Source organism: Herbaspirillum sp. C7C2 (assembly GCF_022627865.1).
GTDB lineage: Bacteria > Pseudomonadota > Gammaproteobacteria > Burkholderiales > Burkholderiaceae_D > Herbaspirillum > Herbaspirillum frisingense.
In genome coordinates, this window is the sequence record NZ_JABXGI010000023.1 from 1 (window position 1) to 56,727 (window position 56,727).

Annotated in this window: 51 protein-coding genes and 1 pseudogene (1 of these 52 only partly in view); 25 read left to right on the forward strand and 27 right to left on the reverse strand. The window is 63.7% G+C overall.

Going from position 1 to position 56,727, the window contains the following annotated elements:
* From HWE04_RS20930 to HWE04_RS20940, 3 genes are all read right to left on the reverse strand, one after another.
* Positions 1–710, reverse strand: a 710-nt coding sequence (locus tag HWE04_RS20930; RefSeq protein WP_241813600.1) for a MurR/RpiR family transcriptional regulator, incomplete at its 3' end; no start/stop codon positions are given.
* 81 nt (positions 711–791) lie between these two features.
* Positions 792–2,048, reverse strand: a complete 1,257-nt coding sequence (locus tag HWE04_RS20935; RefSeq protein WP_039875855.1) for an Hsp70 family protein — start codon at positions 2,046–2,048, stop codon at positions 792–794.
* Positions 2,049–2,262: 214 nt separating this feature from the next.
* Positions 2,263–3,009, reverse strand: coding sequence for an SDR family oxidoreductase (locus tag HWE04_RS20940; protein WP_241813601.1), 747 nt, complete (start codon positions 3,007–3,009; stop codon positions 2,263–2,265).
* A gap of 161 nt (positions 3,010–3,170) precedes the next feature.
* Here HWE04_RS20940 and HWE04_RS20945 point away from each other — a divergent pair, with 161 nt between their 5' ends.
* On the forward strand, positions 3,171–4,061 hold the full coding sequence (locus HWE04_RS20945; RefSeq protein WP_077235832.1) for a LysR family transcriptional regulator: 891 nt from the start codon (positions 3,171–3,173) through the stop codon (positions 4,059–4,061).
* A 32-nt stretch (positions 4,062–4,093) separates the two neighbouring features.
* On the opposite strand, the gene HWE04_RS20950 is transcribed toward HWE04_RS20945, so the two are convergent.
* Positions 4,094–4,837: a CDP-diacylglycerol diphosphatase gene (locus HWE04_RS20950; RefSeq protein WP_241813602.1), complete on the reverse strand. Its 744-nt coding sequence runs from the start codon at positions 4,835–4,837 to the stop codon at positions 4,094–4,096.
* A gap of 211 nt (positions 4,838–5,048) precedes the next feature.
* Between HWE04_RS20950 and HWE04_RS20955 the strand changes: the two genes are divergently transcribed.
* The gene (locus tag HWE04_RS20955; protein ID WP_241813603.1) at positions 5,049–5,513 is read left to right on the forward strand and encodes an Lrp/AsnC family transcriptional regulator; all 465 of its coding nucleotides are present in this window, start codon (positions 5,049–5,051) and stop codon (positions 5,511–5,513) included.
* Between the two features lie 131 nt (positions 5,514–5,644).
* Entirely contained in the window at positions 5,645–6,739 is a 1,095-nt protein-coding gene (locus tag HWE04_RS20960; RefSeq protein ID WP_241813604.1) for a saccharopine dehydrogenase family protein, read from the forward strand.
* Positions 6,740–6,755: 16 nt separating this feature from the next.
* Here the strand turns inward: HWE04_RS20960 and HWE04_RS20965 are convergent, their stop codons facing one another.
* From HWE04_RS20965 to gcvA, 3 genes are all read right to left on the reverse strand, one after another.
* Complete coding sequence (locus tag HWE04_RS20965; RefSeq protein ID WP_182993534.1) at positions 6,756–7,517, reverse strand: glucose 1-dehydrogenase; 762 nt, start codon at positions 7,515–7,517, stop codon at positions 6,756–6,758.
* 63 nt (positions 7,518–7,580) lie between these two features.
* On the reverse strand, positions 7,581–8,417 hold the full coding sequence (locus tag HWE04_RS20970; protein WP_241813605.1) for a DMT family transporter: 837 nt from the start codon (positions 8,415–8,417) through the stop codon (positions 7,581–7,583).
* A gap of 89 nt (positions 8,418–8,506) precedes the next feature.
* Entirely contained in the window at positions 8,507–9,409 is a 903-nt protein-coding gene (gcvA, locus tag HWE04_RS20975) for a transcriptional regulator GcvA (protein WP_241813606.1), read from the reverse strand.
* A 135-nt stretch (positions 9,410–9,544) separates the two neighbouring features.
* Between gcvA and HWE04_RS20980 the strand changes: the two genes are divergently transcribed.
* The 3 genes from HWE04_RS20980 to HWE04_RS20990 all read left to right on the forward strand — a co-directional run bounded on the left by HWE04_RS20980 (position 9,545) and on the right by HWE04_RS20990 (position 11,728).
* Complete coding sequence (locus tag HWE04_RS20980) at positions 9,545–10,207, forward strand: helix-turn-helix transcriptional regulator (protein ID WP_241813607.1); 663 nt, start codon at positions 9,545–9,547, stop codon at positions 10,205–10,207.
* An 82-nt stretch (positions 10,208–10,289) separates the two neighbouring features.
* The gene (locus HWE04_RS20985) at positions 10,290–11,270 is read left to right on the forward strand and encodes a threo-3-hydroxy-L-aspartate ammonia-lyase (RefSeq protein WP_077235839.1); all 981 of its coding nucleotides are present in this window, start codon (positions 10,290–10,292) and stop codon (positions 11,268–11,270) included.
* 98 nt (positions 11,271–11,368) lie between these two features.
* Positions 11,369–11,728, forward strand: a complete 360-nt coding sequence (locus tag HWE04_RS20990) for a 5-carboxymethyl-2-hydroxymuconate Delta-isomerase (RefSeq protein WP_077235840.1) — start codon at positions 11,369–11,371, stop codon at positions 11,726–11,728.
* 171 nt (positions 11,729–11,899) lie between these two features.
* On the opposite strand, the gene HWE04_RS20995 is transcribed toward HWE04_RS20990, so the two are convergent.
* A complete protein-coding gene (locus HWE04_RS20995; RefSeq protein ID WP_006464087.1) occupies positions 11,900–12,310 on the reverse strand; it encodes a hypothetical protein in 411 nt (136 codons plus the stop codon).
* A 64-nt stretch (positions 12,311–12,374) separates the two neighbouring features.
* Here HWE04_RS20995 and HWE04_RS21000 point away from each other — a divergent pair, with 64 nt between their 5' ends.
* Positions 12,375–12,605 (forward strand): hypothetical protein, encoded by a 231-nt coding sequence (locus tag HWE04_RS21000; RefSeq protein WP_139347098.1) that lies wholly within the window; start codon positions 12,375–12,377, stop codon positions 12,603–12,605.
* 261 nt (positions 12,606–12,866) lie between these two features.
* Positions 12,867–13,961, forward strand: coding sequence for a GGDEF domain-containing protein (locus tag HWE04_RS21005; protein ID WP_241813608.1), 1,095 nt, complete (start codon positions 12,867–12,869; stop codon positions 13,959–13,961).
* A 96-nt stretch (positions 13,962–14,057) separates the two neighbouring features.
* On the opposite strand, the gene HWE04_RS21010 is transcribed toward HWE04_RS21005, so the two are convergent.
* Positions 14,058–15,284 carry an arabinose transporter gene (locus tag HWE04_RS21010; protein WP_241813609.1) on the reverse strand — a complete coding sequence of 409 codons (1,227 nt, stop codon included), beginning with the start codon at positions 15,282–15,284 and terminating at the stop codon, positions 14,058–14,060.
* A 176-nt stretch (positions 15,285–15,460) separates the two neighbouring features.
* On the opposite strand from HWE04_RS21010, the gene HWE04_RS21015 reads away from it, so the two are divergent.
* Positions 15,461–16,093: a TetR family transcriptional regulator gene (locus HWE04_RS21015; RefSeq protein ID WP_241813610.1), complete on the forward strand. Its 633-nt coding sequence runs from the start codon at positions 15,461–15,463 to the stop codon at positions 16,091–16,093.
* On the opposite strand, the gene HWE04_RS21020 is transcribed toward HWE04_RS21015, so the two are convergent.
* Positions 16,094–17,116, reverse strand: coding sequence for a LacI family DNA-binding transcriptional regulator (locus HWE04_RS21020; protein ID WP_241813611.1), 1,023 nt, complete (start codon positions 17,114–17,116; stop codon positions 16,094–16,096). It abuts the gene before it with no gap.
* A gap of 6 nt (positions 17,117–17,122) precedes the next feature.
* Between HWE04_RS21020 and HWE04_RS21025 the strand changes: the two genes are divergently transcribed.
* The 6 genes from HWE04_RS21025 to HWE04_RS21050 all read left to right on the forward strand — a co-directional run bounded on the left by HWE04_RS21025 (position 17,123) and on the right by HWE04_RS21050 (position 24,023).
* Complete coding sequence (locus tag HWE04_RS21025; protein ID WP_241813612.1) at positions 17,123–17,419, forward strand: hypothetical protein; 297 nt, start codon at positions 17,123–17,125, stop codon at positions 17,417–17,419.
* 58 nt (positions 17,420–17,477) lie between these two features.
* Entirely contained in the window at positions 17,478–18,641 is a 1,164-nt protein-coding gene (locus HWE04_RS21030) for an ABC transporter ATP-binding protein (protein WP_241813613.1), read from the forward strand.
* 72 nt (positions 18,642–18,713) lie between these two features.
* Positions 18,714–20,690: a beta-galactosidase gene (locus tag HWE04_RS21035; protein WP_241813614.1), complete on the forward strand. Its 1,977-nt coding sequence runs from the start codon at positions 18,714–18,716 to the stop codon at positions 20,688–20,690.
* A gap of 175 nt (positions 20,691–20,865) precedes the next feature.
* Positions 20,866–22,110, forward strand: coding sequence for an ABC transporter substrate-binding protein (locus HWE04_RS21040; RefSeq protein WP_006464094.1), 1,245 nt, complete (start codon positions 20,866–20,868; stop codon positions 22,108–22,110).
* Positions 22,111–22,200: 90 nt separating this feature from the next.
* On the forward strand, positions 22,201–23,151 hold the full coding sequence (locus tag HWE04_RS21045; protein ID WP_241813615.1) for a carbohydrate ABC transporter permease: 951 nt from the start codon (positions 22,201–22,203) through the stop codon (positions 23,149–23,151).
* A 20-nt stretch (positions 23,152–23,171) separates the two neighbouring features.
* Entirely contained in the window at positions 23,172–24,023 is an 852-nt protein-coding gene (locus HWE04_RS21050) for a carbohydrate ABC transporter permease (protein ID WP_006464096.1), read from the forward strand.
* A gap of 11 nt (positions 24,024–24,034) precedes the next feature.
* On the opposite strand, the gene HWE04_RS21055 is transcribed toward HWE04_RS21050, so the two are convergent.
* A complete protein-coding gene (locus tag HWE04_RS21055; RefSeq protein WP_241813616.1) occupies positions 24,035–24,883 on the reverse strand; it encodes a hypothetical protein in 849 nt (282 codons plus the stop codon).
* A 260-nt stretch (positions 24,884–25,143) separates the two neighbouring features.
* On the opposite strand from HWE04_RS21055, the gene HWE04_RS21060 reads away from it, so the two are divergent.
* On the forward strand, positions 25,144–25,290 hold the full coding sequence (locus tag HWE04_RS21060; RefSeq protein WP_158243296.1) for a hypothetical protein: 147 nt from the start codon (positions 25,144–25,146) through the stop codon (positions 25,288–25,290).
* Between the two features lie 59 nt (positions 25,291–25,349).
* On the opposite strand, the gene HWE04_RS21065 is transcribed toward HWE04_RS21060, so the two are convergent.
* From HWE04_RS21065 to HWE04_RS21075, 3 genes are read right to left on the reverse strand one after another with little or no spacing between them, the layout of a single operon-like run.
* Positions 25,350–26,822, reverse strand: coding sequence for an efflux transporter outer membrane subunit (locus tag HWE04_RS21065; RefSeq protein ID WP_241813617.1), 1,473 nt, complete (start codon positions 26,820–26,822; stop codon positions 25,350–25,352).
* Positions 26,822–29,965, reverse strand: coding sequence for an efflux RND transporter permease subunit (locus HWE04_RS21070; protein WP_241813618.1), 3,144 nt, complete (start codon positions 29,963–29,965; stop codon positions 26,822–26,824). Before HWE04_RS21070 ends, HWE04_RS21065 begins: the two co-directional genes overlap by 1 nt.
* Positions 29,962–31,074 carry an efflux RND transporter periplasmic adaptor subunit gene (locus HWE04_RS21075; protein WP_446719245.1) on the reverse strand — a complete coding sequence of 371 codons (1,113 nt, stop codon included), beginning with the start codon at positions 31,072–31,074 and terminating at the stop codon, positions 29,962–29,964. Before HWE04_RS21075 ends, HWE04_RS21070 begins: the two co-directional genes overlap by 4 nt.
* Positions 31,075–31,259: 185 nt before the next feature.
* Here HWE04_RS21075 and HWE04_RS21080 point away from each other — a divergent pair, with 185 nt between their 5' ends.
* Entirely contained in the window at positions 31,260–31,970 is a 711-nt protein-coding gene (locus HWE04_RS21080; RefSeq protein ID WP_241813619.1) for a TetR/AcrR family transcriptional regulator, read from the forward strand.
* Between the two features lie 49 nt (positions 31,971–32,019).
* On the opposite strand, the gene HWE04_RS21085 is transcribed toward HWE04_RS21080, so the two are convergent.
* The 3 genes and pseudogenes from HWE04_RS21085 to HWE04_RS21095 all read right to left on the reverse strand — a co-directional run bounded on the left by HWE04_RS21085 (position 32,020) and on the right by HWE04_RS21095 (position 36,349).
* A complete protein-coding gene (locus HWE04_RS21085) occupies positions 32,020–33,201 on the reverse strand; it encodes an acetate/propionate family kinase (protein ID WP_241813620.1) in 1,182 nt (393 codons plus the stop codon).
* Positions 33,198–34,115 (reverse strand): annotated as a pseudogene (locus HWE04_RS21090) (bifunctional enoyl-CoA hydratase/phosphate acetyltransferase); the annotation flags it as partial. The gene HWE04_RS21085 and the pseudogene HWE04_RS21090, both read right to left, overlap by 4 nt.
* Positions 34,116–34,336: 221 nt before the next feature.
* Positions 34,337–36,349, reverse strand: a complete 2,013-nt coding sequence (locus HWE04_RS21095) for a putative bifunctional diguanylate cyclase/phosphodiesterase (protein ID WP_241813622.1) — start codon at positions 36,347–36,349, stop codon at positions 34,337–34,339.
* A gap of 205 nt (positions 36,350–36,554) precedes the next feature.
* Here HWE04_RS21095 and HWE04_RS21100 point away from each other — a divergent pair, with 205 nt between their 5' ends.
* Both HWE04_RS21100 and HWE04_RS21105 read left to right on the forward strand, forming a co-directional pair.
* Entirely contained in the window at positions 36,555–36,749 is a 195-nt protein-coding gene (locus HWE04_RS21100; RefSeq protein ID WP_006464110.1) for a hypothetical protein, read from the forward strand.
* A gap of 147 nt (positions 36,750–36,896) precedes the next feature.
* Entirely contained in the window at positions 36,897–38,057 is a 1,161-nt protein-coding gene (locus HWE04_RS21105; protein ID WP_241813623.1) for a GGDEF domain-containing protein, read from the forward strand.
* Positions 38,058–38,141: 84 nt separating this feature from the next.
* Here HWE04_RS21105 and HWE04_RS21110 read toward each other — a convergent pair whose 3' ends face one another.
* Entirely contained in the window at positions 38,142–39,416 is a 1,275-nt protein-coding gene (locus HWE04_RS21110) for an NAD(P)/FAD-dependent oxidoreductase (RefSeq protein WP_006464112.1), read from the reverse strand.
* A gap of 102 nt (positions 39,417–39,518) precedes the next feature.
* On the reverse strand, positions 39,519–39,773 hold the full coding sequence (locus HWE04_RS21115; protein ID WP_139347101.1) for a hypothetical protein: 255 nt from the start codon (positions 39,771–39,773) through the stop codon (positions 39,519–39,521).
* Here HWE04_RS21115 and HWE04_RS21120 point away from each other — a divergent pair.
* Genes HWE04_RS21120 through HWE04_RS21135 form a run of 4 tightly spaced genes read left to right on the forward strand, consistent with a single transcriptional unit; the run spans position 39,751 to position 43,411 of the window.
* Positions 39,751–40,416, forward strand: coding sequence for a haloacid dehalogenase type II (locus HWE04_RS21120; protein WP_077235860.1), 666 nt, complete (start codon positions 39,751–39,753; stop codon positions 40,414–40,416). The two genes, HWE04_RS21115 and HWE04_RS21120, sit on opposite strands and share 23 nt — an antisense overlap.
* Before the next feature lie 42 nt (positions 40,417–40,458).
* A complete protein-coding gene (locus HWE04_RS21125; RefSeq protein ID WP_241813624.1) occupies positions 40,459–41,526 on the forward strand; it encodes a phosphotransferase in 1,068 nt (355 codons plus the stop codon).
* Entirely contained in the window at positions 41,523–42,878 is a 1,356-nt protein-coding gene (locus HWE04_RS21130) for an aspartate aminotransferase family protein (protein ID WP_241813625.1), read from the forward strand. The genes HWE04_RS21125 and HWE04_RS21130 overlap by 4 nt, the downstream gene beginning before the upstream one ends.
* 29 nt (positions 42,879–42,907) lie before the next feature.
* On the forward strand, positions 42,908–43,411 hold the full coding sequence (locus HWE04_RS21135; RefSeq protein ID WP_241813626.1) for an Lrp/AsnC family transcriptional regulator: 504 nt from the start codon (positions 42,908–42,910) through the stop codon (positions 43,409–43,411).
* Positions 43,412–43,448: 37 nt separating this feature from the next.
* Here the strand turns inward: HWE04_RS21135 and HWE04_RS21140 are convergent, their stop codons facing one another.
* The 8 genes from HWE04_RS21140 to HWE04_RS21175 form a co-directional block, all read right to left on the reverse strand.
* Entirely contained in the window at positions 43,449–44,213 is a 765-nt protein-coding gene (locus tag HWE04_RS21140; RefSeq protein WP_006464117.1) for an enoyl-CoA hydratase, read from the reverse strand.
* Between the two features lie 119 nt (positions 44,214–44,332).
* Positions 44,333–45,529, reverse strand: coding sequence for an acetyl-CoA C-acyltransferase (locus tag HWE04_RS21145; RefSeq protein ID WP_006464118.1), 1,197 nt, complete (start codon positions 45,527–45,529; stop codon positions 44,333–44,335).
* Positions 45,530–45,559: 30 nt separating this feature from the next.
* Positions 45,560–45,925, reverse strand: a complete 366-nt coding sequence (locus HWE04_RS21150; RefSeq protein WP_241813627.1) for an endonuclease domain-containing protein — start codon at positions 45,923–45,925, stop codon at positions 45,560–45,562.
* Between the two features lie 52 nt (positions 45,926–45,977).
* Positions 45,978–48,365 (reverse strand): 3-hydroxyacyl-CoA dehydrogenase/enoyl-CoA hydratase family protein, encoded by a 2,388-nt coding sequence (locus tag HWE04_RS21155; protein ID WP_241813628.1) that lies wholly within the window; start codon positions 48,363–48,365, stop codon positions 45,978–45,980.
* Positions 48,366–48,580: 215 nt separating this feature from the next.
* Positions 48,581–50,371: an acyl-CoA dehydrogenase C-terminal domain-containing protein gene (locus tag HWE04_RS21160; protein ID WP_241813629.1), complete on the reverse strand. Its 1,791-nt coding sequence runs from the start codon at positions 50,369–50,371 to the stop codon at positions 48,581–48,583.
* Positions 50,372–50,389: 18 nt separating this feature from the next.
* On the reverse strand, positions 50,390–51,109 hold the full coding sequence (locus tag HWE04_RS21165; protein ID WP_241813630.1) for a TetR/AcrR family transcriptional regulator: 720 nt from the start codon (positions 51,107–51,109) through the stop codon (positions 50,390–50,392).
* A 216-nt stretch (positions 51,110–51,325) separates the two neighbouring features.
* Entirely contained in the window at positions 51,326–51,787 is a 462-nt protein-coding gene (locus tag HWE04_RS21170; protein ID WP_077235906.1) for a hypothetical protein, read from the reverse strand.
* A 97-nt stretch (positions 51,788–51,884) separates the two neighbouring features.
* Positions 51,885–52,259, reverse strand: coding sequence for an RNA-binding S4 domain-containing protein (locus HWE04_RS21175; protein WP_006464123.1), 375 nt, complete (start codon positions 52,257–52,259; stop codon positions 51,885–51,887).
* 168 nt (positions 52,260–52,427) lie between these two features.
* Here HWE04_RS21175 and tssI point away from each other — a divergent pair, with 168 nt between their 5' ends.
* Positions 52,428–56,009 carry a type VI secretion system tip protein TssI/VgrG gene (gene tssI / locus HWE04_RS21180; RefSeq protein ID WP_241813631.1) on the forward strand — a complete coding sequence of 1,194 codons (3,582 nt, stop codon included), beginning with the start codon at positions 52,428–52,430 and terminating at the stop codon, positions 56,007–56,009.
* 14 nt (positions 56,010–56,023) lie between these two features.
* Positions 56,024–56,727: the 5' portion of an SEL1-like repeat protein gene (locus HWE04_RS21185; protein WP_342222444.1), read on the forward strand. The gene runs 934 nt beyond the window's last position; 704 of the gene's 1,638 nt are visible here — the first part of the coding sequence; it begins with the start codon at positions 56,024–56,026; the stop codon falls past the right edge of the window.

Here is a 56,727-nt window from a genome sequence, read left to right on the forward strand (position 1 = left end):
CCGGGACCGCGACACTGGGCCTGCAGCGACCAGCGGGCCTGGGTGCAATCCGGCGAGGCATGGTCGCTGATGTAGAGGATAGGGGCAGCGGCGCGCACGGCCGCCTGCAGCAGGCGGTCCATCTGGCTGGTCTGGCGACGGGTACCGAAGACGATGACGCAATCGCGCTCGGACAGGCCGGCGGTGTATTCGGCCAGGGTCTCGCCGGGACCGGGGATGACCATCACCCGCGGCAGCACCTGGATGATCTGCCAGCGCAGGTACAGCGCAAAGGCCTGGCTGCTGCGGCTGCCGAAGATCAGCACCTGCGGGGCGCCGACGATGGCGCGGGCGATCTCGGCCATGGTGGCATCGGACAGGCGCTCGAAGGTGGCTGCCAGATTGGCCTGCGACTGCTGGAAGTGCGCCGTCACCGAGCGCACCTGGCGTGCCGCACCGGCACTGCTGCCGTGGAACAGGGGCGAGCCGACTTCCTGCTCCTCGCGCACGTGACGGCGGGCCTCTTCGTAGCTGTCATAGCCGATACGGCGGATGAACCGGCTCACCGTGGAGGGCGACACGCCGGCCAGCTGCGCCAGCTCGTTGCCGGCGTAGCTGGCCAGTTCACCCGGGAATTCCAGCAGGAAGCCCGCCAGCAGGCGCTCGGTGCTCGACAACTCGTCCAGTTTGCTGCGCACCCGGCGCACGAAGGATTCGGAAGAAGGTCTCATGGTGGCGCGGGCCGGGCCCGCTGCGGTGCTATCAGGATCGCCGCATTGTATAGCAGCTATCGCGACACGAAAGGCCGCAGTTCAACCAAACTTGCGCGCCGCGTCGATGGCCAGGCCACTGCCGATGCTGCCGAACAGGTCACCTTCCACATGGCGTGCCTTGGGCGCCAGGGCCGCGATGCGTTCGCGCAGCAGGCGCACGCCGCTGGAGCCACCGGTGAAGAACACGCTGTCGATATCGTCGGCGCGCAGGCCGGCCTGCTTCAAGAGCGCCAGCACGGTCTGCTCCACCGTCTGCACCAGGTGGTCGACGGCGGCATCGAAGTCGCTGCGCTGCAATTGCAGCTGCTCTGGATTGCGCAGGCGCTCCAGGTCCAGCACGGTCTGCTCAGCCGAGGACAGCGCGATCTTGCCGGCTTCCACCTGCAGGGCCAGCCAGTGGCCGCAGCGCTGCTCCACCACATCGAGCAGGCGGGAGAAGCGCTCGCGGTCGGCCACCTCGCGCCCCACGTCCTGCAATTGCTGCCAGGCCTTGCGGGTGTAGAGCTGGTTGATGGTGTGCCAGGTGGCCAGGTTAAAGTAATAGCTGGAGGGGATCTCGGCATTGCCCTGCAGGCGGCCGCCCAGGCCGAGCAGCGGCATGACGCAGGCCAGGCTGAAATACTTGTCGAAGTCGGTGCCGCCGATGTGCACGCCGCCATTGGCCAGGATGTCGTCACGGCGCTCGCTGCGCTGCGCCCGCTGCGGCGACAGGCGCACCAGCGAAAAGTCGGAGGTACCCCCGCCGATGTCGACGATCAGGACCAGCTCTTCCCGGTCGATGCGCGACTCGTAGTCGAAGGCGGCGGCGATCGGTTCGAACTGGAAGGCGATGTCCTTGAAACCGACGTCACGCGCGATCTCTTCCAGCGTATCCTGCGCCAGCTGGTCGGCAGCCGCATCGTCGTCCACGAAATGCACCGGACGCCCCAGCACCACGCTGGAGAACGAGGTGCCGGCGGCACGCTGGGCGCGCTGCTTCAATTCACCGATGAACTGCGACAGCAGGCCGCGATACGGCAGCGCCCGACCGCCGACCTCGGTCTGGCCATCGATGGCACCGGAGCCCAGCAGGCTCTTGAGCGAGCGCATCAGGCGGCCTTCATAGCCGGCCAGGTATTCACCCAGTCCGGCGCGACCATAGCTGAAGCTGTTCTCGTCGGCGTTGAAGAACACGACCGATGGCAGCGTCGCACGGCCTTCTTCCAGCGGCAGCAGCAGGGAATCCCCGGCATCCGGGCGCAGCCAGCCGACGGTGGAATTGGAGGTGCCGAAATCCACACCGCACGCGTTCGCCATCGCCATCGATCACTCCTTGTTTTTTCGGCCGGCAATCATATAGAAAAGCACCGTGCTTGTCTGCACGGATGTCCGGCAGCGTTTGAAGCAAGCAACATGCCGTGCGCATTTCCTTGCCGTGGCGACAATGTCAGGACGACAAAAGGCGCCGGGCGGCATGTCTGCCGTCCCGACGCCTTCTATGGCAGCGGATCGCCTGAGGCCTGTGGAAAACTTAGAATTCCTGGGCCACCGGACGCAGCACCACTTCACTGATGTCCACATTCTCCGGCTGCTCGATGGCATAGGCGATGGCACGGGCCACCGAATCGGCGGGAATCTGGTTGGCTTCGTACCAGGCCTGCACGGCGGCCGAGGTTTCCTGGTCGCTGCTATGCGTCTTCAGTTCGGAATCCACCGCCCCCGGGGAAATGATGGTGGTGCGCACGCCCTCCGGTGCTTCGGTACGCAGGCCCTCGGAAAGTGCACGCACGGCAAATTTGGTGGCGCTATACACGGTTCCCATACCGGCGAAGACCTTGATCCCGGCCACCGAGGCCACATTGATGATGTGACCCGAGCCCTGGGCGGAGAAACGCGGCAGTGCAGCGGCCACGCCGTAGAGCACACCCTTGATGTTGACGTCGATCATGCGGTCCCATTCCTCGACCTTGAGCTTGGCCATCGGTGCCAGCGGCATGATGCCGGCATTGTTGACCAGCACATCGATGCGGCCGAAGTGCTGCACGCCCTGCGCCACCACCGCTTCCACATCGGCGCGGCGGGAGACGTCGGTGGTCACCGCAATGGCCTCGCCACCGGCGGCGGTGATGTCGGCCACCAATTTCTGCAGGCGCTCGGTGCGACGCGCACCCAGTACCAGCCGTGCGCCCAGGGAGGCCAGATGGCGCGCCGTGGTTTCGCCCAATCCACTGCTGGCGCCGGTGATGACGATGACCTTGTTCTTGATGTTGTTGCTCATGATGAATCCCTTTCCATGGATAGTGTGAATGCCTGCCTATGTGTGTTGCTGATGCTGTCGGTGCTGCGGATGCTGCATATCGATGGAAGGATTATGGTCACGGCGACTATGCCAAACAATGGAAATGATAAGATTACAGAATTCCAATTCAAGGAATCATCATGCTCAACCGACTGGAGATGCTGCGTATCTTCTGTGCAGCCGCCGACGCCGGCAGCTTCAAGGATGCCGCCATCCATCTCGGCATTTCGCCGCAGGCGGTCACCCGCGCGATCCAGGAGCTTGAACGGCTGCAGGGCGAGATGCTGTTCCACCGCAACACCCGCCAGGTGCGCATCACCAGCTTCGGCGAACAACTGGCCGAACGCGCCCGCAGCAGCCTGCAGCAGCTTGATGGCCTGTTCGCCCCGGATCCGGCCAGCCCGCCGGACGACATGAGCGGCGTGGTGCGACTGGCCGCGCCCTCGGCACTGGGGCGCAGTCGCCTGTTGCCCATCGTGGAAAGGCTGGCCAACGCCCATCCCGGCCTGCGCTTCGACCTGCGCCTGACCGACCAGCGTGCCGACGTGGTCGGCGAAAAGATCGACATCGGCATACGCGTGGGGGCGTTGCGCGACAACCGCTTCGTGGTGCGCCGGCTGGGCAAGACCCGCTTTCATGTCGTAGCCACCCCGCGCTTCCTGCGCCGCCACGGTACCCCCGCCAGGCTGGAAGACCTGCCCGCCCTGCCCTGTACCGGCATTCTCGACCGCGACACCGGCCGGCTGTGGCCATGGATGTTTGCCGGGGATCGCCAGATGAATGCCGACCATGCGCGCTTCGTTTGCGATGACTCGGAAGCGGAATACCTGCTGGTCAGGGATGGCATGGCCATCGGGCAGATTGCCGGCTTCCTGTGCGATGACGACATCGCCGCCGGACGCCTGGTGCCGGTGCTGGGGGAACATGAACCGGAACCCTGGGATACCTATCTGTACCGCCCACAGCGCGGCCCGGTGCCGCCACGGCTGCGCCTGGTGTTCGATACGCTGGTACAGGAGCTGTCCGACTGAGGAACTGAGGGCTGAGGGAGTGATCTGCTCCGCTACCAGCGGCAGTCGTGGTCCATCAGGACTTCGGCGCTGCCCGATTCCTGCAGGTCGAAGTTGGCCGGCATGTTGATCAGGAAGAAGCCGACACTGCCGTCGGCCAGGCGCGCGCCGGTCAGCAACAAGGACAGCGAGGCCATGTTGGCGGCTGCATAGGTGCTGCGGGCGGCGGCCAGCCTGAAGGGATCATCCTGCTGCAGGGCATCGGCTGGCAGGCGCATGACCCAATAACGATGGCCCTCGAAATGCCAGGGTAGCCACTGCTTCACCGGATCGTCGCGATGCCTGGCCAGGCTGGCGGCAACGTCGCGCCGCATGCAGTCCATGTGCAGATGCAGGTGCAATTGCGAACGCGCGGCGGCGGAGTTGATTTCCACACCCAACTGCTCATCTTCCAGCGGGCGCCCCAGCGTCTGCGCCACGCGCCAGCGCTGTTCCCAGGCGTAGGCCCAGTAGCGGGGCGCATCCTCCCTGAGCAGTTCCGGACTTTCAATGCCGGTCAGGCGCCGGGTCGGCATCAGCAGGTACTGGGCCGGACCCACCAGATCCTTCAGGATCACGAAGCCGCGTTGCAGGTCCACCATGGCGCAGGGCTGCGGCTGCCCCCGCTCCTGCATGGATGGCACACATTGCTGGCTGGTGATTTCCCACAGCTTGTGGGGATCGGCGGCTGCGGTGGCGGACTGGCTGCACAGCAGCAAGAGAGGGCAGATCAGGAGCAGGCAAGAGAATGGTCGCATCGATGTCATTCCCGGCAGTAGGGCCACGGCGGCCCGGTTGCAGTGGGTGGCAGGCTGCGTAGATTACCACCTGGGCATGTCGGCTCCATGACAGCGACCATGGCAGGTATGTGGGCCGGCTCCTCACCCATCTCATCCTGGACTACACTGACGCTCTGTAGCGCCATTTCGTCATTGTGTCGTATCCATCAACAGGACAGGAGAACCGGAAATGATCAGGCTGGACCACCTCGACGACATCGACCGGCAACTGCTCTCCATCCTGCAACTGAATGCCCGGGAACCGGTGGCCGAGATTGCCCGCCGTCTGGGCGTGGCGCGCACCACCGTGATTGCACGCATTGCCCGGCTGGAGCAGGCCGGCGTGATCGGCGGCTATACCCTCAAGCTCGGGAACGACGTGGTCGATCCCAGTCTGCAGGCCTATGTGGGCGTCACGGTGCAGCCGCGCGCCGGGCGCGATGTGGTCCGCCGCTTCGGGCGCATCGCCGAGGTCCAGCAATTGTGTGCCGTCAGCGGCGAGTTCGATTACGTCGCCTGGCTGCGCGTGGGCACTCCCGAACAACTGGACAAGATCCTTGACCAGATCGGCGAGATGGAAGGCGTCATCAAGACCACGACCTCGGTGGTGCTGGCGCGCAAGATCGACCGGGGCGATGTGGCCAAGACCCGCTGACGCTACGAAGTGACGAATCAACGCTACATATCGTCTGGAATCTTGCTGCTTTCTGACGATCTGCCAATGTATTCTGTCGTGACGGCTACCTAGAATGAATCATCCGTTCACCTTCATTCTGGAGAGTCATCATGCGTACCGTCCTCCTCGGCTCCGGCCACATCGGCCAGACCATCGCCCGCCTGCTGGCCACTGCCGGTGATGGCCGCACTGGTCACCACACCCACGACTACAGCGTCACCATCGCCGACCGCGACGCCCACGCCTTGCAGGCAGTCTCAGGCCTGAATATCGAAAAGACGGTGGTCGATTCCACCGACCCACAGGCACTGGCGGCACTGCTGCGTCAGGCCGATGTGGTCATCAATGCCCTGCCCTATCACATGGCGGTGCCGGTGGCGACGGTGGCGCGCCAGACCGGCACCCACTATTTCGACCTGACCGAAGATGTGCAGGCGACCGCAGCGATTGCAGCGCTGGCGACGGATGCCCCCACCGTCTTCATGCCGCAATGCGGACTGGCGCCGGGCTTCATCGGCATCGCCGCGCATCACCTGGCGGCCGGTTTCGACGAGGTACACGACATCAAGATGCGGGTGGGCGCCCTGCCGCAGTTCCCCACCAATGAATTGAAGTACAACCTGACCTGGAGCGTGGACGGTCTCATCAACGAATACTGCCATCCTTGCGCGGCGCTGCGCGATGGCGAGCGGGTCAGCGTCGACGCCCTGGCCGACCTCGAACATTTTTCACTGGACGGTGTGGAGTACGAAGCCTTCAATACTTCCGGCGGCCTGGGCAGCCTGTGCGAGACGCTGGCCGGCAAGGTGCGCAATCTGGACTACAAGTCGGTACGCTATCCCGGTCACCAGCAGCGCATGAAATTCCTGCTGGGCGATCTTGGCCTGCGCCATGACCAGGCCCTGCTCAAGGACATCCTGCGCAAGAGCGTGCCGGCCACCATGCAGGACGTGGTACTGGTGTTCGTCACCGTGAGCGGGCTGCGCGATGGCAAGCTGATGCAAGAGGTCTTCACCCGCAAGATCTTTGCGCGGCAGTCCGATGGCCGCTGGCAGAGCGCCATCCAGGCCAGCACCGCAGCCGGTGTCTGTGCGGCGCTGGACCTGTTCCGCGAAGGCAGGCTGCCGGCCCGGGGCTTCATCCGGCAGGAGCAGATCGCCCTGCCGGATCTACTGGCCAACCGGTTCGGCGCGGTCTATGCCTGAGGCAGTGGCCGGCGGCTCACTTGCCGCCGGTGACATCAAGAAAGGTGCCGGTGATGAACGATGCTTCTTCGCTGGCCAGCCACAGCACGGCGCGCGCCACCTCTTCGGGCTGGCCGCCCCGGCCCATCGGGATACTTTCCCTGACCCGGTTGACCCGATCCGGCTCGCCGCCACTGGCATGCATCTCGGTATAGATGTGTCCCGGCCGGACACAGTTCACGCGGATGCCTTCGCGAGCCACTTCCTTGGCGAAGCCGGTGGTGAAGGTCTCCAGCGCGCCCTTGGAGGCAGCGTAGTCGACATATTCATTGGGGCTGCCGAGCCGGGCCGAGGCCGAGGAAATATTGACCACCGCGCCGCCGCGTCCCTGGTAGCGATAGGCCATGCGCCGCAGCGCCTGCTGGGCGCACAGCATGGGACCGATGGCGTTGACCGCGAAGACACGCTGCATGCGCGCGTAGCCCAGGTCTTCCAGCCGTGACTGGCGCTCCAGCATCGCGGCATTGTTGACCAGCACGTCGATGCGTCCGAAGCTGTCATCGATGGCGGCGAAGAGCCTGGCCACCTGCTCCGGATCGGCGCTGTCGGCCTGCACCGCCAGGGCGCGCTGGCCCAGCCTGCGCACGTCGTCTGCGACGGATTGCGCCGCCTGCTCGTTGGCGAGGTAGCTCAGCGCGACATCGTAGCCGCGTGCAGCCGCCAGCCGGGCCGTGGCGGCGCCCATGCCACGGCTGCCGCCGGTGATGAGGATCAGAGGGGATGAGGAAGGGACGGACATGGTCGTTCTCCGAAAGGGTAAAACGGGAAACCTGTCTGGCAGTGCCAGGAGCCCCTGTCCGCTTCAGCCGATCAGGACCGTGCCGGCAGCGATGGCGGCGCACGCCAGCAGGCGCGCCAGGCCCAGGGATTCGCCCAGGAACAGGTAGCCGATCAGCGCCGCGAACAGCACGCTGGTCTCGCGCAGTGCCGAGACCGCGCCCATCGGTGCCAGGTCCATGGCGTAGATGACGATGCCATAGGCCAGCAGCGAGACCAGTCCACCGGCAAAGGCGCGAGCGAATCCCGGCTGCAACATGAAGAGCAAGCGCGGGCCACGTGGACGGCGCAGCGCGAGGTAGACCAGCGGCATGAGCAGCCCCCAGCCCGCTGACATCCATGCGGTATAGGCCAGCGGCGCCCCCGAAAGACGCACGCCGATGCCATCGACCACGCTGTAGGCCGCAATGAAACAACCGGTCGCCAGCGCATAAGGCAGGCCCGGCAGCGCCAGCCCGCCCTGGCGAAACGCCAGGGCTACGATGCCACCCGACACCAGTACGATACCCAGCAGAACCACCGCGCTCATCTGTTCGCCTGCGAAGACGGCGGCGCCCAGGGTCACCAGCACCGGCGAACATCCGCGTGCGATCGGATAGGTCTGGCCCAGCTCACCGGCGCGATAGCTGCGCACCAGGAACAGGTTGTAGCCCACATGCAGCAGCGCCGAGCCGGCTGCATAGGGCCAACTGGCCGGTGACGGCGAAGCCAGGAAGGGCATGGCAGCGAGGCTGGCCAGCGCCACTGCCATGCACATCACGGTCATTGACCAGAGGCGGTCGCCGCCGGCACGCAGCAAGGCGTTCCAGGCGGCATGCAGGAAGGCGGCGAAGAGAATGAGCAACACGATGGGCAAGGACATGCGCCATGGTAAGCACGACCGGGCGCGGACCCAAGCGAAGTCTCCTCATCCCGGCATGAGCAATTTCTCATGCTACGCGGCCATCAAGGTCAATAGCCTTGTGCAGCCTGCCGGGATTGCGCCATCATCCACGCGCGGAAGCTGGCCACATGCGGCTGCGCCTCCACGCCCTGGGGACAGACGAAGTAGTAGGCCAGGGGCGAAGGCAGGGCCAGCGTGAACAGCCTGACCAGGCTACCGCTGGCCAGCTCCTGCTCCACATGGCCGCTGCGGGCCAGGGCCACGCCCTGGCCCAGCAGGGCTGCTTCGATGGTCATGTTGGTATCGGCCAGCCGTACGTTCTCGCGCAAGGCCGGTGCCGTCACGCCGGCTTGCTGGAACCACAGGTCCCACTTGGGCACCATGTCGGCGCCGGCACGGGTGAGCAGGGGATAGCGCAGCAGGTCGGCCGGCTTGTGCGGCTTGCCCAGGCGCTGCAGCAAGCCCGGGCTGACCACCGGGAAGATCTGTTCGCGGAACAGGAACTCCGAGAACAGGCCCGGGTAGGGTCCGGTACCAAAGCGGATGGCCACGTCCGGCTCGCCGGGCATGAAGCGGATGGCGGCGTCGGTGGTCTCCAGCGTGACCAGGATGTCGGGATGGGCCTGCGCCAGATCGGGAAGGCGCGGCAGCAGCCACTTGAGCGCGAAGGAATAGGTGGTGCTGACCTTGAGCCTGACGCGTCCTTTCTGCTCGCGCAACTCACCCAGGGTGGTTTCCAGCTTCATGAAGAATTCCCGCACCACCGGTGCCAGCGCGGCGCCGGCCGGGGTCAGCGTGAGCGACTTGCCGCGCTGGAACAACTGCACACCCCAGAGTTCTTCCAGATGCCGCAACTGGTGGCTGACCGCGCTCTGGGTGACGTGCAATTCCTCGGAGGCGGCGGTGAAAGTGGCGTGCCGGGTCGCTACTTCGAAGGCGCGCAAGGTGGCGGTGGGGGGCAGGTCTCGCATGGGCCGGACTCTCGGAACGGGAGGTCGTCAGCATCGCCAACCTCGTATGAACGGATGCTCATGATAGCAAGCGCCTGCCCGGGCTGCGCAAGGCAAGCTGCGGCGGAGTATACGTAAAGTCTAATTTTAGATAATATGTATTGCATGACTTCACGCTCCCGCAAACAGAAACCCGACCGTCCCGACCATGCCCTGCTGCTGTCGCAATTGCAGCAGGTTGCCCTTGGGCTGGGCGAGACCTTCGCGCCCTTCTGCGAAGTGGTGCTGCACGACCTGCGCGACGCGGACCATTCCATCGTGGCCTTGCACAACAACCTGTCCGGACGCGAAGTGGGCGACGCCACCACCGAACTGGGCCTGGCACGCATCGCCGACGAAAGCTATCCGCAAGTGCTGACCAACTACGCCAACACCCTGCCCGACGGGCGCCAGGCCAAGAGCACGTCGATCGGCATCAAGGACGCCGATGGCAAGTACGTGGCGGCGCTGTGCATGAACATCGACCTGACGCTGTTCGGCGCCTTGCAGGGCATGCTGCGCCAGTTCGGCGGCATCGATGGCGCGGTGCGCGTGGCCGAGACGCTGGAGCCGGCCGGCGCGGACGCCCTGCGCAGTCGTATCGACGATTTTGCGACGCGCCTGTCGACCACGCCGCGCAGCCTCAAGGCCGAGGACCGCCGCCAGTTGATGCGCGAGCTGCGCCAGAGCGGCTGCATGGATGTGCGCCGGGCGGCCGAGATCGTGGCAGCGCACCTGGGCGTCTCACGTGCGACGGTCTACAACGACGAGAAGGACTGACCCGCCCCACACCGACGCCGGCTCCTCCTTCTGATTGCGCTATCGAATCCCTCCGACTCCACCCTGCCTCCAAAGGAAAATCATGATCCCCGTTTCCAGCGCCACCGAATTGCCCAGCTTCGCCGATGTCCTGCTGGCCGCCGAACGCATCAAGCCCTGGGCGCACAGGACGCCGGTGTTGCGTTCGCGCACTGCGGACGCCGAGCTTGGCGCGCAACTGTTCTTCAAGTGCGAAAACTTCCAGCGCATGGGCGCCTTCAAGTTCCGTGGGGCGATGAATGCGCTGTCGCAATTCGATGCAGACCAGCGCCGCCACGGGGTGATCACCTTCTCTTCCGGCAATCACGCGCAGGGGACGGCGCTGGCCGCGCAGTTGCTGGGCATCCCCGCAGTGATCGTGATGCCGCAGGACGCGCCGGCGGCCAAGGTCGCCGCCACCCGTGGCTATGGCGCCGAAGTGGTCACCTATGACCGCTACACCGAAGACCGCGAAGCCATCGGTGCGCGCCTGGCGGCCGAGCGCAAGATGACGCTGATCCCGCCCTACGATCATCCGCACGTGATGGCCGGCCAGGGCACGGCCACGCTGGAATTGCTGCAGGAGACCGGACCGCTTGATGCGCTGTTCGTCTGTGTCGGTGGCGGCGGCCTGCTGTCGGGTGCGGCACTGGCGGCCCGCGCGCTGGCGCCGGACTGCAAGATCTACGGCGTGGAACCGGAGGCCGGCAATGATGGCCAGCAATCGCTGCGCGCCGGTCATGTGGTCCACATCGATACCCCGAAGACCATCGCCGATGGTGCGCAGACCCAGCACCTGGGCAAGTACACCTTCGAGGTGATCCGCCAGCTGGTGGACGACATCCACACCGTCAGCGACGCAGAACTGATCGCCGGCCTGCGCTTCTTCGCCGAACGCATGAAGATGGTAGTGGAGCCGACCGGCTGCCTGGGCTTTGCTGCCGCCCGCAAGTTAAAGGACCAGTTGCAGGGCAAGCGGGTGGGCGTGATCATCAGCGGCGGCAATGTGGACCTGGGCAAGCTTTCGGCTTACCTGGCCGGCTAATCGTTTACACCAATATCATCGTCGGCGGTTTTGGCTTACAGTCGCAGGCAGCCTTAGCCCGCACCCCCCTCATCTACCTAACAAGGATTGGAACCACCATGCCCCATCTCGTTGTGGAATACACCGGCAATCTCACCCTCGACGTACAGCCCACCCTGCTCAAGCTCAACCAGGCACTGGTGGCCAGCGGACACTTTGATGAAAACGCCATCAAGGCGCGCGCCGTGCGTCTGGATGACTACCTTGTCGGCACCGCCGCCGATGCCAAGCGCGCCTTCGTGGCACTGCGCCTGTCCATCCTGACCGGCCGCACGCTGGAAGAAAAGAAGCAGGTCGCCGACCTGCTGGGCGCGGCCATCCAGAAGGACCAGAGCTGGCCGGCACAGACCCAGGTGCAGATCACGGTGGACGTGGTGGACATGCAGCGCGAGACCTACTTCAAGCTTGCCGTGCAGTAAGCGCGGCAGCGCCCACAGCACGCGAGGGGAAGCGTTCCCTTGATCTGCGTGGGTGCTGGAACGCAGGAACGAAAAAGCCGTCCGGTATTTGCCGGACGGCTTCTTTTTTGGTGCTGTCGATGGGGGTGCGCTGACCGGTATTGTTCTTCTGCAAGGTCAGCAGCAATGTCCTCAGGAGGCCAGCGCCGGCTCGCGTGCGACTTCGCGGAACTGCACCACATTGCCTTCCGGATCGAAGCCATCGCAGGCACGGAAGTCCGGCCCGCTCCATTCGGCGTCGGCGGGCTTCATGCCACCGCCGAGCTGTTGCGTGCTCAACCTGGCCTGGGCCAGCGAGCGCACCGGCAGGAACAGCTTGACCGGCACGTTCTCACGCAACACCGGTGGCGCGCTGATTTCCAACGTGGCTGCTGCGGCGGGCGGAATGGCATGGATCACCAACAGGAAATCCTCGGCCTCGATCACTACCTTTTCTGCATGGGCATGCTTGGGAACCACCGCCAGCACCTGCGCATAGAACGCGGCGAGGCGGGCTACATCTTTGGCGAACAGGACTGCGCCTGCTTTGGGCTGGGTCGACATCTCTGCTTTCAAAAACGTTGATCGGATCTACGGAACGGCAGAGTTTATTTAGGACCAAGCAGCTTTGCAAGCATTAATCGTCACCTTGTGGCGACATGATTTTGTCGCCTCATGGCGACGCCTGAATGTCGCCTTTTTTCGCTCTATTGCAGAGCAATATAAGAATCCGCTGACACGCGAAAGTGGCGCTGTCCGATGGGCATTTCCGAGAGCGCAATTTATTGTTACGCATCGCCGTGAAGACACTGGCAAAACGTCAATTGTCGGCATGATCAGCGAAGCTGTTCTTATGTGATCGGAATGGCATCGTTTCCGCTACAACGAGGTATAAATTGTAAGCGGATGTTCCAAAGCGGTTTACTTCGGGACGTGATCTGCTACCTTGATGTCGCAGGGCAACATGATGTGCGGTGATGTACGGTTGATGAAGAAGAAAAATATTTCCGTCCGCGCACCAGACCACCAGAACATCCTGCACCGTCCTCCCCACTGCCTCACACGAAGCACCGACGGTGAATCAAATAAAACGAAACCCAACCCTCACGAGCAACGCGCCATGAACATTCGAGATTTGCACGCCCAGTACACTCCCGAACGCTCCCTCTTCCAGCGTACCCAAGGCCGCCAGCGCGGACTGACCGACACCCGCGTCGAACTGGCGCACACCGACAGCGACGCCGACGCCTGGCTGGAACCGGCACTCTCCGACTTCATCTCGCTGGCCTCCAGCGTGTGCGGTACTCCCATGGGCATGTTCAGCCAGCTGCACCCCGACATCGGCCTGCAACAACCCTATCTGTCGGTGATCAACGGCCGTGGCGACAGCCGCAACCAGTGGTGGCATTTCCCCGGCCAGACCGGCGTGCTGCGCAATGCAGTGGACTTTTCCTTGTGCGACATGGCGGCCCGCACGCCGGGCGTGGTGACGGAAATCACCGATCTGCGTACTGTCGAACGTTTTGCTGTCAGCGCCCTGGCCAATGGCACCCCACCGGTGCGGTTCTACGCCGCCGTGCCGCTGGTGTCGGGCAATGGCGACATCATGGGCACGCTGTGCGTGATGGACCGCGAACCACGCGCCCTGTCCGCTACGCAACGTGATGCCTTCTTGAAGCTGGGCCGCCAGCTCGAAGCCCTGCTCGACAGCCATCGCGCCATGCAGAAGCTGGAGCAGCAGACCATGACCGACTCCTTGACCGGCATCGGCAATCGTCGCAGCTTCGATTCGCGCCTGCGCGAAGAATGGACCCGCCACCTGCGCAATGCGCGACCGCTGTCGATGCTGATGGTGGATGTGGATTATTTCAAGCAGTACAACGACACCTACGGTCACCCGGCCGGCGATGCCATGCTGCAGCAACTGGCAAGGGTGCTGCGTTCACCGCTGCGTGCCAGCGATTTCCTGGCCCGCTACGGTGGCGACGAGTTTTCGCTGATCCTGCCCGATACCGATGAGACCGGCGCCCAGCAGGTTGCCGATCGCATCAAGCAGGCAGTGGCACGGGTGAAGTGGCCGCATACCGATATCGAGATCAGCCTGGGCGCAGCCACGGTAACGCCCTCCGAAATGTGCGACTTCAGCGCACTGCTGCATGCGGCCGACCAGGCCATGTACCAACGCAAGCACGGCCGCAATCCACGCAACGCCTGAAGTCTGCAGGACCCGCTGCAAACCAATGACGCCGCTGCACAGACAGCGGCGTTTTCATGTCAGCGCCCTAGGGACTGACGCGCTACCCGACGGTGCTCATGTCCCCTCGCCGGGTGAGCGCATCAGATGCAGCGCCACCAGCATCGACAATCCCACCAGGACCGCTCCCGCCAGATACACACCCTGTACACCCACCTGACTGGCCAATGCGCCGGCCAGGGGGCTGGTGACGCCCAGCGACAGATCAAGGAAAGCCACGTAGGCGCCCATGGCGAGGCCACGGGTCTGGGGTGGCGCACGGCGCATCGCCTCCACGCCGAAGCCGGGGAAGGCCAGCGAATAGCCGAAGCCGGTCAGGGCTGCACCGGCATAGGCCAGCGCGCTGGTATCGGCCTGCCAGATCAGCAACTGACCCAGGGCTTCGATCAGCACGCAGACCAGTGCCACCCTGGCGCCACCGATGCGATCAGGCAGATGCGCAAACAGCAGGCGGGCGATGATGAAGGCCACGCCGAAGCTGGTGAAGGCCAGCGAAGAATCGCCCCAGCCACGTGCGGCGAACAGCAGCGCGATGAACGCCGTGATGACACCGAATCCGACACTGGACAAGGCCAGCCCCAGTCCAGGTTGCCATACCGCGCCCAACACCTTGTAGAAGGGCGTGCGACGACTGGCGCCGGGTGCCACCGGACGCAGGCCGGCGATGAGCGCCAGTGCCAGCAGGGCAATGGCCAGGCTCACCAGGCAGATGCCGGCAAATCCATACACATGGCTGACCGCCACCCCCAGCGGCGCCCCGCAGGCCATGGCGGCATAGATGGCGATACCCAGCCAGGCCATGACCTTGCCGCCATGCTGCGGGCCGACCAGCGCAATGCCCCAGCTCATGGTGCCGGTGATCACCAGGCTCTCGCCCAGGGCCAGCACCACGCGGCCGGCGAGCAGGACCAGCACCGACAGCGCAGGTCGATCCAGCAGGACCAGGGAAGCCAGATAGATCAGCGCCGAAACCGCAGCGGCCATGAAGCCCATGACCACCGCGCGCTTGGCACCGTGCAGGTCGGCCTGGTTGCCAGCCCAGGCACGGGACAACAGTGCTGCCGCAAACTGTGCGCCGACCACCACGCCGACCATGGTGGCATTCATGCCCAGGGCATCCTTCAGATGCAGGGGCAGTACCGGCAACTGCAGGCCGATGGTGAGAAAGGCGATGAAGACCGCCAGCGTCAGCGGGGCGAGCCTGAGAAAGACGATGAAGGACGCCGCGCCGGGGCTGGCCAGCGGCGTCAGGGAAGCAGGCTTGTCAGCCGGTTTGATAGTCATGGTATGTCCTTGGAGATAGACGAGGTGAGGATGCCTGCCGGGCCTGCACCGTTCCGATTGAAGGTCGCGGCCACCCAGGCTAGAATGCGACGAATCCGTCACATCCTGTCGATACGCAGTATGCGATCATTTCGTCAGGTTTTCCATTCGCATTCCCTACGACCACTTCCTGCACCATGCCCAAGCCCCGCCGCCCCCAGATTTCCCTGCGCAAGACGCCGCAGCAGGCCCGCTCGACCGAGCTGGTCGCCGCCATTCTCGAAGCGGCTGTTCAGGTTTTGCTACGCGAGGGGGCGCAACGGTTCACGACCGCGCGGGTGGCCGAGCGGGCCGGTGTGAGCGTGGGATCGGTGTACCAGTATTTTCCCAACAAGGCGGCCATCCTGTTCCGTCTGCAGGCCGACGAATGGCAGCAGACCACCGGGATGGTGCGCCAGTTGCTGCAGGACCAGCACAAACCACCCGCGAGGCGACTGCGGGAACTGGTGCATGCCTTCATCCGCAGCGAATTCGAGGAAGCCCAGGTCAGGCTGGCGCTGGCCGATGCAGCACCGCTCTATCGCGATGCGGTGGAGTCCGAAGCCTTGATCCAGGAGTGGGATGCGATCATCGCGACCTTCATGCGCGAGGCCCTGCCGGGCGTGCCGGCACCGCGACGCAAGCGCGCTGGCGAACTGGTGATGACCACGCTCTGCTCGGTGGGCGAACATCTCTCGCGCAGCGCGCAACAGCCCAAGGCCGTCCGCGCCTATGGCGAAGCCATGGCCGACATGTTCTGTGCGTATCTGGAGAGCCTGCAGGTGCGCTGATCAGCCCTTGCGCTTGCGTGGCGCTGCGGTCGAGGCGCGCTCCACCAGTTGCGGCGAGGCGGTCACCCGCATCACCGGCGAAGGGCTACGGCGCTCGATCAGCGCCAGCAGCAGATCGATGGACATGCGGGCCGCCTCTTCGGTCGGCACTGCCACCGTGGTCAAGGCCGGACGCGAGACCCGCGCCCACTGGATATCGGTGATGCCGGTGACGGAAATGTCACGCGGCACGTTCAGCCCGAGATCGGCGATGGCATTCATCGCGCCCAGTGCCGGCAGGTCATTGCTGGCAAAGATGGCGGTCACCTGTGGATGTTCCTTGAGCAATTCCATGGTGGCGCGATAGCCGGCCTCGACGGTGTCGTTGATGTAGCGGGTGCGCTGCAGCGGGTGCTTGTGACCGGCCTGCGCGCAGGCGCTGGAAAATCCGCGATAGCGTTCGGCATGGATGCCGCTCTTCTTGCTGCCCACCAGCGCGGCGAAACACTGGTGACCCAGCCCCAGCAGATGACGCGCAGCGATTGCGCCGGCCTCATGGAAGTCCACTGCGATGCAGGGCAGCTCCGGCGGCGCATCGGGCTTTTCCCACATGCACAGCACGACCGGTGCACCGCGCTGTTCGGTCTTGCGCAGCTCATCCATGGGCAGGTTGGCATTCATGATCAGCACGCCATCGGACAAGGTGCCGGCGATCTGGTCGAGATAGGCGCGGCCAATATCGGGATCGTCATTGGTGTTGCAGACGATCAGGAAGCGGCCACGATCACGCGCGGCACGTTCGGCGGCCAGGGCGAACTCGGGATAGAAGGGGTTGGCGATGCTGGAGACCACCAGCGCCAGCGTCGGCGCCCGTCCCTCGGCCAGTGCGCGCGCCGTCAGGTGCGGCCGATAGCCGAGCTGGGCGACTGCGTCCAGCACACGCTGGCGCGTCTGCTCGCCGACCTTGCCGCGCTGGCGCAGGACGTTGGAGACGGTGGCCGAGGTGACACCGGCCAGACGGGCGACTTCGGATAAGGTGGTCATGGCTGCATGGAGTTGGAAGCCCTCGCATTCAATCCGCTTATGTCGGGCTTGTCAACGCAGTCCACCACCACGGCGCGTGCCAATCCCGCGGCGGCTGACAAATTCCTGTCGGCCTGCGGTTACAGGATTGTTGTTGCAGGGCCGATTCAAGATGGGTATGATCGACCAAAATTATTTGCCACCACCAAGGCGGCAACACGATCAGAACAACGACGTGGAGACAACCCCGATTGCACACAGGAAACTCAGGCGATCTTTTTTTTGGATAGTTTGATTAAGCGCTTAACCTCAGGCTCGACCTGACGTCCGCCCTGCCCTTGCGGCGTCCTGCCCTGCAATCCATTTCTGTAAGGAAGACGTGATGGCCAGCATCAGCTTGCGTGCAGCACAAAAAGCCTACGGCGATGCGCCGCCGGTGATCCGCAATGTGGACCTCGACATTGGCGAGCATGAATTCTGTGTCTTCCTCGGCCCTTCCGGCTGTGGCAAGTCGACCCTACTGCGGGTGATCGCGGGGCTGGAAGACCTCTCCTCCGGTGATCTCTTCATCGGTGGGCGCCATGTCAACGATGTGCCGTCGGCACAGCGCTCGGTGGCCATGGTGTTCCAGAGCTATGCGCTGTTCCCGCACATGACGGTGTTCGAGAACATGAGCTTCGGGCTGACCCTGGCCAAGCTACCCAAGGCCGAGATCGAACAGAAGGTGCGCGAGGCCGCACGCATCCTGCAGCTGGAAGAACTGCTGCAGCGCAAGCCCAAGGAATTGTCGGGGGGCCAGCGCCAGCGGGTGGCGATCGGACGTGCCATCGTGCGACGTCCGGGCGTGTTCCTGTTCGACGAACCGCTGTCCAACCTGGATGCCACGCTGCGCAGCCAGACACGCATCGAGATCGCCCGTCTGCACCGCCAGTTCGAACAGGCCAGCGTGGTCTATGTCACGCACGATCAGGTCGAGGCCATGACCCTGGCAGATCGCATCGTGCTGCTGCATGCCGGAGCCGACACGCAACGCTTCGGCAGCATCGCCCAGGTCGGTACACCCATGGAGCTGTACCACCATCCGCGTAACCGCTTCGTGGCCGGCTTCATCGGTTCGCCGCGCATGAACTTCATGCCGGTGCAGGTGGTCGGCGTGCAGGACCAGGGCATCCTGGTGCGCCTGACCAGCAGCGACGAGACCGTGCTGGTGGCCGCGCAGGGCGCCGTACAGCCGGGCCAGATGCTGACGCTGGGCGTGCGTCCCGAACATATGGAGATCGGCCATGGTAGCCCTGCTGGCCAGCAGAGCCAGTACGGCATCACCCGTGAGGTGGTGTTGGTGGAACGCCTGGGCGAGCAGACCTACGTGCATCTGGATGAGCCAGCCGGTCAACCGCTGGTCGCCAAGGCCGCGGGGGATGCCCACATCGCCCGTGGCGAACGCCTGCGCGTCTCGGTGTCTCCCGACTGCACCTATCTCTTCGACCAGGACGGCGTGGCGCTGGCGCGCAGGCAGCCGGCTCCCGGTCTGGCTGCGGCGGCCTGAACCACGGGCTGCGGCCGCGACCACCGCCGCACCTCTCCTTCCACGCTTCACTACCGCTAAGGAATCACGACCATGTCGTTACGATTGGGAGTCTGTTACTACCCTGAACATTGGCCCGAGGCCATGTGGGAAAGCGATGCGCAACGCATGCAGGCGCTGGGCATCAAGCAGGTGCGCATCGGCGAATTCGCCTGGAGCCGCATCGAACCGTCGCCGGGCGACCTGCGCTGGGACTGGCTGGATCGCGCCATCGACGTGCTGGCCCGGCATGGTCTGGAGGTGGTGATGTGCACCCCGACTGCGACGCCCCCCAAGTGGCTCATCGACCGTCATGACGATGTGCTGGCAGTCGATGCCCAGGGTCGCGAGCGCGCCTTCGGTTCGCGTCGTCACTATGATTTCTCGTCCGACTCCTATTACGAAGAATCACAACGCATCGTGCGCCTGCTGGGCGAGCGTTATGGCCAGCACCCGGCCGTGACCGCCTGGCAACTGGACAACGAATACGGCTGCCACCAGACCGTGGTCAGCTATTCACCGTCGGCGCAGCGCCGCTTCCGCCAGTGGCTGCGCCAGCGCTATGGCAGCATCGACGCGCTCAACAGCGCCTGGGGTACGGTGTTCTGGAGCATGGAGTATCGCAGCTTCGATGAGATCGATGCGCCCATCGGCACGGTGACCGAAGCCCATCCTTCGCATCGCCTGGACTACCGCCGCTTCGCCTCCGACGAGGTGGTGCGCTACAACCGCATGCAGGTCGAGATTTTGCGTCCGCTCTCGCCGGGTCGCTTGATGGTGCACAACTTCATGCAGATGTTCCTGGAGTTCGATCACTATCCGGTCGCGGCTGACCTGGACGTGGCCACCTGGGATAGCTATCCGCTGGGCGCGCTGGAGGTGATGTGGTTCGACCAGGACACCAAGGCGCGCTGGCTGCGCACCGGCCATCCGGATTTCGCCAGCTTCAACCATGACCTCTATCGTGGCATGTCCGCCCAGCCCTTCTGGGTGATGGAGCAGCAGCCGGGGCCGGTGAACTGGGCACATTGGAACCCGCATCCGCTGCCGGGCATGGTGCGCCTATGGAGCTGGGAAGCCTTCGCCCACGGTGCCGGCTGTGTCTCCTACTTCCGCTGGCGCCAGTGCCCGTTCGCGCAGGAACAGATGCATGCCGGCCTGAACCGTCCCGACAATCGCCTCGACGTGGGCGGCTCGGAAGCCGAGCGCGTGGCGCAGGAAATCCTCGCGGTCGAAGCCAGCCATGGTGCGCTGGCACAGCCACGCGGCAAGGTGGCGCTACTGTTCGACTACGACGCCAAGTGGCTCTTCGAGATCCATTTCCAGGGTATCGACTTCGAATACGCGCACTTCGCCTTCGACTATTACGCCACCCTGCGTGCGCTGGGGCTGGATGTGGACATCGTGCCGCTGCACGCGAACCTCGATGGCTACGCCATGATCGTGGTACCGCCGCTGCCCATCGTGCCGGACGACCTGCCGGGCCGCATCGCGAAAAGCGGCGCGCAGGTGGTGTTCGGCCCGCGTAGCGGTTCCAAGACCGGCTCGCTGCAGATTCCTGACACGCTGCCGCCGGGACCGCTGCAAGAGTTGCTGCCGATGCGCGTCTGGCGTGTGGAATCGATGCGTCCCAACGTCATCGAGCCGGTGCAATGGGGTAGCGAACAAGGACAGGGACGCTACTGGCGCGACCTGATCGAAGCCGATGGCGATGGTCTGCAGACCATCGCCCGCTTCGGGGATGGCCATCCCGCCATCGTGCGCAAGGAACGGGCCCATTATCTGGCCGGCATCTTCGATGCCGACCTGACCACGCGCTATTTCGAAGAGGTCGCACGCGCCGCCGGGTTGACACCTCAGCGTCTGCCGGAAGGCCTGCGCCTGCAGCAGCGCGGCGGCCTGCAATTCGCGTTCAACTACAGCGATGCGCCGATACAGCTGCCGCAGGCCGATAACGCGCAATTCCTGGTGGGACAGGCCCGCCTGGAACCGCAGGGCGTGGCGATCTATCGCAGCAGCAAACCCGATTAGGCAGGACGCCGGCCTCACTCTGGAAGAACGCACGGCAGCCGCGGCTGCCGCGCACAAGCAGGCAAGAGACCTGCGCAAGATGGGCAAAGAACCTGGCAGAACTGAAAAGAAACTGCGCAGGTCGGTCACAGCATCGACAACGCAGCTGTTTTGAAACCAACATTCGGAGACGACAATGAACAAGATGATTCGCATGACCGTGATCGCCGGCTGCCTGGCCGCATCCGCCTGGAGCAGCGCCGCCATGGCCGGCACGCTGGCCGTCAACATCGCCTACAAGGGGGCGGTCCAGCGCGCGGTATGGCAATCGACGATGGATGAATTCAAGAAGGCCAACCCGGACGTGGACATCAAGGCTTCCTTCATCGAGGAAGAGGCCTACAAGGTGCAATTGCCGGGCTGGCTGTCGACCCAGGCGCCGGACATCATCAACTGGCACAACGGCGAGCGCATGGCCTTCTACGCCAGCCGCGGCCTGCTGGAAGACCTGAGCGAAGACTGGAAGAAGAACGGCTGGGACAGCACCTATGCTTCCACCAAGGAAGCGTCTTCCTGGCAGGGCAAGCAGTATTCGGCACCGACCGTGTACTACTCCTGGGGCATGTTCTACCGCAAGGACCTGTTCAAGAAGGTCGGCATCGCCAGCGAACCCAAGACCTGGGATGAATTCCTGGAGGCCTGCAAGAAACTCAAGGCCGCCGGCATCGCCCCGGTCGCCGTCGGTGGTCGCGACGCCTGGACCCTGGCCGGCTGGTTCGATTACCTCGACCTGCGCATCAACGGCAATGCCTTCCACCAGCAGCTGATGGCCGGCGACGTGGCCTACACCGACCCTCGGGTGAAAAAGGTCTATACCGCCTGGAAGAGCCTGATCGACAACAAGGTCTTCATCGACAACGCTCTGTCCTACGACCTGGACGGTGCCCAGCCCTTCCTGTTCCAGGGCAAGGCCGCCATGATGCTCATGGGCACCTTCATCGCCAAGGGCTTCCCGGCCAAGCTGGCACCGGAGATGGGTTACTTCCAGTTCCCCATCATCGATGCGGCCGTGCCGACGGCCGAGGAAGGTCCGACCGAATCCATCCACATCCCGGCCAAGGCACGCAACAAGGCCGATGCGCACCGCTTCATCGCCTTCGTGGGAACACCCGCCATCAGCGCCAAGCTGGCCGAGGGCCTGGGATCGCTGCCGGCCAACAGCAAGTCGCCGGCACCGAGCGACCCGATCTCGCGCATCGGCTTCGAGATCCTGTCCAATGCCAAGGGCGGCATCTCGCAGTTCTATGATCGCGACATGACCAAGGAAATGGCCGATGAAGGCATGAAGGGCATGCAGAAGTTCGTCAGCGATCCGAACAAGCTCGATGACGTCCTCAACGATCTGGAACAGGCCCGCAAGCGCATCTACAAGAAGTCCTGATCGCCAGCAGGACAAGTAGTGACTCACCCGGGCCATTCCGGTCGCCGACGGCGGCGGGAATGGCCGGCAGAAATTGAAGGAGACCCTGCCATGCTCGCGCCCACTTCCGCCGCGCAGCCGCCTGCGACCGATGCAACGGCCACATCTGCCACATCTGCGGTATCAGCCACCCCGGCCAGCAGCCCGCAGCGCAGCGCCGCCCGTCGCAACCGTGCCGCCTTCTGGTTCCTGGCGCCGGCCTGCGTGATGACGCTGGTCTATGTGCTCTATCCGATCCTGTACACCATCTATCTCAGCTTCTTCAGCTGGGATGGCATGACCGATCCCAGGTTCGTCGGCCTGGCCAACTACGTCGAACTGTTCCACGCGCCGACCTTCTACACGGCGCTCAAGAACAATGTGCTATGGCTGCTGATGTTCCTGCTGGCGCCGCCCATGGGCCTGGCCATCGCGCTCTACCTGAACCAGAAGATGCGTGGCATGCGCGTGGTGAAGTCGCTGTTCTTCGCGCCCTTCGTGCTCTCGGGGGTGGTGGTGGGACTGATCTACAGCTGGTTCTATGATCCCAGCTTCGGCCTGCTGTCACTGATCCTGGGCCGAGGCGTACCGGTGCTGGGTGACGCCCGCTACGCCACCTTCGGCATCATCTTCGCGGCGCTGTGGCCGCAGACTGCCTATTGCATGATCCTCTATCTCACCGGGCTGACGGCACTGAACCACGACCAGGTAGAAGCGGCGCGCATGGAAGGCGCCAGGGGCTGGAGCATGCTGCGCTACGTGATCCTGCCGCAGCTGCGCTCGACCACTTTCATGGCCTTCGTGGTCAGCATCATCGGCGCGTTGCGCAGCTTCGACCTGATCTCGGTGATGACCAGCGGCGGACCTTACGAGAGTTCGACCGTGCTGGCCTACTACGCCTACGACCAGGCCATCAAGTATTACCGCCAGGGTTACTCGGCCGCGGTGGCAGTGACGCTGTTCGCCATCATGCTGGTCTACATCATCTACCAACTGCGCCGCATGCTGCGCGCCGAACGCTAACGAAGAAAAGAGGGATCGCCATGTTTCCCATGCCGATAGAAAAATGGAAGCCGTTCAATCGGGCGCTGTACCGTATCTCGGTGCCGGTGGCCCTGCTGATCTGGCTGCTGCCGATGCTGACCGCGCTGGTGACCTCGGTGCGCTCCAACGATGAACTGATGGCCGGCAACTACTGGGGCTGGCCGCAGGACTTCGCCATGCTGGAGAACTACCGCGAAGCGCTGACCGCCTCGCCCATGCTGCATTACTTCTGGAACAGCTGCCTGATCACCATTCCTTCGGTGATCGGCGCGATCTCGCTGGCGGCGATGGCCGGCTTCGCACTGTCTACCTACCAGTTCCGGGGCAATACGGTGCTCTTCGCCACCTTCGTGGCCTGCAACTTCGTGCCGCAGCAGATCCTGATGATCCCGGTACGGGACCTGTCGCTGTCGCTGGGCCTGTTCAACACCATCACCGGGATGATGCTGTTCCACATCGCCATGCAGACCGGCTTCTGCACGCTGTTCCTGCGCAATTTCATCAAGCAGCTGCCCTTCGAGATGATCGAGGCGGCACGCATCGAAGGCGCCAGCGAGTGGACCGTGTTCTACCGCATCGTGCTGCCGCTGATCCGGCCCGCGCTGGCGGCCCTGGCGGTGCTGGTCTTCACCTTCGTCTGGAACGATTACTTCTGGGCGCTGGTGCTGACCCAGGGGGACGATGTGGCGCCCATCACAGTGGGCGTGGCGGCCCTGCGCGGACAGTGGACCACCGCCTGGAACCTGGTCTCGGCCGGTTCCATCCTGGCGGCGTTGCCCTCGGTGATCCTGTTCTTCGTGATGCAGAAGCAGTTCGTGGCTGGCCTCACCTTCGGGGCCAGCAAGGGCTGAGCCCGCTGCGCCTATTGGGCGGCAGCAGGCGTGGCGGCCACCTCGGGTGGCCCGCTCTTGGGCGGTGGCGGCGGCACGTCGGTGTGGATCATCAATACCGTGCACTGTCGTGCCACCATGCCATTCTTGGCCAGTTGCGGTCCCTTGCCGTTATAGATCTTGGCATTGCCCATGAAGACGCCATCGATCTTGAAGGTCCAGGTGTTGGCGGGATTCTCGAAGCGGTAACCCATGCCATCCAGGCTCAGCGATTCGCCCATGATGGTGCCGGACATCACCTCCTCTGCAATCTTGGTACGGCGCTTGAGGCTCACACGGTTACCATCGACCTCGGCGATGAAATTTGCCTGGAACGGCTTGGAATCCTTGTTGAAGCGGTTGGCATCGCAGGACATGACGGCACGCCAGCGGCCATCAGGCGGGGTCGGATCGGGACTGGCCGTACCGCCCGCAACGCCAGCCGAAGGCAGGACGCCGAGACGGCTGCCCAGCGTCACCGTAACCGAGTCAGGATAATCGAAACCGGCACCGCTGCTGCGATCGACCACATAGCCGATCGGACCACCCAGCAGCAGGTTTCCCCACACATTGGTGTTGGCGCGCGAGACCACGTTCTGCTGACCGCTCACACCGTCCTTGGCGCATTCCACCAGCAAATCACCCGTGCTCTTCTTGATGGCCACGCTGCCAGGGGTCTTGACGTACCACTTGCCGACGTCGTTGCTCAGCGTGCAGCTGGCACCCGAGATGATCTGGCTGCCCTGGTTGGCAATGACTGAAATGGGTTGCGTCTGCGTGCCCGTGATGGAGGCACAACCACCCAGCAGCAGTGCTGCAAGGCATACCAGCATTCTCGACATGGATTCCCCGATTCTCTTCTGTCCGCTCGCGCGGATTTCATTGTTGTTGTGGTTCGTGGCGGCGATAACGCTACCCCTGAAGACCTACCACCACGCGAGAATATAGCTGAGCGGTTTGCCGGTTGACTGACGAATAACTGACAGCGGAGAAAAATTATTTCAACTGAAATGCGGGCGTCGCTTTTTGACATCCGGGCATGACCGGACCGGTGCAAGATGACTCCATCGACACAGCAATCCGCCACCACAAGGAGCCCATCATGCACACCACCACCCTGCGCCTGGCCGTCTTCATCGGTACGATGAGCATCGCGTTCGAAGCCCACGCCGGTCGCGGCGGGGCGATGCTGATGAAGGACCTGACCCGGCTGTTCAGCCACCTGTTCCAGCAGTACGTGGGCGGTTGAGGAGAGAAGGGGATAGGGAAGGGAGGGGAGCGCCCGCTGGGTGCTACCCTCCTGTCCGTTCAGGGCTTGGCCGCCGCCTGCTGGGGCGGTACTTCGATGCCCACGCCCATGGCCTGGAACAGGGTGGCGGTATCGCTCATGCGGCTGGCCGTGGCACGCACTTCGCCCAGCCTGGCATTGAGATACTGGCGCTCGCCTGCGCGTGCGGCACTGGCCGGGTAGGCGCCCAGCTGGGCGCGTCGCTGGGCATTGCGCCAGCCCTGCTCGCTGGCCGCGCGCGCCGCCGTGGAGGCTTGCAGGGCATCAGCATCCTGGGTCAGCGCCACCAGGCTATCGGCCACGTTCTGGAAGGCATTCAACACGGTCTGGCGATAATTGGCCTCGGCCGCGAGATAGGCCTCCTTGGAAGCGTCGCGCCGGGCGCTGAGAGCGCCGCCGTGGAACAGCGGCTGCGTCAACGAAGCCCCCAGTCCCCACACCGCACCCGCCCCGCTGGTCGCCTTGGCCCAGGAAAAACCGGACTGGCCGAAGGAGGCGCTGATGGACAGGCTGGGGAACATCTCGGCCGTGGCCAGCGCCTGTTCGGCGGCAGCCACCTTCAATGCGGCGTCGGCGGCCAGGATATCGGGCCGCTGGCGCAGCAGTTCCGAAGGCAAGGTCATCGGCACTTCGCCGGGGAGTTGCAGACGGGTGATATCCAGATCGGCAGGCGCAGCGTCCGGGGTGCGTCCCATCAGCACCGCCAGCGCATGGCGCGAGGCCTGCCACTGCGCTTTCATGGCGGGCAGGCTGGCGCGCAGCGACTGCGCGCTGGCCTGCGCCGACAACAACTCATCCTGTGACACCGCACCCAGCGCCAGCCGGCGCTGCATCTCCTCGACATCGGCATCGGCCAGCGCCACCAGGCGTTCGGTATGCATCACCTGCGCGTGCAGGGAAGCCGCATTGATGGCCGTGATCACTACATTGGCCGCCACCGAGCGGCGTGCCGCGTCGAACTGGTAGGACTGCGCATCCACCTGGGCTGCAGCCGCCGAGTTGGCGAAGCGCTCCACGCCAAACAGGTCGAAGGTGTAGCTGGCGCGGATCTGGCCGGCGAAGACGTTGTACAGGTTGGTGGTCGGCCCCAGATTGGGCAGCCCCAGGGCGCGCTGGCGCTGGGCCTGGCCGACCGCATCGATGGTGGGCCACAGCGATTCATCGATCTGGGCGCGCAACTGCAGGCGGGCGGCGGCCAGATTGCGATCGGCCTGGGCCAGCGAATGGTTGCTACGCAGGGCCTCTTCCACCCATGCGGAGAGTTCCGGCGAACCATAGGCACGCCACCACTGCGGTACGGCGCGCTGGCCGAGCACGAATTTCTGACGCGCCTCCTGCGGCCCCAGGGTGGCGGGTGTGGCATCGACGGCGTAGTGGGCCGGCTGGGGCGAGGCCGGTGCCTCGCCGGTCGGACCCAGGGCGCAACCGGAGACCAGCAGCGCTGCGGCCAGCGCCAGGGTGCGCGGGGCGGGGGAAAAACGGACGGCGCTCATCAGTGGCTCCCTTGCGCGGCGTTGTCGCGATGATGGGTTTCATCCGGCTTGACCCGGTAGCACAGCGCATACAGGGCCGGCAGGTAGAACAGGGTCAGGATGGTGGCGATGGTGATGCCGCCCATCAGGGCGGTGGCCATCGGGCCGAAGAAGTTGCTGCGCAATAGCGGGATCAGCGCCAGCACGGCAGCGGCCGCAGTCAGCGTAATCGGGCGGAAGCGACGCACGGTGGCACCAACGATGGCGTCGAAGCGGCCACGGCCGGCAGCGATGTCCTGCTCGATCTGGTCCACCAGGATCACCGAGTTGCGCATGATGATGCCCAGCATGGCGATGGTCCCCAACATGGCGACGAAGCCGAAGGGCTGGCCGAACAGCAGCAACGCGCCGACCACACCGATCAGACCCAGCGGGGCGGTCATCACCACCATCAGGGTACGGCCGAAGCTTTGCAGCTGCACCATGAGCAACAGCAGTACGGCGATGAACATCAGCGGCATCTGTGCCGAGATCGAGGACTGCGCCTTGGCGTTTTCTTCCACCGGGCCGCCGACGTCGATACGGTAGCCCACCGGCAGCTCGGCGCGCAGCGCGTCGAGCTTCTGGTTGACATCGTTGGTCACGTCGATGCCCTGCACGCCCGCTCGCACATCGGCCAGCACGGTGATGGTGGGCTGGCGGTTGCGTTCCCAGATGACGCCGTATTCCAGCGTGTTGTGGAACTTGCCCAGGGTCGCCAGCGGCACCGGGCCGTTAGGGGTGGGCATGGACAGCGTGGCCAGGCGCGAGGGGTCGACGCGTTCGCTGCGCGGGGCGCGCAGATCGACGCTGATGAGCTTGTCGCGCTCGCGGTACTGGGTGATGGTATAGCCCGACAGTTGCATGGCCAGGAAGTTGGAAATCTGCTGGCTGCTCAGGCCCAGCTCACCGGCGCGTTTCTGGTCGATCTCGAAGGAGACCGAACGCTGCGCCGGTTCATCCCAGTCGAACTGGATGTTGGTGGCACGGGTCTCCTTGCGCATTTCGGCGGCAACCTGTTCGGCGATGGCGCGCACCTTGGGAATCTGCTCGCCACTGATGCGGAACTGTACCGGGAAGCCGACCGGCGGACCGTTTTCCAGGCGCGTCATGCGGGTACGCACACCGCTGAACTGCTTGCGCAGCGGCTCTTCCAGCGCCTTTGCCAGGGCTTCCCGATCTTCCACAGACTTGGCGGTGACCACGAACTGGGCAAAGTTGGGGCTGGCCAGTTGCTGGTCCAGCGGCAGGTAGAAGCGCGGTGCACCGACACCGACGAAGCTGATGTAGTGATCGATCTGCGGCCGGTCCTTGAGCAGGGCTTCCATGCGGATGGCTTCGCGCTGGGTGGCCTCGAAGGAGGCGCGCTCGGGCAGGTGCATGTCGATCAGCAGTTCGGGCCGGTCGGAGCTGGGGAAGAACTGTTGCGGCACCAGCGCGAAGGCGGCCAGCGAACCGATGAAGAGCAGGGTGGTGGCGATCACCACGCGGCCTCGGAAGGCCACGCACCAGGACACCGAGCGCCGCAGCAGGGTGTAGATGCGGGTCTGGTAGATGGGGTGATCGTGGTCTTCCTCGTCATGGCCGGCATGTGGATTGGCGGCGATCTGTTCATCAGTGAGCGCGCCCGGCTTTTCCTTGAGCATGTGGTAGCCCAGCAGCGGGATCAGCACCACTGCCGCCAGCCACGACAGCAGCAGCGCGATGGCCGAGACTTCGAAGATGGATCGGGTGTATTCGCCGGTCCCGGACTTGGCCAGGGCGATCGGCAGGAAGCCGGCCACCGTCACCAGGGTACCGGTGAGCATCGGGAAGGCGGTGCTGGTGTAGGCGAAGGCGGCGGCGCGGCGGCGGTTCCAGCCCTGCTCCAGCTTCACCGCCATCATCTCGACGGCGATGATGGCGTCATCCACCAGCAGGCCCAATGCCAGCACCAGGGTGCCCAGCGAGACCTTGTGCAGGCCGATGTCGAACATGTACATGAACAGCGAAGTCACTGCCAGCACGATGGGAATCGAGATCACCACCACCATACCGGTACGGATGCCCAGCGAGACCAGGCTCACCACCAGCACGATGGCGACAGCCTCGGCCACGGCTTCGAGGAAATCGTCGACCGATTTTTCCACGGCGTGCGGCATGCTGGAGACCGCCGTCAGGGTCAGGCCGGCCGGCAGGCGCTTGCGCAATTCTTCGGTACGCGCATCCAGGGCCTTGCCCAGGCGGATGACGTCGCCACCGGGCTGCATGGTCACGCCGATGCCCAGCACCGGCTGGCCGTTGGCGCGCATTTCCTGTTCCTGGGGTTCGTCGTAGCCACGGTGGATGGTGGCGATGTCGCCCAGCCGGAAATTGCGGTTGTTGAGGTGGATGACCTTGTCTTCCAGTGCCCGCAGGTTGTCGAACTGGCCGGTAGGACGCACATAGACGCGGTCGTTGCCGGTGGTGATCAGGCCGCCCGGCACCACGGCGTTCTGGCCGCCGATGGCATCGGCCAGTTGCTGCGGGCTGATGCCCAGGCGCGTCATGCGGGCGTTGCCGATGTCGATGTAGATGTGTTCCTGGCGCTCGCCGAAGTAATCGATCTTGGCCACGCCCGGCACATGCAGTAGTTCACCGCGCAACTGGTCTGCATAGTCGCGCAGTTGTGCGGGCGTGAAGCCGTCGCCGGCCAGTGCATAGATGTTGGTGTAGACGTCGCCGAATTCGTCATTGAAGTAAGGTCCCTTGACGCCTTGCGGCAGGGTGGCGGCGACGTCGCCGACCTTCTTGCGCACCTGGTACCAGGTCTGCGGCACCTGCGAAGCGGGTGCGGTGTCCTTGATGGTGAAGAACAGCTGCGACTGGCCGGCACGGGAATAGCTGCGCAGGAAGTCCACATCCGGCGTTTCCTGCAGCTTGCGGGCGATGCGGTCGGTAATCTGCTCCTGGACCTGGCGCGCGGTGGCACCGGGCCAGTCGGTCTGGATCACCATGACCTTGAAGGTGAAGGGCGGGTCTTCGGACTGCGAGAGCCGGTTGTAGGAGCCTATGCCCAGCAGCGTCACCAGCGCCAGGATGAAGGTCACCAGCGCCTGGTGCTGCAGCGTCCAGGCGGAGAGATTGAAACGGCCGGGCGCGCTCATAGGGCGAAGTCCTCGGCGTGCAGCGGGGCGACCGGCTTGACCTTCTCGCCAGCAGTCAGGGTATGGACGCCCTGCACCACCACCTTGTCAGCCGCGGCCACGCCCTGCGACAGAGAAATGCTGCGCTCGCCATAGGCCGATACGGTCACCGGGCGAAGTTCCAGCTTGCCTTCGGCGCCGACGATCCAGACCGCCGGCTTGCCGCCTTGATGGAACAGCGCAGTCGCCGGCAGCAGCAATACCTTGGCCTGGCCGGAGGGAACGTCGGGCGTGATCACGACATCCCCGGTCATGCCCAGGCGCACGCTGGCGTCGGGTTGTTCCAGGGTGACCTTGACGCGATAGGTACGGCTCTGCAGGTCGGCGGCGGGACTGACTTCGCGCACCTTGCCCTTGAAGGTCTTGCCCGGCAACGCGGCCAGGGTGACGGTAGCGGGCTGGCCAGGTTGCAGGCCGGCCAGCTGGCGGTCGGCGACATCGGTCACCACATCCACGGCGCCCGACCAGGCCAGCGAATAGACCGGCTGGCCGGGGTTGAGCACGTCACCGGTATTGGCCTGTTCGGCACTGATGACGCCGTCATGCTGGGCCACCAGGGTGGTGTAGTCGCGCTGGTTGCCGGCCACCGAGGCACGCGCCTGGGCCGCCTGGAACTGCGCCAGTGCAGCGGCGCGCGCATCCTGGCTCTGTTCCAGTTGCTGGGCGCTGATCAGCTGTTCGCGGGCCTGGGCGGTATCGCGCTGCAACTGTTTCTCGGCGGCGTCCAGGTGCTGGCGTGCCGAGGCCAGTTCGGCGCGGGCGGAGGCGGCATTCTGATCGGCATCCGACGGGTCCAGGCGCGCCAGCACCTGGCCCTTGCGCACCACGTCGCCCAGGTGCACGCGGCGCTCCACCAGCTGGCCGGCGACACGGAAGGACATCGAGGTCACATAGCGCGACTGCACCTCGGCCGGGAGATGCAAAGGCTGTCCGCCATCCCGTTCCTGCGGCTGCAGGATCACCACTTCGCGCGGGGCGTCGGCCACCGGCGCCGGCTTGCTGCAGGCCGACAGGGTCAGTACCAGGGCCGCCGCGGCCAGGCCGAGCGGTACGCGCCGGGGTAGAGACAGATGCAGGGGAAGGACACGGGGACGCGGATCGGGCTTCACAGCTTTCCTTTCAGGAAGGTAGGGTCGGATCGCCGGGCGCTCCGCATCCTCGAGGGTGGTCTTTACAAAAGTTCAGCGATTCTAATGCAGATATGAATTCAGATGCAATCCTGTATTTGAATACAACAGTGTTAGAATCCTGCCCCATGACACGCGAACCAAGCCCACCACGCCAACGACTGAGCCGCGAACAAAGTCGCGAGCAGACCCGCGCAAGGCTGCTGGAGGCGGCGCACGCGGTCTTCATGCAAAAGGGATATGCGCTTACCAGCGTGGAGGATATCAGCACGGCGGCGGGCTACTCGCGGGGCGCGTTCTATTCCAACTTCGACGACAAGACGGAGCTGTTCTTCGAGTTGCTCCGGCGGGAAGGCGAGAGCATCGACCGTGGCTTCCAGCGACTGCTCGATGGCGCAGTGACCGATCCCGATGCCCTGCGCGACGCACTGGCCGAGCAGTATTCGGCGCTCTATCGCGACGACAAGTGCAGCCTGCTGTGGATGGAGGCGCGCATCGTGGCCCTGCGCGACGAGAAGTTCCGCCTGCAGCTCGATGTCTACCTGGAAGAGCGTTACCGCCAGATCACCTGTTTTGTGCAGGCCTATTGCGACCTGACCGGGGTCACCCCCGCCGCACCGGCGCGCGAGATCGCCATCGGCCTGATGGCGCTGTGCGAGGGCGTCAGCTTCTCCTACCGCTGCGTGCCGCACATCGTGGACGGCAAGACCGCCGAGTCGGTACTTGCGTGGTTCATGAAGGCCTCCGTGGCGGTGACCGCCACCACGGCCGCTCCATCGGCTGTCGCTGCAAAGAAGCCGCCCCGTCCCCGCAAGAAAGCAGCAGCGGCCAGCGACTAGCGCGCCGTCGCTGCCGTCGCCATTGACTCCGCGCCTTGCGCGAACACCCTCATCGCTCCTTCCCCATCAGCAATCTGGCCGCGTCGTCGGCAATGACCTGTTCCTCATTGGTCGGGATCACCAGCACCCGCAGGCGGCTGGCCTGGCTGCTGATGCATTCCAGATGCTGCTCATTGGCAGCCGGGTCCAGCCTGATGCCCAGCCAGCCAAGCCGGCGACAGATGGCGGTGCGCATGCGGGCGTCATGCTCGCCGATGCCGGCGGTGAAGACCAGTGCATCCATGCCGCCCAGGGTGGTGGCCAGCCGTGCCGCCTCGCCGGCGCAGCGCAGCGCGAACAGCTCCAATGCTTCACGGGCCGGGATGGCCTGGCTCTGCTGCAGCGTGCGCACATCGGCGCTCACGCCGGATACCCCCAGCAGGCCGCTCTGGTGATACAGCAGGTCTTCCAGCGCGGCCGGGGTCATCCCCTGCTGCAACAGGTACAGCAACACGCCGGGATCAAGCGCACCGCAACGCGTGCCCATGGGGACGCCTTCCAGCGTGGAGAAACCGGTGCTGGCATCGACACTGCGACCGTTCTGGAGCGCACACAGACTGGCGCCATTGCCCAGGTGCGCGACCACCACGTTGCCGTGTGCCTCGGGCAGGCCGCGCCGACGCAGCTCATCGGCGATATAGCTGTAGGAAATACCGTGGAAGCCGTAACGCAGCACACCTTCGTCATGCAGCTTGCGTGGCAGGGCAAAGCGGCGCGCCAGCGCATCCTGGGTGGCGTGGAAGGCAGTGTCGAAGGTGGCGGTCTGCGGCAACCCGGGACGCAAACGCTCGATGGCGCGGATCAGCCGCAGGTTCTGGGGCTGATGCAAGGAAGCCAGCGGCGCCAGGGCTTCCAGCGCGGCTTCGATGGCGGGGTCCAGCAGCACCGGGCGCGACAGGTGCAGGCCACCATGCACCACGCGGTGCCCGACCGCGCACAGGGCGCCCTGCTCATGGCCGACTTCCAGCTGGTGTAGCACTTCTTCGAGCACCTTGTCCATCGACGCTACCGGGTCGGCCTTGATCTCGATGGCCGAACGGACGCCATCGATCTCCAGGCGCAATTGCAGCGGCGTCAGGTGCAGGTCCAGTTGCCCCTGCCCGATCCTGGTGGCGCGGGCGTCATCCAGGCGAAACACGCCCAGCTTGATCGAAGACGAGCCTGCATTGAAGGTGAGCAGCCAGCGGTTCATGCGTCCTCCTGAGGGGATACCTGCACGGCGGCCCGTGCCGCCACCAGCCGGGCCAGCGCGGACGACGCCAGGCGCACCCGCAGGCTGTCGGCGCGACTGGTGAGAATCACGGGCACGCGTGCGCCCAGCACCAGGCCTGCGGCATCGGCTTGCGCCAGGTAGATCAGTTGCTTGGCCAGCATGTTGCCGGCCTCCAGGTCCGGCACCAGCAGGATGTCCACACTGCCGGCCACCGGTGAGGCTATCCCCTTGATGGTGGCGGCCTCCAGGCTGATGGCATTGTCAAAGGCCAGCGGGCCATCCACCAGCGCGCCAGTGATCTGGTGGCGCGTCGCCATCACCGTCAGCGCGGCGGCATCCAGTGTGGAGGGCATGGCCGGGTTGACGGTCTCCACCGCCGCCAGCACCGCCACATGGGGACGCGGCACACCCATCACGTGCAGCAGGTCGATGGCGTTCTGGCAGATGTCGCGCTTGTGCGCCAGCGTGGGCGCGATGTTGATGGCGGCGTCGGTGATGACCAGCGGTTTGGAATAGGTGGGGATGGCCATCGCGTACACGTGGCTGATGCGACGTTCGGTACGCAGGCCGGAGCCGGCGACGACGACCGCGCCCAGCAATTCATCGCTGTGCAGACTGCCCTTCATCAAGGCGCCCACTCTGCCCTGCACGGCCAGCTCGACGGCGCGGGCAGCGGCCGCATGGCTGTGCTCGACTGCTTCGATTGGCAAACCCTGCAGCGACAGGCCGGCCTGCTCGGCGATGCGACGTATCCTGGCTTCGGGGCCGACCAGCACTGGCTCGAGCAGGCCTTCGTCGCGCGCTTCCAGCGCCCCTTGCAAGGCCTCGACCGAACAGGGATGGACCACGGCGACCCGCATGGGCCGGGCACCGAGGGCGTCGCGGATGAGTTGGTCGTAGCGCTGCGCAGGCGAGGCCTGGGCGGGTGGGAACATGGCATTCTCCGGGAGGCGATGACGAGACACTGGGCATGCTTGTTGTGTCGCAGCATATCCGCCCCGGGGTGGGAGCGGCGCCCTGATCGGACAAAGCTTGATCTGCTTCAAGTTTGTCAGCGCCGCGTCATCACGGCGCATGGAGCCACAGGGGGATTGGGGATTGGGGGATTCGGCGCCTACACCTGCGCCAGGGCACTGACCATGCGGCGCGCCTGGTCCGCCGGCATCGGGCGGGAGAAATAGAAACCCTGCATGGCATGGCACTGCAGGGCTTGCAGGGTGCGCAGGTCGTCCTCGCTCTCGACGCCCTCGGCCACCACCTGGAATCCGAAAGACCCCGACAACTGCAGCACCGCGGCCACCAGCGCCTGGTTTTCGGTCTGATCGGTCAGGCCGGTGACGAAGCTGCGGTCGATCTTCACGCGCGATACGCGCATCTGGCGCAGGAAGCCCAGCGAGGAATAACCCACGCCAAAGTCATCGATGGCGATGCTCACGCCCTGCATCGCCAGCGCCACCAGGCTCTGGCTGGCGGCCTGCAGGTCCAGGGCGGTTTCTTCGGTGATCTCGATTTCCAGCATCCGGGCCGGCAGCTGGCGCGACTTCAGCATCTCCGTCACCAGTTCATCGACACTGATGCGCTCCATCTCGCGTGGCGAAATGTTCATCGATACCCGCAGGTCCGGGCGGCCGCTGGCCTGCAGGAAGGCGATCATGGCCCCGGTCTCGCCGATGATGAAGCGCAGCAACTCCTCCGACAGGCCGGCCAGTGCGGCGATCTCGATCAGGTCGGGCGGCGCGATGGCGCCGTGGCGCGGATGACGCCAGCGCAGCAGGGCTTCGAAGCCATCCAGGGTGCGGCCATCATGCTGGATGATGGGCTGGAACCAGACCTCCAGCTGGCGCCGCGCCAGGGCATCGGCCAGGTCGCGCTCCACATCGCGCTTCATCTGCAGGTGTGCGTTGAGGTCGTCGTTGAACACATGGAACTGGTTGCGGCCACGGCGCTTGGCCTCGTACATGGCGGCATCGGAGCAGACCAGCATCTCGTTGATGTCATCGCTGCGGGTGATGGTGATGCCCAGGCTCAGGCCGATGTGCCGGTGCGCCAGACGGGCGAAGGGCTGGCGGATGGCGGCGATGAGCCGCCGGGCCAGCTGTTCCGGCGGTTCAGCCTGCGGCACCAGCGGGTACAGGATCACGAACTCGTCGCCCCCCAGGCGTGCCAGCGTGGCGGTCTCGGGCACGCTGGCCTGCAGCCGCCGTGCCACCTCGACCAGCACCTGGTCGCCGGCATCGTGGCCGTAGGCATCGTTGATCACCTTGAAGCCATCCAGGTCGAGGAACATCATGCACAAGGCATGCTCCTGCCGCGCCACCATGCGCGGCGCCACTTCCATGAAACCGGCGCGTCCCAGCAGTCCGGTCAGCAGGTCATGCTCGGCCTGATATTGCATCTTCTGTGCGAAGCGGTGCAGGTCCTGGTGGGCCACTTCCAGCGCCTGCTTGGCGGTGGTGGCCTCGTTCTTCAGCGCGCTGGCGTGCGAGACCAGGCCCTCGCTGACCTTGGAACCCCGGATCAGCGCGGCCAGGTAGAGCAGCACCGCTGCGGCCAGTGCCATGCGGGTGGCGCTGGTCTCGATAGTGGCCAGGCAGAAGATGATGGACAGCAACGGCGGCGTGATGAAGCAGATCGGAATGCGAGCAAATGCGAAGCCGTGGGTCACCGCGCCGGCCGTGATGCCGCATACGCAGGTGAGATAGAAAAGAGTCTCGGGCGTGGTATAGCCTGCGCACAGCAGCGGGACGCCGGCCCACACGATGCCCGACATCAGGGCCAGGGTGCAGTGCAGTCGGAGGTTGAGTTCGGTGACGCGATCGCCATCGCCGACAGTGCGCGCAGCCAGGAAAGGCAGCGCCGCTGCCAGACGCTCCACCGGGATCCGGCAGGCCAGGATGCGCAACACATTGACCAGCCCCGAGCAGGCCAGCCAGATCAGGGCGATGGAGAGCTTGCCCGAGCGCCAGGCCACGAAGGTCGAGATCACACCCAGCAGCATGTTGACCGGCATGGACAGCAGCACGGTCTGGCGCAGCGCCATCAGCTGATCGGAACGGATCAGTTGCCGCAGGGACACGGCATGGGCCGGGTCAGTGTAAGAGGCTTGCGAGTTCTGCTGGTGTGACATGGTGTTCCTGTTGCGTCCTGGAATTGCCGCCTGACAAGGCTGGTCCGGCATGACCACCGGATGGGAAGCATAGTACGCGAGCCGGACCGTATTATCCAAGCGACAAGAAGAATTCTCATCAAAACCTGCCCCGGTTGCGTTGCATCAACGAGGCATTTGCCCAAAACGGACAAGCTGGCCCTTCCGCAACCCCGAGGAAAACAAAATGAGCCACACGAGCACAGACAATGGAAACTGGTTATCGGCCGAGCAGGCCGTGTTGCCGGACGGTACCGAACGCGAAAACCTGCCGCTGGTGAAGAAGAAGCTGCCGCTGTTCTCGCCCCAGCAGATCCCGGGCGGTGACGAACTGCCGCCCCCCTCCCCGACGGCAACCGGGCCATCGACCGAGCCGGCCTGACCGGCGCCGGGGACGGGCCGCCATGGAGGTGACACGGCCAGGATGCGGGACGACGGCTACAATAGCGGCTGTTCCTGCCCTTCCCACCGTTTGCACCGTTTGCACCGCTCGCATCGTTCGTACTGCTTGCCGGTGCCGTATCACCCCATGGCTCTCGATCCCTCCACCCTGCTCATCCTCACCATCGCCCTGGCGGCGGCCGCTGCGCTCTACCTGGCGGTGGAATGGGGCGTAGTGCGCGAACGCTCGCTCCTGCTCTGGAGCAGCGGCTTCGCCATCATCGCCCTCGGTTCCTTCCTGGCATTGCTGCGCTCGCGCGGCTACCTGCTCATCGGCATCTGGTTCGCCAATGGCATGCTGATCGCCGCACACGCCTGCTTCCTGGCCGGCGTGGCGTGGTTTACCCGCACCCGGCTCTCGCACCGCTGGTGGCTCCTGGCACTGCTGTGGCTGGTGATGTTGTGCCTGCCTGCGCAACCCTGGTGGTCACGGGTGATGCTGGGCGTGCAGTCATTGATGATCGCCGCCGTCACGCTGCGCGCCAGTCACCTGTTGCGACCGCATGGCGCATCGCTCAGCGTGGGCGCGGTGCAATTGCGTTATGTACTGCTGGCGCATGGTCTGTTCTACGTCGCCAAGGCGATCGTCGCCATCGTACCAGGCACCCTGCTGGACCTGGCGGCCTTTGGCGGCGCGGTGATCCGGATATCGCTGATCGAAGGCGCGATGGCGATCATGCTGATCGCGCTGTCGATGACCGGCACCGAGCGGTACCGTCGCGAACAGCACATCGGCCAGTTGGCGGCCCGCGACCCCCTGACCGGCCTGCTCAACCGCCGCGCCCTCAAGACCAGCGCCCCCGCGCTGCTGGCGCAGGCCAGCGTGCAGCATCCCGGCGCAGTGCTGCTGATCGACATCGACAACTTCAAGCAGGTCAACGACCTGCACGGCCATGCTGCCGGTGACCAGCTGCTCGAAGCCTTGAGCATGCTGCTGCACGAGGTTTTGCCGGAGGCTGCACTGGTGGCGCGCCTGGGCGGGGATGAATTTGTGATCCTGCTGCAGGATGCCAGCACCGATCAGGTCACCCATCTGGGGGAAAGCCTGCGACAAGGCTTCGCTCACGTCGCCGGCAAGAGCTTCCCCACACCCGACCCCGTCAGCCTGAGCGTGGGTGGCAGCGTCTTCGAGACCCCGCCGGCCGACCTGGAAAGCCTGCTGGCGCATACCGACGTGGCACTGTACGACGCCAAGCGGGCCGGCCGCGATCGGGTCGTGGTGGGGCTGGTCGGAACGCCAGAGGTCTAGGCCTGCATTGGCCGGCTGCAAGCGCTGGTGCAGGCGCTTGACCACCGCGCAGCACATCCTGTCCGGCCGCCGCCCCGCTCGCGCTCATCGCAGCCGGTCTTTGAGCCGATACCACGCCCCCACGAAGGGCAGGAACCAAGGCTTACCGAAGTGGCCGGGAATGGCTGGCCAGGCAAAATCCTTCCAGGGATTGAGATCGACATGCCCCTCCATGATCTCCGCCATCATCGTTCCCATCAGCGTCGCCATGTGAGTGCCATGACCGCTGTAGCCCATGGAATAGAACACGCCTTCGCGCTGGCCGGCACGCGGTAGCCTGTCGGCGGTCATGTCGACCATCCCGCCCCAGCAATAGTCGATACGCGTCCCGGCGAGTCCGGGAAAGACGGTGAGCATCTGCTGGCGCAGGATATCGCCACTGCGCGCATCGGAACGCGGATTGGAGGCGGCAAAGCGCGCACGGCCACCAAATAGCAGGCGCTTGTCCGGCGTGACGCGGAAATAATTCACGAAGTTCTTGGTGTCGGTATACATGCGGCGCGTGGGCACCAGTCCATCCAGCAACGACAGCGGGAGTGGTTCGGTGACGATCAAGAACGCGCCGACAGGTACGATGCGACGGCGGACCCAACCGAACGGACCGATTTGCGAGATACCGCTGGCCAGCAACACCTGCCGGGCACGTAAAGGACCACGCGCGGTGCGCACGAGATAGCTGCCGGATTGCCGTTGAAGACCAAGCACCGGCGTGTGTTCGAGATACACGGCACCATGGCGCTGTGCCGCATGTGCCAGGCCGCGTACATAGCGCCCCACATGCATGCCAGCGCTTTTTTCGAGAAGCAGCCCGCCGTGGTAGCAATCGCTACCCAACTCGTCACGCAGTTGTGCAGGGGTCAACAGCCGGGTCTGCGGATCGACGCTGGCGGCCAGCAATTCCTGGCTGCGCGCCAGCTTGTCGTAATGCTCTGGCTTGGCGGCCAGCTTGAGCTTGCCGTGACGGGCGAAGTCGCAATCGATGGACTCCTGCCTGACAAGCCTTTCGACCGTATCGACGCCGGCATCGAAGGCTCGATAAATCCGGTCGGCCAGTTCGCTGCCCAGGCGCTGCGATAGTGCCGCGTAGTCCTGGGCGAAGCCGTTGTTGCACATGCCGCCATTGCGCCCGGAGGCAGCGCCGCCGACGATGTCGGCGTCGCACACCACCACCTGAGCTCCCTTGCGTGAAAGCGCCAGCGCTGCGGACGATCCGGTGATGCCGCCACCAACCACCAGCACGTCACAGCCGCCCTCGGGCAGTGCATCGGTCTGGCTCATGAAGGGCGGCGATGTGTCCAGCCAGTACGACTTCAGTTGCATCATGGGCTCCCACCAATATCGATCAGGACGAGGGAACAGGACCGTGACCCTCCCTCGGAAAAGATTATGGAACCGCAGTTTGCCACTGGGATTAATGTAAATTTAATTCTTCATTAAATCTGCATTAAGGCCGGTACAGGCAAGAAAGCCGGTTGCCAGGCCAAGAGGTGCAGCGCGTCTGGCACCCGGCCCGAACGCATGGCCCCGATCCAAGGAAAATGCCGGAAAGCCCAGGATTAAAAGTAGAAGCTGCTCCGATCGCCCGGCAATAAGAGATTTTTCTCTTGGCCGGGCGGCCATACTTTCTCCATCGACCACGAAGGAGATTGATCCAATGATTTTCAAGCCGAAGTTCATCAGTTTCGATTGCTACGGAACACTCATCAATTTTGAAATGGGCCCCACGGCCAGATCGCTGTTCTCCGATCGTGTCAGCGAGCAACGCATGCCGGGCTTTCTGGAAAGCTTCCGTTTCTATCGCCTGGACGAAGTGCTAGGTGCCTGGAAGCCCTTCTTCGATGTCGTGGAAAACGCCATCCAGCGCGCCTGCCACGCGCACGACGTGGAATATCGCACCAGCGATGCGCAGTCGCTCTACGCGGCCGTTCCCACCTGGCAGCCGCATCCGCACGTGGTCGAAACACTGGAGAAGATCGCACCGCATATCCCGCTGGTGATCTTGTCCAATTCGATGACCGACCTGATCCCGCACAGCGTGGCACATCTGAAAGCCCCCTTCCATGCGGTCTACACCGCAGAGGAAGCACAGGCCTACAAGCCACGCGGCCAGGCGTTTGAATACATGTTTGATCAACTCGGCTGCGGACCGGAAGAGATGGTGCATTGCTCCTCCAGCTTCCGCTACGACCTGATGACGGCCGCCGACCTGGGCTTCATGGCCAAGGCCTTCATCGACCGCAACCATGAACCCGGCTTCGATGGCTATGGCGTCAATCGCCTGACCGACTTTCGTCAGCTTGCTGGGCTGGTCGGTCTTTGATCGCTACCGCTACCCACCCTGGCGCAACTCCAAGCGAGACCCATGATGCATCAGCAAGCTCTTGATCAAACTGCAGCATTGAGCACGGCCGCGCCGGCGATTCCCCTCTCCACGCTGCACAAGCTCGCCTCTGGCCTCTACGGCATCGACGGGGAGGTCACGGTGCTGGCTGGCGAACGTGACCAGAACTGCCGCATCGACGGCCAAGATGGACTGCGCCATGTGCTCAAGATCAGCAATCCTTCCGAAGAGCCCACGGTGGTGGATTTCCAGATTGCCGCGCTTGAGCACATTGCGGTCGTCGCACCCGAACTTCCGATCCCGCGGGTAGTGCGCACGCTGGGTGGGCGAACCTCCGAACGCGTCCGCCTTGATGATGGCAACGTCTGTACGGTACGCATGCTGACCTACCTGGACGGCGTGCAGATCAAGGAGACCATTCGCACAGCTGGTCAGCGGCGCGCCATGGGCAGCGGTTTGGCGAAACTGAACCTGGCCTTGCGCGACTTCTCGCATCCGGGCGCGCATCATGACCTGCTATGGAACGTATCGACCGCGCACCGCCTGGCGGCCAAGATGGAAGGCCTGATCGATCCAGGCCGCCGTCTGTTGGCACAGCGCTTCATGACTCGCTTCGAACAGGACGTGCTGCCTCTCCTGCCACAGGTGCGCACGCAGGTCATCCACAATGACTACCATCTCTACAACGTCCTGGTGGCGCCCCAGGAACAGGAGCACATCACCGGCATCATCGATTTCGGCGACATGCTGCATGCGCCATTGGTGGGCGAGGTGGGTACCGCAGCGGCGTTCCACATGACGGGCAACACCGATCCTTTCGAAGGTCCGGCACAGTTCGTGGGCGCCTATCACGCTCTGCTGCCGCTCACCGGTCCCGAGCAGGAGATCGTCACCGACCTGATGGCCACGCGCCACCTGATCACGGCGCTGATCTCGGAGTGGCGTGCAGCACGCTACCCCCATAACCGGGCCTACATCATGCGCCACAACCCGGCAGCCTGGGAGGCACTGGGGCAACTGGCCGACCTCTCGCGCCAGGACGCACGCGACCGCCTGCTTTCAGAAATCCGCAACAGGAGAATTCCATGAAGAGCACCACCGACCTGAACATGGTCAACGCCTATATCCCCGGCCGAACCGACGTCGGTCCCGTGACCGAGGCCCTGATCAAACGCCGTGACGCGCTGCTGGGTCCGGCCTATCGCCTGATGTACGAGCATCCGCTGCAGATCGTGCGTGGCGAGGGTGTCTGGCTGATTGATCCGCAGGGACGCCGTTACCTCGACGTCTACAACAACGTGACCTCCCTTGGGCATTGCCACCCTGCAGTCACCGAGGCGATCTGCCAGCAGGTGCAAACCCTGGCGACCAATACCCGCTATCTGCACGAAACCATTCTGGAACTGGCCGAAAGGCTTCTCGCCACCGTACCGGAAACGGCACTTGCACACCTGATGCTGACCTGCACCGGTAGCGAAGCCAATGATCTGGCCTATCGCATCGCCAAAGTGCGCACCGGGGGCAGCGGGGTGATCGTGACCGATACCGCCTATCACGGTATCACCGACGCCGTCTCGCAGTTCTCCCCCTCGCTGGGCGCCACGGTCAACCTTGGTCCGCATGTACGGTTGGTGCCGGCGCCGCGTAGTTATCACGCTCAAGGGCAGTATCTGGGCGAACGCTTTGCACGCGATGTGGAGGCAGCCATTGCCGACCTGCAACGCCACGGCATCCAGCCAGCAGCACTGATCGTCGACTCACTCTTTACCAGCGACGGCATCCTGCCCGGCCCGGCAGGCTTCCTCAAGGGAGCGGTACAGGCCATTCAGCGCGCCGGCGGCCTCTTCATCGCCGACGAGGTGCAACCCGGCTTTGGTCGCACCGGTGAGCACATGTGGGGCTTCCAGCGCCACGGCGTGGTGCCGGACATCGTGACCATGGGCAAGCCGATGGGCAACGGGCAACCGGTTGCAGGTCTGCTGGCCACGGCCGACGCCTTGCAGGAATTCGGCCAGCGCTCGCGTTACTTCAATACCTTCGGTGGCAATACCGTGTCCTGCGCAGCGGCACTTGCAGTACTCAAGACCATAGAACGCGAGGGCCTGATCGACCACGCGCACGAGGTAGGATCGATCTTGCTTGACGGTATCGCCGCCTTGGCAGAACGTCATGAGGCGATTGGCGACGTGCGCGGCGCGGGCATGTTCGTCGGCGTGGAACTGGTCTCCGATCGCCGCTCGCGTACACCAGACCGCAGCCTTACCAGCGAGGTGGTCAACCGGATGCGCGACAAGGGCGTGCTGCTCAGCGCCTGCGCGATGGGACATAACGTATTGAAGATACGACCGCCGCTGGTATTGACGAAGGATCAGGCCGGCATGGTGATCGATGCGCTGGACGAATCGCTGACGCAAGCCAGGACCGGCTCGGCCAGCCGTTGACAGCGAAGCTGCGGTGATAAGATCTTCCCATGCGCCCCACAGACCCAATCGACCGCACCGACATCAAGATTCTCGAACACCTGCTGCGCGAGGGGCGTTGTTCGAACGTGGAACTGGCCGAAGCGGTCAACCTGAGCCCCAGCCCTTGTCTGACCCGCACCAAACGCATGGAAGAAAGTGGTGTCATCGCAGGTTACGGCGCACAGATCGCGCTGGAGAAACTGGGCAGCCATGTCGTGGTGTTTTCCGAGATTACACTCGGCAGCCATCGCCCGGCCGACTTCCGCAAGTTCGAGCAAGGTGCGGCCAGATATGCGGAGATCGTCGAGTGCTACAACGTCAGCGGGGGCTACGATTATCTGCTCAAGATCATCTCCCCCACGGTGTCCTTGTTCCAGGAGTTGATGGAGAGACTCCTCGAGGACGAGATCGGCATTGAAAAGTTCGCCAGCCGCATCGTGCTGCGCCATCCTTATGGGCAGCGCAGCGATCCGGTGGCTGTGATTGCGACGGGAAAGAGCAGCTGGAAGTAGCGACGCACCATCCGAGGACAGCCCGCCGCCTGCTGGCTCAGGAAAACCGGCTGAAGTCCGGCTTGCGCTTCTCGAAGAAGGCGGTGAAGGCTTCCTTGGCTTCCGGCTCGGTGAGCATGCGCGCGAAGTGTTCGATCTCGGTCACCATCTGCTGCTCGGTGGCGGTGACGCGGTTCTTCTTCATCAATTGCTTGGTCACGCGGATCGAAGCGGCCGGCAGGGCAGCCAGCTTGGCAGCCTGCTTTTGCGCATAGGGCAGCAATTCTTCCAGCGGCAGGACGCGATTGACGAAGCCCATCTGCGCGGCCTCGTCGGCGCCAAAGGCTTCGCCCAGCAGGAGCTTCTCGGCGGCACGCTGATATCCCGCGATATGCGGCAGCAACAGTGAAGAGGCGGCTTCCGGGCAGAGCCCCAGCTGGGTAAAGGGCATCGAGAATTTGGCATTGTCCGCCGCATAGACCAGGTCGCAATGCATGAGCAGGGTGGTGCCGATACCGACCGCCACACCCGAGACCGCCGCCACGATGGGCTTGCTGGCATGGCTGATCTGCCAGAGGAACTGGAACACCGGCGCGTCCTGGGTCTTGGGCGGGTTCTTCAGGAAGTCTTCCAGATCATTGCCGGCCGAGAAGGCCTGTGGCTTGCCGGTGAAGAGGATGGCGCGCACGGCGCTGTCGGTCTCGGCTTCCTTCAGGGCATCGGCCAGTTGCTGGTACATGGCGGCGGTGATGGCGTTCTTCTTGTCTTCACGGTCGAAATGGATGCTCAGGATGCCATCGGCCTTGCTCAGTTGGATATCCATCTGCGCGGTCTCCTTGAATTTTGTAAATGATTTAGCTTGTTTGAAGCTCAAGCAGGAACCAATGAAAAAGCCGCACGGCGTGAGCGGTGCGGCTTTTCATCAGCGCTTGTGCATGCAGATCAGACGCGTTCGAAGATGCCCGCCGCGCCCATGCCGGTGCCCACGCACATGGTCACCATGCCGTACTTCAGGTTCTTGCGGCGCAGTGCATGGATGGTGGTGGCCGCACGGATGGCGCCAGTGGCGCCCAGCGGGTGACCCAGAGCAATCGCACCGCCCATGGGGTTGACCTTGCTCGGGTCCAGGCCGAGATCACCGATGACGGCCAGCGCCTGGGCGGCGAAGGCTTCGTTCAGTTCGATCCAGTCGATCTGGTCCTGGGTCAGGCCGCCGGCCTTCAGCGCTGCCGGAATCGCTTCCTTGGGACCGATGCCCATGATCTCCGGCGGCACGCCACGCACGGCGAAGGAGACGAAGCGCGCCAGCGGGGTCAGGTTGAATTGCTTGAGGATCTTCTCGGAGACGATGATCAGCGCGCCGGCACCGTCGGAAGTCTGCGAGCTGTTGCCGGCGGTGACGCTGCCCTTGGCGGCGAAGACCGGCTTCAACTTGGCCAGCGCGGCCAGGTTCGAATCGGCACGCGGACCTTCGTCCAGGCTGACGGTGCGGGTCTTGATGTCGATCTCGCCGGTACCCAGGTTGGGGAAGCGTTCGACGATCTCGAACGCGGTCATCTCGTCGTTGAATTCGCCAGCCTGCTGGGCAGCGATGGCCTTCTGGTGCGAGGCCAGCGCGAATTCATCCTGCGCTTCGCGCGAGACCTTCCACTGCTGTGCCACCTTCTCGGCGGTCAGGCCCATGCCGTAGGCCATGCCGACGTTCTCATCCTTGAAGGCATTGATGTTGATGGAGGGGTGGAAACCCATCATCGGCACCATCGACATCGACTCGGCACCGGCGGCGATCATGACATCGGCTTCGCCGACGCGGATGCGGTCGGCAGCCATGGCGATGGCGGTGATACCGGAGGCGCAGTAACGGTTGATGGTGACGCCGCCGATGGTATTGGGCAGCCCGGCCAGCAACACGGCGTTACGCGCCATGTTCAGGCCTTGCGCACCTTCAGGGAAGGAGCAGCCGACAATGGCGTCCTCGATCAGCTTGGGGTCCAGGCCGGGCACCTGCGCCACGGCGGACTGGATGGCGCGCACCAGCAGGTCGTCCGGACGGGTGTTCTTGAACATGCCACGCGGCGCCTTGCCGATGGGGGTGCGGGTGGCGGCGACGATGTAGGCGTCTTGCAGTTGTTTGCTCATTACAAAATCTCCTTGGACTCTCCCTCCCCTTCAAGGGGAGGGCTGGGGTGGGGATGGGTTCAATGCATTCCAGATTGCCTGAACGACCACATCCGTCTCATTCAATACTTCGTTATTCCAAAAGCGTAGAACCGTGAAGCCTGCCTGATTCAATTTCGCTGTCCGGTTCTCGTCATCCTGATTGCCGACATGCTGCGCGCCGTCTACTTCAATCACCAGGCGCCGTTCCAGACAGACAAAATCGAGTACGTAATTTTCAAAGGGGTGCTGACGGCGAAATTTCACGTCAAGCTGCTGGCCGCGTAGACGATGCCAGAGCCTTTGCTCGGCTTCGGTCATGGTCTTGCGCAGCTGCTTGGCTGCAAGTTTTGTGAATTCGTTGGTCTGGCCTTGCATTTCAACCCATCCCCACACCCCAACCCTCCCCTTGAAGGGGAGGGAGCGTTCTTTAATTGCGGACTGGCTTGCCGGTTTGCATCATCCCCATGATCCGCTCTTGCGTCTTGGGATGGTTGAGCAACTCCATGAAGAACTTGCGCTCGATGTCGAGCAGCCATTGTTCGTTGACGATGCTGCCCTCTTCCACTTCGCCACCGGCGACGGTCTCGGCGATCATCTTGCCCAGCTTGAAGTCGTGGGCCGAGATGAAGCCGCCGTCACGCATGTTGACCAGCTGCGCCATGATGGTGGCCAGGCCGTTGCGGCCGATCACCGGCACCTGCGGCGGCAGTTGCGGACGATAGCCGGCGTCGAACAGCGCGCGCGCTTCCACCTTGGCCACATGCAGCAATTCATACGGGTTGAAGACGATCACGTCATCCTCGCGCAGATAACCCAGCTTGCGGGCTTCCAGTGCCGACTTGGAGACGTTGGCAGTGGCCGCGGCCAGCATGTATTCCTTGAGGAACTGCAGGATGTCGTTGCCCTTGGCTTCCTTGGCGGCACGCACAGCCGCTTCCTTCAGGCCGCCACCGGCCGGGATCAGGCCCACGCCGACTTCCACCAGGCCGATGTAGGACTCGATGGAGACCACACGCTTGGCGGTATGCAGCAACAGTTCGCAACCACCGCCCAGGGCCAGGCCGGCGACAGCTGCGATCACCGGCACGCTGGCGTACTTCAGGCGCTGGTGCGCCTGCTGCAGCTGGTGCACCACCGGTTCGATGGCCTTGACGCCACCGGACATGAACAGCGGCAGCATCGACTGCAAATCGGCACCGGCCGAGAAGGCGCCGCCTTCGGCCGCATCCGGGTGCCAGATCACCAGGCCCTTGAAGTTCTGCTCGGCTTCGGTGACGGCCTTGTTCATGCCGTCGATGACACCCTGGCCGATCACGTGCATCTTGGTCTTGAAGGACAGGATCAGGACATCGTCGTTCTGATGCCAGATGCGCACCGATTCGTCTTCGAAGAAGGTGGTGCCGGCGCTCTTGCCGTCGGCGGCGCCTTCGCCCACCAGCGGGGCGCGGAAGGCCTGGCGCTGGTAGACCGGCAGTTCGGAACGGGCCACATCGACCTTCTTCGAGGGCGACCAGGAACCCTTCTCCGAGTGCACGCCGTCGCGGCCATCGAAGACCCAGTCCGGCAGCGGTGCATTGGACAGCGCGCGGCCGGCATCGATATCTTCCTTCACCCATTGCGCAATCTGCTTCCAGCCGGCGGCCTGCCAGGTCTCGAAGGGACCGACGCTCCAGCCGAAGCCCCAGCGCATGGCGAAGTCCAGGTCGCGGGCGTTGTCGGCCACCGATTCCAGGTGCACGGCGATGTAATGGAAGGCGTCACGGAAGATGGCCCACAGGAATTGACCCTGAGGATTGGTCGAATCATGCAGCGCCTTCATGCGCTTGACCGGATCCTTTTCCTTGAGGATGCGGGCGATGATGTCATCGGCCTTGGCACCACCCGCCACGTAATCGCCCTTGGCCGGGTCGATGCGCAGGATGTCCTTGCCCACCTTCTTGTAGAAACCGGCACCGCTCTTCTGGCCCAGTGCTCCCTGCTCGACCAGCTTGGCCAGCAGCGGCGGGGTGGTATAGGAAGAGAAGAAGGGATCATCCTTCAGGTTGTCCTGCATGGTGCGGATGACGTGGCCCATGGTGTCCAGACCCACCACGTCGGCGGTGCGGAAGGTGCCGGACTTGGCACGGCCCAGCTTGGCGCCGGTCAGGTCATCGACCACGTCCACCGAGAGACCGTATTTGTCGGCTTCGATGATGGTGGCGAGGATGCCGAATACGCCCACGCGGTTGGCCACGAAGTTGGGGGTATCGAAAGCGCGTACCACGCCCTTGCCCAGGGTGGTGGTGAGGAAGGCTTCCAGCTGGTCGAGGATGTGCGGTTCGGTGGACTGGGTCGGGATCAGTTCGACCAGGTGCATGTAGCGCGGCGGATTGAAGAAGTGCACACCGCAGAAGCGCGCCTTCAGGCCGGCATCAAAACCTTCAGACAGCGCATTGATCGACAGGCCCGAGGTGTTGGAGGCAAAGATGGCCTTGGGGCCGATGTGCGGAGCGACCTTCTTGTAGAGGTCATGCTTCCAGTCCATGCGCTCGGCGATGGCTTCGATGATGAGGTCACAGCCTTCCAGCACGGCCAGGTCATCCTCGTAGTTGGCGACCTGGATCAGGGCCGCGTCGTCCTTGTTGCCCAGCGGGGCCGGGCTGAGTTTCTTCAGGTTTTCGATGGCGCGTTGCACGATGCCATTCTTCGGGCCTTCCTTGGCCGGCAGGTCGAACAGCACGACCGGCACGCGGGCATTGATGCAGTGGGCGGCAATCTGGGCACCCATGACGCCGGCGCCGAGCACGGCCACTTTTTTGACGATGAAATTGGACACGCAAATCTCCTTTGCTGGTGCTGCAAACATGAAACATGAATTCGGGGCCTGGCAGGCTGCCGCACCGCCGGTGCGAGCGACTACTGTACGCCTTCCGGCAGAAGGTCACAGCATGCCTTGCAGGGGTGACACCGACATGACGCCATGCCGGGACACATTGCGGTAGATCAACGCCGCCGCGGGACAACAGACCCGGCGGCGGCGTGGTGTTGCGGTCAGAACAACTCGGCGTCCAGGGCCATCAGGTTGGCCGCGCCAGAGCGGGCCTGGCGGATCAGCATGGCGGTCTCCGGCAGCAGGCGGGCGAAGTAGAAGCGCGCCGTGGCCAGCTTGGCGGTGTAGAAGGCGTCACCGCTGCCCTGCTTTTCCAGCGCGATCTTGGCCATGCGCGCAAACAGATAGGAGAACACCAGGTGGCCCACCACGCGCAGGTAAGGCACGGCGGCGGCACCGGCTTCGTCCTGGTTGGCGAAGGACTTCATGCCGATTTCCATGGTCAGCTTGCTCACCTTGTCGCCGATGTCGGCCAGCGGGGTGATGAATTCGGACATGGACTCATCGGTGCCATGCTCTTCCACGAAGGCCTGGATTTGTGCGCCGAACTTCTTCAGCTTGGCGCCGTTGTCCATCAGGATCTTGCGGCCCAGCAGGTCCAGCGACTGGATGGTGTTGGTGCCTTCGTAGATCATGTTGATACGGGCATCGCGCACGTATTGCTCCATGCCCCATTCGGCGATGTAGCCATGGCCGCCATAGACCTGCAGGCACTCGGAGGTCGCCGTCCAGGCATTGTCGGTCAGGAAGGCCTTCACCACCGGGGTCAGCAGGGCCACGATATCGGCAGAATCCTTGCGGACCTGTTCGTCGGGGTGGCTCAGTTCCTTGTCCAGTTCCAGAGCGACATAGGAGGTGAAGGCGCGACCACCTTCGGCGAAGGCCTTGGCGGTCAGCAGCATGCGGCGCACGTCGGGGTGCACGATGATCGGGTCGGCCGGCTTGTCGGCGGCCTTGATGCCGGACAGGCTGCGCATCTGCAGGCGGTCCTTGGCATAGACCAGGGCGTTCTGGTAGGCCACTTCGGTCAGGCCCAGGCCCTGCATGCCCACACCGAGGCGGGCCGCGTTCATGAACACGAACATGGCTTGCAGACCCTTGTGCGGCTGGCCGATCAACCAGCCGGTGGCGCCGTCCAGGTTCATCTGGCAGGTGGCGTTGCCGTGGATGCCCATCTTTTCTTCGATGGCACCGCAGAAGATGGGATTACGCGCACCCAGCGAACCATCGGCGTTGGGCAGGAACTTCGGTACCAGGAACAGGGAAATGCCCTTGGAGCCTTCCGGAGCATCCGGCAGGCGTGCCAGCACCAGGTGGATGATGTTGGCGGAGACGTCGTTTTCGCCGGCCGAGATGAAGATCTTGTTGCCGGTGATCTTGTAGGCGCCGTCGGCCTGGGGTTCTGCCTTGCTGCGCAGCAGGCCCAGGTCGGTACCGCAATGCGCTTCGGTCAGGCACATGGTGCCGGTCCACTCGCCCGAGACCAGCTTGGGCAGGTAGAGCTGCTTCTGTTCTTCCGAACCGTGCGCGTGCAGGCACTCGTAGGCACCGTGCGACAGGCCGGGGTACATGGTCCAGGCCTGGTTGGACGAGTTCAGCATCTCGTAGAAGGAATTGTTGATCGTCAGCGGCAGGCCCTGGCCACCGAATTCGGGATCACAGGACAGCGCCGCCCAGCCGGCTTCCACGTACTGCTGGTAGGCCTGCTTGAAACCCTTGGGCGTGGTGACGGCCTTGGTCTCGCGATCGAAATGGCAACCCTCGCGGTCGCCCGAATGGTTCAGCGGGAACAATACTTGCGAAGCGAACTTGCCGCCCTCTTCCAGCACCTGGTCCACCAGCTCGCGGTTGGTGTCGGCATGCGGTGGCAGTTCTTTGAACACTTCCTCGACATTGAGCAGCTCGTGCAGCACGAATTGCATGTCGCGCAAGGGGGCGTTGTATTGGGGCATGAATGTCTCCGGACGGGTTTAGGCTGCCTTCCTGGCAGCCGATTTTGAATTCCTGGCGGGGGTGGCACCGTTGCTGGTGCTGTTGCTGGCACTGTCGCTGCCTTGCGGGCGGTAGCTGTCGATCAGGCGGCGGAAGCTGGCCTCGGCACGCTCCACGCTGCCGGGAATGTGCAGGAAGCGCGCATCGTGGTGCAGGGCAAGGATCAGGCCATACATTTCATAGACCATCTGGCTGACCTCGATGTCGGGCCGCAGATGGCCGGCTTCCATGGCCTGCTTGATGCAGCGCTCCAGCGCATCGCGCCAGGCCTGGACCATGGCCACAAGGTGATCGCGGATGGCACCGGGACGGTCGTCGTATTCGACCGCGCCGCTGATGTAGATGCAACCCAGCGCGATTTCCACCGTAACCTGCTTGATCCAGCGCGCGAACATCCCTTCCAGGCGCGGCAGGCCGCGTGGTTCCTTGATGGAGGGATAGAACACGTCCTGCTCGAAGCGGTTGTGATACAGCCGCACGACCTCGATCTGCAAGTCCTCGCGGGAGCCGAAATGGGCGAAGACGCCGGATTTGCTCATCTTCATCTTTTCGGCCAGCAAGCCGATGGTCAGCCCTTCAAGGCCGTCACGGCTGGCCAGTTCCAGGGCCACATCCAGGATGGCGGCACGGGTCTGCTCACCCTTGCGCAGATACTTGGGCCGGGTGGGCGCGGTGGTCACCTTGCTTGTCTCAGTCATCGTTATCTCTTTGATATCCGTCGTCAGGTCGCGACGGGAAGGAACCGGTTCGGCGGGTGCGGCTCGGCGGCCGCTGTCTTGTACCCTGTCTGCGCGACGTGAATAAACCTTCACGCAGAATTTATTCGAACGATCGTACTATTATTCATCGCGCTGCAAAAGTCAAACAAAAATTCAGCGCGGCTTGCAAGGGCGATTTTGCTGCCCGGCAAGCCCTCAGGAAGCCCCGGGCGGGGCGCTGGTGGCACCCAGCAGGTCGTGGGCGTCCAGCAGGGCATAGACGATGGTGGGGTTGTTTTCCAGGCACTTGCGAATGGCCGCCGGGATGGTATCGCGGGTCTTGCGGCACAGGCCTGGCTGTTCAGCCAGGTGGATCTGCAGGCCGCGCACGGTGCGCACTTCGTTGGGACCGGGACTGATATGCAGATGGATGCCGAGATTCTTGCGCATGAGACTGCCCACGTGCAGCAGTTCGTCATAGGTCGTCACCCGGGTGATGCGTTCGATCAGGCGCTTTTCTTCCTCGCGGGTCAGCCACAGCACGCGCGCCTCGGGCGCATGAAGGCACTCCAGCAGCGCTTCGCGCTGGCAATCGCAGGCACCGGGCGGGCATTCCTTGCGGAGCGGCCGCGCCACCGGCATCGGCTGTGCGGATTCGGAGGGGACTACCTGGGACATCTGCACCTTCACACCTACGTTGGAGAAAAGACAGGCCATGGACAGCGGCCCTTATCTTACAACGAGCTTGTGGCGCGGTGGCGGCCGCCCTGCCGGCTCAGGACGAGGAACGATCCAGCAGCCGACGGTCGCGCTTGGTGGGACGGCCCTTGATTTCAGCCGAGGGTTCGCGGAACAGGCGATGGCGTTCGGCCTGGGTCGCACGACGCTGGACGCTCTCCTCGGTCTCCTGATAGAGCGTGGCCGCGACCGCCGCCGAACCGCGTTTGTCGGCGATGCCGATGACCAGTACTTCCCATTCGGTGGCGCCGTTGTCGATGTCCAGGCGGTCCCCAGGCTTGACGCTGTGGGCCGGCTTGGTGCGCTCGCCGTTGAGCCTGATGCGGCCGCGATCCACGGCTTCAGTGGCCAGCGAACGCGTCTTGAAGAAGCGTGCGGCCCAGCACCATTTGTCGATGCGGGTGGTGTCCATGTAGCAGATAAGGAGAAATTGCGAGCAGTAATTATCGATATTTTTTGGGAAAAGAACACAAGAAAATCGGGAAATCCGGCCTTTCTTTCGTGAGCGCCTTCCCGACCAGGCGCGTCTACTTATGCTGTGCGGTTTGCTCAACCTGCCGCCATCGAGTCCGACTCAGCCATGATAGACCCACGATCCGCCCTCTCCGCAGCCTTTGCCAAGACCATCCTCTCCCGGGAAAACCGGCCGATACGATTGCGCTGGAGCCAGCGCGAAACCCATTTCGAAGAGTTGCTGCTGGTGCAGCGCGTCGAGATCCGCGAAGCCATGTTCGAAGGCATGCACGGGCATCTGACCTGCATCTCCATCGACCCCGATCTTCCCCTGCACGAATTGCTCGGTCAGCCGCTCGGCATCGAGATGGTCAACGACCGTGGTGGCCTGCATCACATCAACGGGATCATCACCGAAGCCCGCGCCGGGCAGGCAGACGGTGCGTTGCGCGTCTACCATCTGACACTACGCGATGCGATGTCGATCATGGATGGGCGGATCAACAGCCGCATCTTCCGTCGCAAGAGCGTCCCCGACATCCTCCACATCCTGCTGCGCGAATGGCGTCTACGCAGCCCTGCGCTGGCCCATGCCTTCTCATTCGATCTCCATCGGCTCGACCAGCGACGTTATCCGTCCCGCGAGATCAGTCACCAATTCAATGAGTCTGACGCCCATTTCATCGGACGCCTGTGCCGGCGCGAAGGCATCGCCTGGTACATCGCCACGCCACAGGACGCGGACGATCCGGCGACGGCCTACAGCCCGGTTCACATGCTTGTGTTCTGTGACCACGTGGCACGGTTGCCGCAGGCCAGCGCAGGCAGCGTCCGCTATCACCGCGATGGAGCCACCGAAGTACGCGACACCATCAGCGCATGGAGTCGCGAGCGGGTCTTGACCCCGGGCAACGTACAGCGCACCAGTTGGGACTACAAGCTGGTACATGCCAATGAAACTGTGAGCCGCAACATCGTGGACCAGGGACGGAGCGGCAACGAAATGGGGCTAGCCTTGACCGAGTGCTTCATCGATGCGCCACACATCGGCAATGACCTCTCGGACCAGGTACGACTGACCGATGCGCGCATGATGGCCCACGAAGCGCGCAGCGAGACCTTCCAGGCCAGCGGCAGCGTACGCGACCTGGCCGTGGGGCACTGGTTCGAACTGGAGGAGCACCCCGACATGTGGCGCCAGGACGTCACCCAGCGCGAATTCATCGTCACCACCCTGCAACAGCGTGCGGAGAACAACTTCCCCAAGGACCTGCAGGTACACATCCAGCGACTGCTGCCCGATCTTCCGTGGGATGCGGCAGCTCCCCAGGGCGCGGGCGACCTGCGCTATCACAACCGATTCACCTGCGTACGCCGGACTGCCTCGATCACGCCGCATTACGATCCGCGCATACATCTGCCGGTGGTACACCCTATCACCGCATTGGTGATAGGACCAGGGAAGGAAGAGGTCTATTGCGACGAATATGGACGCATCAAGGTGCAGCTGCAGGGCGTGCAAGGACAGGGGCAGGATCACGCCCAGGGCGCCGACCCCGCTGGCCACGAGCGGGATAGCGCGTTTGTCAGGGTCTCCAGCACCTGGGCCGGCGCCGGCTACGGACACGACGCCATACCCCGGGTAGGCATGGAAGTGCTGCTGGACTTCCTCGGTGGCGACCCCGACAAGATGTTCGTGTCTGGCGTGCTTCACAATGGCACCAACCGGCCAGCGCGTTTCAGCCACACCAGCGGACTGCCGGCCAACCGCTTCATTTCCGGCATCAAGACGCGTGAAATAGGTGGTGAACGCTACAACCAGTTGCGCATGGATGACACCCGTGGGCAGATCAGCGCGCAACTTGCCAGCGAACACCAGCACAGCCAGGTCAACCTCGGCCACCTCACCGAGCCCCGCCTCGACGGACATGGCGACGACCGTGGCCAGGGACTGGAAGCACGTACCGATGGCCATGGCGTCATGCGCGGAGCCAAGGGCATCCTGATCACGGCCCAGTCCCAGGATGGCGGTCGCGGTCGCATGCTGGAACGGGACGCGCTGCTGGAGACCCTGCAAGCCCTGCAGCAAATCGCCCGGCGCCTTGGACAGCACGCGGCGGACCACCATGCGGAAGCGACCGACCTGGCACGCCTGGACAAGCTCCGCCAGCAATTGCAAGCCTGGGACCACAACGACGAAACACCACGCTCCGACGCGCCGATGGTGGCTATCGATGCACCGGCAGGCGTGAGCATGACCAGCCAGGAGGGGATGGTACTGGGAGCGCAAGACCACATCGATGTGGTCAGCCAGACCAATACCCAACTGAGCGCCGGCCGCCGGCTGCTGATGCGGGCCGGCGACATGCTCAGCGCCTTTGCCGCACGGCACATGAAACTCATCGCCGGCAAGGGCAGCATCAAGATGCAGGCGCACGAAGAACATATCGAAATTGCCGCCGCCAAGCGCATCACCCTCAGCGCCAGTGAAGAGATCATTCTGGCCGCCCCCAAGATCAGCATCCGCTCGCGTGAATCGACGGAGATCAATGGCGGCGGCAGCTTCAGCCGCTGGCAGGGCAGCCTGATCGAGCACGGGACTTCCGGAGAGTGGCGGCAGCAGGCCGGAGACCACAATATCCTTGGCCCGGCCAACTGCCCGCCACCGGAACTGCCGCCCCCTCCCACCTACGAAGAACTTCAGCACAGCAGCAGCCTGCTGGTTCGCCTGCGCACCCATGCCCGTGCCGGCCGCGTACTGGCCCTCCAGCCGTACACGCTCTTCAAGCAAGGCAAGCAGGTCGCCCAAGGGGTGACCGATGCCTCCGGACAGTTGCGCATCGCGAACCATCTACCGGAAGACAGCGATTACGCCATCGAACTCCCCAACGGCTACCGCTTCGACCTGCCGGTGCACGAGACGCTCGACGACATCGACAGCCAGCTTGCCGCCTCCGGCTACGTCGCTGGCTGGAAGGCTGCGGGGAGGCCATTGGAAGAACTTCCTGATCTGCATGTCTTCGTGGTTATCCCCACGCCTGAAAAACCAAATATGGTGCCGGCAACGCATGATGCCGTCAAAGAACTAGGGCATGGCACATCAATGCCCAATCAGGACAAGAAGAGCGAAGAGAAGCTGATTGTTCAGCAGCTGCCGCAGGAATTGGAGAGGTATGTTTTTCGGAAGAGAAACAATGGCGCCCCGCCCGAAATAGCACGCGGACCAAAAATTCCCAGCACCAATACTGAGCCCCGTAGCAATGCCGACATTGCGAAGGAACTGGAAGAACTCGGCATCAAGACGCTGGTGGCCAGCCTGTGGACTTACGATCATGCCGGGGAGAGCAAGGGCCAAAAATATCGGGAGATCTACATACACAGCAAACTGATGATCATCGACGATGCCTTCTTTACGCTGGGGAGCGCCAATCTGAATCTACGTAGCATGGCAATAGATGCCGAAATTAATATCGGATGTGACGATCCGGGCTTAAGTGAGAAATTGCGGCGGGAGGTATTCGCTATGCATTCAAACAATGCGCAAGGGTGTAGCGGCGGAAATGGCAGCACGTCCGAGATACAGATGACATTTAACAAGTGGCAAGATCTTCTAAGTGACAATAGTCTTAAGAAAAACGTACAGACTCCTGCCCAAGGTTTTCTCATGCCATTTCGGGATGAGCGGACTTCCCACCTACGGGTCGCCTAAAAGACAAAGCACCCATGCAACTGAATAAGCTCAAAAGCTCTTCTTTCTCTGCCCTAGTTATCGTCTCAATTTTATCGACATCTGCATGCGTCATGAAAAATCTGCCACGCAACATGAACTTAACGGCCTTCGACCCTCACCAAAAGGAATTCAACTGTCAGTATGAAATGAATCAGGAATCGCGAGGCGACGACGATGCCGAGCAATGGTTCAGAGAAGGTCTGGCAGTTACCAGTTACGATCTTTGGCCTGATGATCGGGACCACAAAAAGGCGGCCATTCTCTGGACGAAAGCCTCGGAAAAAAATCACTGGGGTGCCATGCTGAATCTAGCCACACTTTATCTCCGAGGGGCTGGCGTGGAGCACAACACTGAACTGGCTGTACAAATGGTTGAGAAAGCGATGCAACTTGGCGTGCCGAGGGCATTCGACTTGATGGGTACATATCACATGAATGGGACCGGTGTTCAGCAAGACGCAACTCGCGCATATGCCTTTTGGGCGTACGCCGCCACTAAAGGAAATTCCGACGCCTTAGCTCATCTTGGTGGAAAACTCAAAGCCTCTTACGACGATCCCAAAGGGCAGTTTTGGCGAAATAAGGACGTGGCCATGAAGATGCTCGAATGTGGCTACGCGCAAGAAAATGGAAAAGCTGCATATCTGCTAGGTCAGCAACTCAATTTGGATGGCGAATATGAGCGTGCGTTACATAT

What these genes read in the sequence shown, in the direction of transcription:
- HWE04_RS21040 (WP_006464094.1), top strand. Translation starts at nt 20,866, where the DNA reads ATGAACAAGATGATTCGCATGACCGTGATCGCCGGCTGCCTGGCCGCA.
- HWE04_RS21175 (WP_006464123.1), bottom strand. Translation starts at nt 52,259, where the DNA reads ATGGACACCACCCGCATCGACAAATGGTGCTGGGCCGCACGCTTCTTC.
- HWE04_RS21160 (WP_241813629.1), bottom strand. Translation starts at nt 50,371, where the DNA reads ATGCCCCAATACAACGCCCCCTTGCGCGACATGCAATTCGTGCTGCAC.
- HWE04_RS21085 (WP_241813620.1), bottom strand. Translation starts at nt 33,201, where the DNA reads ATGAACCGCTGGCTGCTCACCTTCAATGCAGGCTCGTCTTCGATCAAG.
- HWE04_RS21120 (WP_077235860.1), top strand. Translation starts at nt 39,751, where the DNA reads ATGATTTTCAAGCCGAAGTTCATCAGTTTCGATTGCTACGGAACACTC.
- HWE04_RS21015 (WP_241813610.1), top strand. Translation starts at nt 15,461, where the DNA reads ATGCCCAAGCCCCGCCGCCCCCAGATTTCCCTGCGCAAGACGCCGCAG.
- HWE04_RS21100 (WP_006464110.1), top strand. Translation starts at nt 36,555, where the DNA reads ATGAGCCACACGAGCACAGACAATGGAAACTGGTTATCGGCCGAGCAG.
- HWE04_RS20970 (WP_241813605.1), bottom strand. Translation starts at nt 8,417, where the DNA reads ATGTCCTTGCCCATCGTGTTGCTCATTCTCTTCGCCGCCTTCCTGCAT.
- HWE04_RS20950 (WP_241813602.1), bottom strand. Translation starts at nt 4,837, where the DNA reads ATGCGACCATTCTCTTGCCTGCTCCTGATCTGCCCTCTCTTGCTGCTG.
- HWE04_RS21125 (WP_241813624.1), top strand. Translation starts at nt 40,459, where the DNA reads ATGATGCATCAGCAAGCTCTTGATCAAACTGCAGCATTGAGCACGGCC.
- HWE04_RS21135 (WP_241813626.1), top strand. Translation starts at nt 42,908, where the DNA reads ATGCGCCCCACAGACCCAATCGACCGCACCGACATCAAGATTCTCGAA.
- HWE04_RS21045 (WP_241813615.1), top strand. Translation starts at nt 22,201, where the DNA reads ATGCTCGCGCCCACTTCCGCCGCGCAGCCGCCTGCGACCGATGCAACG.
- HWE04_RS21020 (WP_241813611.1), bottom strand. Translation starts at nt 17,116, where the DNA reads ATGACCACCTTATCCGAAGTCGCCCGTCTGGCCGGTGTCACCTCGGCC.
- HWE04_RS21140 (WP_006464117.1), bottom strand. Translation starts at nt 44,213, where the DNA reads ATGGATATCCAACTGAGCAAGGCCGATGGCATCCTGAGCATCCATTTC.
- HWE04_RS20985 (WP_077235839.1), top strand. Translation starts at nt 10,290, where the DNA reads ATGATCCCCGTTTCCAGCGCCACCGAATTGCCCAGCTTCGCCGATGTC.
- HWE04_RS20935 (WP_039875855.1), bottom strand. Translation starts at nt 2,048, where the DNA reads ATGGCGAACGCGTGCGGTGTGGATTTCGGCACCTCCAATTCCACCGTC.
- HWE04_RS20945 (WP_077235832.1), top strand. Translation starts at nt 3,171, where the DNA reads ATGCTCAACCGACTGGAGATGCTGCGTATCTTCTGTGCAGCCGCCGAC.
- HWE04_RS20955 (WP_241813603.1), top strand. Translation starts at nt 5,049, where the DNA reads ATGATCAGGCTGGACCACCTCGACGACATCGACCGGCAACTGCTCTCC.
- HWE04_RS20995 (WP_006464087.1), bottom strand. Translation starts at nt 12,310, where the DNA reads ATGTCGACCCAGCCCAAAGCAGGCGCAGTCCTGTTCGCCAAAGATGTA.
- HWE04_RS20980 (WP_241813607.1), top strand. Translation starts at nt 9,545, where the DNA reads ATGTATTGCATGACTTCACGCTCCCGCAAACAGAAACCCGACCGTCCC.
- HWE04_RS21095 (WP_241813622.1), bottom strand. Translation starts at nt 36,349, where the DNA reads ATGTCACACCAGCAGAACTCGCAAGCCTCTTACACTGACCCGGCCCAT.
- HWE04_RS21130 (WP_241813625.1), top strand. Translation starts at nt 41,523, where the DNA reads ATGAAGAGCACCACCGACCTGAACATGGTCAACGCCTATATCCCCGGC.
- HWE04_RS21060 (WP_158243296.1), top strand. Translation starts at nt 25,144, where the DNA reads ATGCACACCACCACCCTGCGCCTGGCCGTCTTCATCGGTACGATGAGC.
- HWE04_RS21050 (WP_006464096.1), top strand. Translation starts at nt 23,172, where the DNA reads ATGTTTCCCATGCCGATAGAAAAATGGAAGCCGTTCAATCGGGCGCTG.
- HWE04_RS21030 (WP_241813613.1), top strand. Translation starts at nt 17,478, where the DNA reads ATGGCCAGCATCAGCTTGCGTGCAGCACAAAAAGCCTACGGCGATGCG.
- tssI (WP_241813631.1), top strand. Translation starts at nt 52,428, where the DNA reads ATGATAGACCCACGATCCGCCCTCTCCGCAGCCTTTGCCAAGACCATC.
- HWE04_RS21150 (WP_241813627.1), bottom strand. Translation starts at nt 45,925, where the DNA reads ATGCAAGGCCAGACCAACGAATTCACAAAACTTGCAGCCAAGCAGCTG.
- HWE04_RS20940 (WP_241813601.1), bottom strand. Translation starts at nt 3,009, where the DNA reads ATGAGCAACAACATCAAGAACAAGGTCATCGTCATCACCGGCGCCAGC.
- HWE04_RS20990 (WP_077235840.1), top strand. Translation starts at nt 11,369, where the DNA reads ATGCCCCATCTCGTTGTGGAATACACCGGCAATCTCACCCTCGACGTA.
- HWE04_RS21110 (WP_006464112.1), bottom strand. Translation starts at nt 39,416, where the DNA reads ATGCAACTGAAGTCGTACTGGCTGGACACATCGCCGCCCTTCATGAGC.
- HWE04_RS21105 (WP_241813623.1), top strand. Translation starts at nt 36,897, where the DNA reads ATGGCTCTCGATCCCTCCACCCTGCTCATCCTCACCATCGCCCTGGCG.
- HWE04_RS21080 (WP_241813619.1), top strand. Translation starts at nt 31,260, where the DNA reads ATGACACGCGAACCAAGCCCACCACGCCAACGACTGAGCCGCGAACAA.
- HWE04_RS20960 (WP_241813604.1), top strand. Translation starts at nt 5,645, where the DNA reads ATGCGTACCGTCCTCCTCGGCTCCGGCCACATCGGCCAGACCATCGCC.
- HWE04_RS21035 (WP_241813614.1), top strand. Translation starts at nt 18,714, where the DNA reads ATGTCGTTACGATTGGGAGTCTGTTACTACCCTGAACATTGGCCCGAG.
- HWE04_RS21070 (WP_241813618.1), bottom strand. Translation starts at nt 29,965, where the DNA reads ATGAGCGCGCCCGGCCGTTTCAATCTCTCCGCCTGGACGCTGCAGCAC.
- HWE04_RS21170 (WP_077235906.1), bottom strand. Translation starts at nt 51,787, where the DNA reads ATGTCCCAGGTAGTCCCCTCCGAATCCGCACAGCCGATGCCGGTGGCG.
- HWE04_RS21165 (WP_241813630.1), bottom strand. Translation starts at nt 51,109, where the DNA reads ATGACTGAGACAAGCAAGGTGACCACCGCGCCCACCCGGCCCAAGTAT.
- HWE04_RS21115 (WP_139347101.1), bottom strand. Translation starts at nt 39,773, where the DNA reads ATGAACTTCGGCTTGAAAATCATTGGATCAATCTCCTTCGTGGTCGAT.
- HWE04_RS21010 (WP_241813609.1), bottom strand. Translation starts at nt 15,284, where the DNA reads ATGACTATCAAACCGGCTGACAAGCCTGCTTCCCTGACGCCGCTGGCC.
- HWE04_RS20965 (WP_182993534.1), bottom strand. Translation starts at nt 7,517, where the DNA reads ATGTCCGTCCCTTCCTCATCCCCTCTGATCCTCATCACCGGCGGCAGC.
- gcvA (WP_241813606.1), bottom strand. Translation starts at nt 9,409, where the DNA reads ATGCGAGACCTGCCCCCCACCGCCACCTTGCGCGCCTTCGAAGTAGCG.
- HWE04_RS21025 (WP_241813612.1), top strand. Translation starts at nt 17,123, where the DNA reads ATGGAGTTGGAAGCCCTCGCATTCAATCCGCTTATGTCGGGCTTGTCA.
- HWE04_RS21005 (WP_241813608.1), top strand. Translation starts at nt 12,867, where the DNA reads ATGAACATTCGAGATTTGCACGCCCAGTACACTCCCGAACGCTCCCTC.
- HWE04_RS21055 (WP_241813616.1), bottom strand. Translation starts at nt 24,883, where the DNA reads ATGTCGAGAATGCTGGTATGCCTTGCAGCACTGCTGCTGGGTGGTTGT.
- HWE04_RS21065 (WP_241813617.1), bottom strand. Translation starts at nt 26,822, where the DNA reads ATGAGCGCCGTCCGTTTTTCCCCCGCCCCGCGCACCCTGGCGCTGGCC.
- HWE04_RS21145 (WP_006464118.1), bottom strand. Translation starts at nt 45,529, where the DNA reads ATGAGCAAACAACTGCAAGACGCCTACATCGTCGCCGCCACCCGCACC.